Source organism: Streptomyces sp. NPDC041970, assembly GCF_055588985.1.
In genome coordinates, this window is the sequence record NZ_JBVJCD010000012.1 from 14203 (window position 1) to 69882 (window position 55680).

The 55680-nt window shown below is 74.1% G+C and carries 53 protein-coding genes and 2 pseudogenes (1 of these 55 only partly in view); 30 read left to right on the top strand and 25 right to left on the bottom strand.

All coding sequences use genetic code 11. From position 1 onward, the window contains the following. Positions 1-102: 102 nt before the first annotated feature. Complete coding sequence (locus tag ACZ6EJ_RS09260; RefSeq protein WP_469265668.1) at positions 103-414, bottom strand: hypothetical protein; 312 nt, start codon at positions 412-414, stop codon at positions 103-105. A gap of 107 nt (positions 415-521) precedes the next feature. On the opposite strand from ACZ6EJ_RS09260, the gene ACZ6EJ_RS09265 reads away from it, so the two are divergent. Further along, positions 522-974: a hypothetical protein gene (locus ACZ6EJ_RS09265; RefSeq protein WP_469265669.1), complete on the top strand. Its 453-nt coding sequence runs from the start codon at positions 522-524 to the stop codon at positions 972-974. A 236-nt stretch (positions 975-1210) separates the two neighbouring features. Then, on the top strand, positions 1211-2476 hold the full coding sequence (locus tag ACZ6EJ_RS09270; RefSeq protein WP_469265671.1) for a L,D-transpeptidase: 1266 nt from the start codon (positions 1211-1213) through the stop codon (positions 2474-2476). Between the two features lie 156 nt (positions 2477-2632). Here the strand turns inward: ACZ6EJ_RS09270 and ACZ6EJ_RS09275 are convergent, their stop codons facing one another. Further along, entirely contained in the window at positions 2633-3070 is a 438-nt protein-coding gene (locus ACZ6EJ_RS09275; protein ID WP_469265673.1) for an RDD family protein, read from the bottom strand. Between the two features lie 804 nt (positions 3071-3874). On the opposite strand from ACZ6EJ_RS09275, the gene gdhA reads away from it, so the two are divergent. Both gdhA and ACZ6EJ_RS09285 read left to right on the top strand, forming a co-directional pair. Continuing rightward, on the top strand, positions 3875-5254 hold the full coding sequence (gdhA, locus tag ACZ6EJ_RS09280) for an NADP-specific glutamate dehydrogenase (RefSeq protein ID WP_469265674.1): 1380 nt from the start codon (positions 3875-3877) through the stop codon (positions 5252-5254). A 363-nt stretch (positions 5255-5617) separates the two neighbouring features. Continuing rightward, positions 5618-6007: a helix-turn-helix domain-containing protein gene (locus tag ACZ6EJ_RS09285; RefSeq protein WP_469265675.1), complete on the top strand. Its 390-nt coding sequence runs from the start codon at positions 5618-5620 to the stop codon at positions 6005-6007. A gap of 203 nt (positions 6008-6210) precedes the next feature. On the opposite strand, the gene ACZ6EJ_RS09290 is transcribed toward ACZ6EJ_RS09285, so the two are convergent. Beyond that, complete coding sequence (locus ACZ6EJ_RS09290) at positions 6211-7146, bottom strand: alpha/beta fold hydrolase (protein WP_469265676.1); 936 nt, start codon at positions 7144-7146, stop codon at positions 6211-6213. A 94-nt stretch (positions 7147-7240) separates the two neighbouring features. Here ACZ6EJ_RS09290 and ACZ6EJ_RS09295 point away from each other — a divergent pair, with 94 nt between their 5' ends. Beyond that, positions 7241-7939, top strand: a complete 699-nt coding sequence (locus ACZ6EJ_RS09295) for a TetR/AcrR family transcriptional regulator (protein WP_469265678.1) — start codon at positions 7241-7243, stop codon at positions 7937-7939. Positions 7940-7990: 51 nt separating this feature from the next. Here ACZ6EJ_RS09295 and msrA read toward each other — a convergent pair whose 3' ends face one another. Beyond that, positions 7991-8656 (bottom strand): peptide-methionine (S)-S-oxide reductase MsrA, encoded by a 666-nt coding sequence (gene msrA / locus ACZ6EJ_RS09300; RefSeq protein ID WP_469265679.1) that lies wholly within the window; start codon positions 8654-8656, stop codon positions 7991-7993. A 98-nt stretch (positions 8657-8754) separates the two neighbouring features. Next, the gene (locus ACZ6EJ_RS09305) at positions 8755-9858 is read right to left on the bottom strand and encodes a hypothetical protein (protein WP_469265681.1); all 1104 of its coding nucleotides are present in this window, start codon (positions 9856-9858) and stop codon (positions 8755-8757) included. A 66-nt stretch (positions 9859-9924) separates the two neighbouring features. Here ACZ6EJ_RS09305 and ACZ6EJ_RS09310 point away from each other — a divergent pair, with 66 nt between their 5' ends. After that, entirely contained in the window at positions 9925-11070 is a 1146-nt protein-coding gene (locus ACZ6EJ_RS09310) for a cystathionine gamma-synthase (protein ID WP_469265683.1), read from the top strand. A gap of 54 nt (positions 11071-11124) precedes the next feature. Here ACZ6EJ_RS09310 and ACZ6EJ_RS09315 read toward each other — a convergent pair whose 3' ends face one another. The 3 genes from ACZ6EJ_RS09315 to ACZ6EJ_RS09325 form a co-directional block, all read right to left on the bottom strand. Beyond that, on the bottom strand, positions 11125-11379 hold the full coding sequence (locus ACZ6EJ_RS09315; RefSeq protein WP_469265684.1) for a hypothetical protein: 255 nt from the start codon (positions 11377-11379) through the stop codon (positions 11125-11127). Beyond that, on the bottom strand, positions 11376-11849 hold the full coding sequence (locus tag ACZ6EJ_RS09320; protein ID WP_469265686.1) for a sigma factor-like helix-turn-helix DNA-binding protein: 474 nt from the start codon (positions 11847-11849) through the stop codon (positions 11376-11378). Before ACZ6EJ_RS09320 ends, ACZ6EJ_RS09315 begins: the two co-directional genes overlap by 4 nt. A 65-nt stretch (positions 11850-11914) precedes the next feature. Next, positions 11915-12445 carry a MarR family winged helix-turn-helix transcriptional regulator gene (locus tag ACZ6EJ_RS09325; protein WP_469265687.1) on the bottom strand — a complete coding sequence of 177 codons (531 nt, stop codon included), beginning with the start codon at positions 12443-12445 and terminating at the stop codon, positions 11915-11917. 156 nt (positions 12446-12601) lie between these two features. Between ACZ6EJ_RS09325 and ilvA the strand changes: the two genes are divergently transcribed. The 3 genes from ilvA (at position 12602) to ACZ6EJ_RS09340 (ending at position 15848) form a co-directional block, all read left to right on the top strand. Then, positions 12602-13831: a threonine ammonia-lyase gene (ilvA, locus tag ACZ6EJ_RS09330; RefSeq protein ID WP_469265689.1), complete on the top strand. Its 1230-nt coding sequence runs from the start codon at positions 12602-12604 to the stop codon at positions 13829-13831. A 140-nt stretch (positions 13832-13971) separates the two neighbouring features. Beyond that, positions 13972-14994: an ATP-binding cassette domain-containing protein gene (locus tag ACZ6EJ_RS09335; protein ID WP_469265691.1), complete on the top strand. Its 1023-nt coding sequence runs from the start codon at positions 13972-13974 to the stop codon at positions 14992-14994. Beyond that, on the top strand, positions 14991-15848 hold the full coding sequence (locus ACZ6EJ_RS09340) for an ABC transporter permease (protein WP_469265693.1): 858 nt from the start codon (positions 14991-14993) through the stop codon (positions 15846-15848). The genes ACZ6EJ_RS09335 and ACZ6EJ_RS09340 overlap by 4 nt, the downstream gene beginning before the upstream one ends. Before the next feature lie 67 nt (positions 15849-15915). Here ACZ6EJ_RS09340 and ACZ6EJ_RS09345 read toward each other — a convergent pair whose 3' ends face one another. The 3 genes from ACZ6EJ_RS09345 to ACZ6EJ_RS09355 form a co-directional block, all read right to left on the bottom strand. Beyond that, positions 15916-16350 (bottom strand): VOC family protein, encoded by a 435-nt coding sequence (locus ACZ6EJ_RS09345; protein ID WP_469265695.1) that lies wholly within the window; start codon positions 16348-16350, stop codon positions 15916-15918. A 136-nt stretch (positions 16351-16486) separates the two neighbouring features. Next, positions 16487-16984, bottom strand: coding sequence for a transcription elongation factor GreA (gene greA / locus ACZ6EJ_RS09350; RefSeq protein ID WP_469265697.1), 498 nt, complete (start codon positions 16982-16984; stop codon positions 16487-16489). 183 nt (positions 16985-17167) lie between these two features. Then, entirely contained in the window at positions 17168-17584 is a 417-nt protein-coding gene (locus ACZ6EJ_RS09355) for a DUF4307 domain-containing protein (protein ID WP_469265699.1), read from the bottom strand. A 159-nt stretch (positions 17585-17743) separates the two neighbouring features. Between ACZ6EJ_RS09355 and mca the strand changes: the two genes are divergently transcribed. From mca to ACZ6EJ_RS09370, 3 genes are all read left to right on the top strand, one after another. Continuing rightward, complete coding sequence (gene mca, locus ACZ6EJ_RS09360) at positions 17744-18625, top strand: mycothiol conjugate amidase Mca (protein WP_469265701.1); 882 nt, start codon at positions 17744-17746, stop codon at positions 18623-18625. 1 nt (position 18626) lies between these two features. Beyond that, positions 18627-18863: a hypothetical protein gene (locus ACZ6EJ_RS09365; RefSeq protein WP_469265703.1), complete on the top strand. Its 237-nt coding sequence runs from the start codon at positions 18627-18629 to the stop codon at positions 18861-18863. A gap of 377 nt (positions 18864-19240) precedes the next feature. Then, complete coding sequence (locus tag ACZ6EJ_RS09370) at positions 19241-19984, top strand: DUF2071 domain-containing protein (RefSeq protein ID WP_469265704.1); 744 nt, start codon at positions 19241-19243, stop codon at positions 19982-19984. Between the two features lie 95 nt (positions 19985-20079). On the opposite strand, the gene ACZ6EJ_RS09375 is transcribed toward ACZ6EJ_RS09370, so the two are convergent. Beyond that, a complete protein-coding gene (locus tag ACZ6EJ_RS09375) occupies positions 20080-20994 on the bottom strand; it encodes a LysR family transcriptional regulator (RefSeq protein WP_469265706.1) in 915 nt (304 codons plus the stop codon). Positions 20995-21207: 213 nt separating this feature from the next. On the opposite strand from ACZ6EJ_RS09375, the gene ACZ6EJ_RS09380 reads away from it, so the two are divergent. The 3 genes and pseudogenes from ACZ6EJ_RS09380 to ACZ6EJ_RS09390 all read left to right on the top strand — a co-directional run. Continuing rightward, the gene (locus ACZ6EJ_RS09380) at positions 21208-22098 is read left to right on the top strand and encodes a 3-hydroxyacyl-CoA dehydrogenase NAD-binding domain-containing protein (protein ID WP_469265707.1); all 891 of its coding nucleotides are present in this window, start codon (positions 21208-21210) and stop codon (positions 22096-22098) included. Between the two features lie 62 nt (positions 22099-22160). Then, the gene (locus tag ACZ6EJ_RS09385; protein ID WP_469265709.1) at positions 22161-23072 is read left to right on the top strand and encodes an SMP-30/gluconolactonase/LRE family protein; all 912 of its coding nucleotides are present in this window, start codon (positions 22161-22163) and stop codon (positions 23070-23072) included. A 100-nt stretch (positions 23073-23172) separates the two neighbouring features. Continuing rightward, a pseudogene (locus ACZ6EJ_RS09390) lies at positions 23173-23275 on the top strand (DUF255 domain-containing protein); the annotation flags it as partial. Positions 23276-23314: 39 nt separating this feature from the next. Here the strand turns inward: ACZ6EJ_RS09390 and ACZ6EJ_RS09395 are convergent. Next, positions 23315-23428 (bottom strand): annotated as a pseudogene (locus tag ACZ6EJ_RS09395) (DNA-binding protein); the annotation flags it as partial. A gap of 135 nt (positions 23429-23563) precedes the next feature. Here ACZ6EJ_RS09395 and ACZ6EJ_RS09400 point away from each other — a divergent pair. Beyond that, on the top strand, positions 23564-25582 hold the full coding sequence (locus ACZ6EJ_RS09400; protein ID WP_469265711.1) for a thioredoxin domain-containing protein: 2019 nt from the start codon (positions 23564-23566) through the stop codon (positions 25580-25582). Between the two features lie 236 nt (positions 25583-25818). Here ACZ6EJ_RS09400 and trhA read toward each other — a convergent pair whose 3' ends face one another. Further along, on the bottom strand, positions 25819-26514 hold the full coding sequence (gene trhA / locus ACZ6EJ_RS09405) for a PAQR family membrane homeostasis protein TrhA (protein ID WP_469265713.1): 696 nt from the start codon (positions 26512-26514) through the stop codon (positions 25819-25821). A gap of 223 nt (positions 26515-26737) precedes the next feature. On the opposite strand from trhA, the gene ACZ6EJ_RS09410 reads away from it, so the two are divergent. Continuing rightward, positions 26738-28561, top strand: coding sequence for a phosphoenolpyruvate carboxykinase (GTP) (locus ACZ6EJ_RS09410; protein ID WP_469265714.1), 1824 nt, complete (start codon positions 26738-26740; stop codon positions 28559-28561). Positions 28562-28708: 147 nt separating this feature from the next. Here ACZ6EJ_RS09410 and ACZ6EJ_RS09415 read toward each other — a convergent pair whose 3' ends face one another. The 8 genes from ACZ6EJ_RS09415 to ACZ6EJ_RS09450 form a co-directional block, all read right to left on the bottom strand. Continuing rightward, positions 28709-29335 carry a hypothetical protein gene (locus tag ACZ6EJ_RS09415; RefSeq protein ID WP_469265716.1) on the bottom strand — a complete coding sequence of 209 codons (627 nt, stop codon included), beginning with the start codon at positions 29333-29335 and terminating at the stop codon, positions 28709-28711. Then, entirely contained in the window at positions 29322-30905 is a 1584-nt protein-coding gene (locus ACZ6EJ_RS09420) for a vWA domain-containing protein (RefSeq protein ID WP_469265844.1), read from the bottom strand. The genes ACZ6EJ_RS09415 and ACZ6EJ_RS09420 overlap by 14 nt, the downstream gene beginning before the upstream one ends. Before the next feature lie 71 nt (positions 30906-30976). After that, positions 30977-32182, bottom strand: a complete 1206-nt coding sequence (locus ACZ6EJ_RS09425) for a toxic anion resistance protein (RefSeq protein WP_469265718.1) — start codon at positions 32180-32182, stop codon at positions 30977-30979. Positions 32183-32244: 62 nt separating this feature from the next. Beyond that, complete coding sequence (locus ACZ6EJ_RS09430; RefSeq protein WP_469265720.1) at positions 32245-33369, bottom strand: hypothetical protein; 1125 nt, start codon at positions 33367-33369, stop codon at positions 32245-32247. A gap of 122 nt (positions 33370-33491) precedes the next feature. Next, a complete protein-coding gene (locus ACZ6EJ_RS09435) occupies positions 33492-33899 on the bottom strand; it encodes an SCO4983 family protein (protein ID WP_469265721.1) in 408 nt (135 codons plus the stop codon). 82 nt (positions 33900-33981) lie between these two features. After that, positions 33982-35193 (bottom strand): pyridoxal phosphate-dependent aminotransferase, encoded by a 1212-nt coding sequence (locus tag ACZ6EJ_RS09440; RefSeq protein WP_469265722.1) that lies wholly within the window; start codon positions 35191-35193, stop codon positions 33982-33984. Positions 35194-35968: 775 nt separating this feature from the next. Further along, on the bottom strand, positions 35969-36781 hold the full coding sequence (locus ACZ6EJ_RS09445) for an arylamine N-acetyltransferase family protein (RefSeq protein ID WP_469265723.1): 813 nt from the start codon (positions 36779-36781) through the stop codon (positions 35969-35971). Positions 36782-36979: 198 nt separating this feature from the next. Further along, the gene (locus ACZ6EJ_RS09450; RefSeq protein ID WP_469265725.1) at positions 36980-37816 is read right to left on the bottom strand and encodes a TetR/AcrR family transcriptional regulator; all 837 of its coding nucleotides are present in this window, start codon (positions 37814-37816) and stop codon (positions 36980-36982) included. Positions 37817-37916: 100 nt separating this feature from the next. Here ACZ6EJ_RS09450 and ACZ6EJ_RS09455 point away from each other — a divergent pair, with 100 nt between their 5' ends. Then, positions 37917-38762 carry a siderophore-interacting protein gene (locus ACZ6EJ_RS09455; protein ID WP_469265726.1) on the top strand — a complete coding sequence of 282 codons (846 nt, stop codon included), beginning with the start codon at positions 37917-37919 and terminating at the stop codon, positions 38760-38762. 12 nt (positions 38763-38774) lie between these two features. Here ACZ6EJ_RS09455 and ACZ6EJ_RS09460 read toward each other — a convergent pair whose 3' ends face one another. Next, entirely contained in the window at positions 38775-40400 is a 1626-nt protein-coding gene (locus ACZ6EJ_RS09460; RefSeq protein ID WP_469265727.1) for an N-acyl-D-amino-acid deacylase family protein, read from the bottom strand. Between the two features lie 45 nt (positions 40401-40445). After that, positions 40446-41771, bottom strand: a complete 1326-nt coding sequence (locus ACZ6EJ_RS09465; RefSeq protein ID WP_469265729.1) for an alanine racemase — start codon at positions 41769-41771, stop codon at positions 40446-40448. 132 nt (positions 41772-41903) lie between these two features. On the opposite strand from ACZ6EJ_RS09465, the gene ACZ6EJ_RS09470 reads away from it, so the two are divergent. From ACZ6EJ_RS09470 to ACZ6EJ_RS09490, 5 genes are all read left to right on the top strand, one after another. Next, positions 41904-43130 (top strand): sugar kinase, encoded by a 1227-nt coding sequence (locus tag ACZ6EJ_RS09470; RefSeq protein WP_469265730.1) that lies wholly within the window; start codon positions 41904-41906, stop codon positions 43128-43130. Then, entirely contained in the window at positions 43127-43885 is a 759-nt protein-coding gene (locus ACZ6EJ_RS09475) for an IclR family transcriptional regulator (RefSeq protein ID WP_469265732.1), read from the top strand. Before ACZ6EJ_RS09470 ends, ACZ6EJ_RS09475 begins: the two co-directional genes overlap by 4 nt. A gap of 6 nt (positions 43886-43891) precedes the next feature. Then, complete coding sequence (locus ACZ6EJ_RS09480; RefSeq protein WP_469265733.1) at positions 43892-44302, top strand: RidA family protein; 411 nt, start codon at positions 43892-43894, stop codon at positions 44300-44302. A gap of 317 nt (positions 44303-44619) precedes the next feature. Then, positions 44620-46095, top strand: coding sequence for a GntP family permease (locus tag ACZ6EJ_RS09485; RefSeq protein ID WP_469265734.1), 1476 nt, complete (start codon positions 44620-44622; stop codon positions 46093-46095). A 108-nt stretch (positions 46096-46203) separates the two neighbouring features. Continuing rightward, entirely contained in the window at positions 46204-47520 is a 1317-nt protein-coding gene (locus ACZ6EJ_RS09490; RefSeq protein WP_469265735.1) for an Nramp family divalent metal transporter, read from the top strand. Between the two features lie 157 nt (positions 47521-47677). Here ACZ6EJ_RS09490 and ACZ6EJ_RS09495 read toward each other — a convergent pair whose 3' ends face one another. After that, entirely contained in the window at positions 47678-49399 is a 1722-nt protein-coding gene (locus ACZ6EJ_RS09495) for a chitinase (protein WP_469265736.1), read from the bottom strand. Between the two features lie 667 nt (positions 49400-50066). Here ACZ6EJ_RS09495 and ACZ6EJ_RS09500 point away from each other — a divergent pair. The 7 genes from ACZ6EJ_RS09500 to ACZ6EJ_RS09530 form a co-directional block, all read left to right on the top strand. Next, positions 50067-50948, top strand: a complete 882-nt coding sequence (locus tag ACZ6EJ_RS09500) for a hypothetical protein (RefSeq protein ID WP_469265737.1) — start codon at positions 50067-50069, stop codon at positions 50946-50948. A 96-nt stretch (positions 50949-51044) separates the two neighbouring features. Further along, positions 51045-51752 carry a Flp pilus assembly protein CpaB gene (cpaB, locus tag ACZ6EJ_RS09505; protein WP_469265739.1) on the top strand — a complete coding sequence of 236 codons (708 nt, stop codon included), beginning with the start codon at positions 51045-51047 and terminating at the stop codon, positions 51750-51752. Positions 51753-51759: 7 nt separating this feature from the next. Next, positions 51760-53064: an AAA family ATPase gene (locus tag ACZ6EJ_RS09510; RefSeq protein ID WP_469265741.1), complete on the top strand. Its 1305-nt coding sequence runs from the start codon at positions 51760-51762 to the stop codon at positions 53062-53064. A gap of 3 nt (positions 53065-53067) precedes the next feature. Next, positions 53068-53478 (top strand): TadE family protein, encoded by a 411-nt coding sequence (locus ACZ6EJ_RS09515; RefSeq protein ID WP_469265742.1) that lies wholly within the window; start codon positions 53068-53070, stop codon positions 53476-53478. A 279-nt stretch (positions 53479-53757) separates the two neighbouring features. Then, the gene (locus tag ACZ6EJ_RS09520) at positions 53758-54096 is read left to right on the top strand and encodes a TadE/TadG family type IV pilus assembly protein (RefSeq protein WP_469265846.1); all 339 of its coding nucleotides are present in this window, start codon (positions 53758-53760) and stop codon (positions 54094-54096) included. A gap of 88 nt (positions 54097-54184) precedes the next feature. After that, positions 54185-55522, top strand: a complete 1338-nt coding sequence (locus tag ACZ6EJ_RS09525; RefSeq protein WP_469265743.1) for a CpaF family protein — start codon at positions 54185-54187, stop codon at positions 55520-55522. A gap of 10 nt (positions 55523-55532) precedes the next feature. Next, positions 55533-55680, top strand: partial view of a type II secretion system F family protein gene (locus ACZ6EJ_RS09530; RefSeq protein ID WP_469265745.1) — the 5' end (the start) only. 797 nt of this gene lie beyond the right edge of the window; only the first 148 of its 945 coding nucleotides appear in the window; it begins with the start codon at positions 55533-55535; its stop codon lies off the right edge, out of view.

Consider the following 55680-nt stretch of genomic DNA (forward strand, 5'->3'; position numbering starts at 1 on the left):
GTCCCCCTCCCCCCCCCCCCCCCCCTCCCCCCCCCCCCCCCCCCCCCCCCCCACCCCCCCCCCCCCCCCCCCCCCCCCCCCCCCCCCCCCGGGGAGCCGGTCCTAGAACGCCGGGCGCGTCCCGGAGCGGCGCACCGAGTAGGCGACGAAGCCGGCGCCGATGCCCAGCAGGCAGGTGCCGCCGATGAGGTACGGGGCGGCCTCCGGGCCGGGTCCGGTGTCGGCGAGCCGAGCGCCGTCAACGGGGGCCGGGCGCTCGTCGGACGCGTACCGCGCCACCGGGTCGGAGGCCGCGGCCGGCGCCTGCGGCGGGGGGCCGTCGCCGGTCGCGTTGGCCGACGGGACGAACCAGAACGCGGTCAGCAGGGTGCCTGCGGCGGTGGCGGTCAGGAGTGTGCGACGAGCGACGGACACGGATTGGATCCCCTTGCGACAACCATGAGTTAGCCCCGTGGGCCGATGCTAAGCAAAGCAGCGGGTCGGAGGAAAATCGCGGCCCCGACGCCCCTTACGCTCCCGTCATGAGCACAGAAGAGACATCCAGATTTGTTCGCCTTCGCGTGGAGATGGTGTTGGAGATCACCGACTCCGACGCCCTGACCGGCGCCGCCCTGGAGAGCGTCGCCGCCGAGTACGGAGAGCCCGTGGGCGAGGCGGCCGGGGGCGAGGGGGCCGAGGAGCGGATGCATGTCGAGGCCACCGTGCGGGCAGACGGAGCAGAGGCGCTCGCCTCCCTGGTCGACCCCTTCGACCTGGTGAGCGAGGTGCCGGGGGTCGAGCTGGCCCAGGCCTCCTGGAGCAGCGAGAGCATCGCGTACGACCCCGACGGAGAAGGCTGGGACGGTGTCGACGACGACGAGGAGGACGGCCTGTTCCTGCCGCTGGACGAGGGCGACGAGGAGGGGTACGGCGACACGGTCGCGCACAATGGGGGGAACGACGGCGAGGACGGTGACCCCGCGCGGCGGGGCTGACGTGTGAGAACACCGGCCCCGGCCCCGCTCAGCCGCGGACCGGGGCCGCGCTGTGCGGCGGCGGGCGGACGGTCCCGTGCGCGGGGAACCGCGGCCGCCGCCCCCGCGTCGGTGAGTGGTGTTCCCCACATCCTCCGGGGCTGGGGAACGGGAGCACTCGTTCCGGGTGTTACTGGAACATTGACGGGGAACAGCCGTTCGGCGCCCCGTCCGGGGTTTTTGGGGATTCGGCGACGATGGAGAAGCGTGTGATGACGGACAGCAAGCGGCGCAAGGGCCTCATGGCCGTGTCCGCACTGCTCGGTGGCGTACTGGTGCTCTCGGCCTGCGACGACGACGCGGGCGGTAAGGCGAACGCCGGAGGTTCGGAGTCCTCGCAGTCGCAGGAAGTGGACAAGGCCGCGGCCGAGGACGCGTCCGAGGCCCAGATAACGATCCAGCCGAAGAACGGCGCCACCAACGCCAGCATCAACAACGCGGCGCAGGTCTCCGTCACCAAGGGCAAGCTCACCGAGGTCATCATGACCACGGCGGACGGCGAGCCGGTCGAGGGCGCGCTGGCCGCCGACGGGTCCAGTTGGAAGCCCGCGGGCCAGCTCGAGCGGTCCACCACGTACAAGATCACCGCCACCGCGGCCGACGCGAAGGGCCGCGAGGCCCACGAGAACAGCTCCTTCACCACCGTCTCGCCCGACAACAGCTTCATCGGGAACTTCACCCCCGAGGACGGCTCCACGGTCGGCGTCGGGATGCCCGTCTCGATCAACTTCAACAAGCCGATCACGGACAAGAAGGCCGTCCAGAGCGGCATCACCGTGACCTCCAGCAGCGGCCAGGAGGTCGTCGGGCACTGGTTCAACTCCCAGCGCCTGGACCTGCGCCCGCAGGAGTACTGGAAGGGCGGCTCCACCGTCACGCTGAAGCTGGCGCTGGACGGCGTCGAGGGCGCGGACGGCGTCTTCGGCGTGCAGCAGAAGACCGTGACCTTCAAGGTCGGCCGCAACCAGGTCTCGACCGTCGACGTGAAGACCAAGACGATGACCGTCACCCGCGACGGCAGCACGGTCAAGACCATCCCGATCTCGGCGGGCTCGCCCGACAACCCCACGTACAACGGCGAGATGGTGATCTCCGAGAAGCACAAGGAGACCCGGATGAACGGCGCCACCGTCGGCTTCACCGACGACGACGGCAAGGGCGAGTACGACATCAAGGACGTGCCGCACGCGATGCGCCTCTCCACCTCCGGCACCTTCATCCACGGCAACTACTGGGGCAAGGGCATCTTCGGCAAGGTCAACACCAGCCACGGCTGCGTGGGCCTCGCCGACGCGAAGGGCGCCGACGACCCGAACCAGCCCGGTGCGTGGTTCTACGAGAACTCCCTGGTCGGCGACGTGGTCATCGTCAAGAACTCCCCGGACAAGACCATCACCCCGGACAACGGCCTCAACGGCTGGAACATGGACTGGTCGCGCTGGAAGGCCGGCTCCGCCGTCTGACCCCCGCCTCTCCACCCCCGTCCCCGCCCGAAGGCGGCGGCCCCCGAGCGCTCCGGGGCCGCCGCCTTCGGCGTGGGCGCGACCGGCCGCCGCCGTACGCGCCCCCGCACGCCGGTACGCCCGTACGCCCGCGGGGCGCGTACGGCGGCGAGCGTGTCAGTCCGTCCGGCCGGCCAGGGCGGCGCGGTAGCCGAGCAGGTCGCTGCGCCGGACCTGGCGGACCCCGGCCAGGTCCTCGTCCCGCTGGACGGGGCAGCCGGAGGGCGGCTCCGGCGCTCGCGCGCGGGCGGCCGCCGGGTGCCGGAGCGCGTACCAGGGCCGGAGCGGCAGCCACAGCAGCCCGTACAGCCAGCGCAGCACCAGCCGCCGGAAGCCCGGACGCCCCGCGTCGGGCAGCCGGATCACCCGGACCCCCATGATCAGCTTCCCGGCGCTCGCCCGGACGGCCATCGTCAGCAGCACCTGGTTGGCGAAGGACAGCGCGAGCGACTGGACGACCGGCAGCACGGTCCGCCACCCCGTCCCGGCGGTGTCCGGACCGAAGCGCACCAGCAGCCCCACGGACAGCAGGCACAGGTAGCAGTCGAGTCCCACGGCCAGACACCGCCGCGCGGCCCCCGTGCCCTTGGGGACGCGCGGCTGCCCCGGCGCGCCGGGCGCGGGGCGGGGCGCGGAGGGCGGACCGCCCCGCCGGACCGCACGCCCCGCGTGCGCGGGGTACGCGGCGGGCGACAGCGCGCGGGCGTACGGGGATGAGGGCGGCGGCGGGGGCGGGGCGTGCGGGCTGGGCCGCAGAACCCCGTTCTTCGCGCGTAGCGCCGCGTACGACGTCCGTGACTGATCAGGAGGCTGCCCGCTCCGACGCCCCCGCGGCTTCGACATGGGGAGCATCATGACCGAACGCCAGGTGGCGTGTCGTGGTTCCTGACGGGTAACTACGGCGCCCGCCCGGTGCCGCCCGGCCCGCGGCAGTGGTCGGCGCCGCTGTCCGGTGTGACCTCCGCCACGCGGCGGCCGGGGCGCGCGGGGCGGCCGCGGACGCGCGCGGACCCGGCCGAGCGGCCGGTCAGGGGCCCGTGCGCGCCCGCGTACGACGGTGATGGTCAAGCTCATTGCGGCGCAGGGCGACAGGGGCCCGCACGCGCCCGCGTACGCCCCCCCCGGCGGCCTCGCATCCGGCCGATCATGGTCAATATGTGGATGGTCCTCGAAGATCATCGGATCGCGCTGGACAATCGGTTCGTACGAAGGTCCTCCCCGTCGCTCCTCCGGGCGACGGCCGCGTCTCCCTCGCACGAGGGGGCCGCGGGCCCCCGGCGGGGGAGGCGGACCGATGGCGCCTCCCTCGGGACGACGGGGCGCCGACACGCACGAGCCGACCACGGAAGGTCTGATCAGATGCCGGTCATCCCCGACCCCGCACAGTCGAACGACGCCGCCCACCGGGTCATCGAACCGCTCTACGCCGAGATCCTGCGGCGCAACCAGGGTGAGCGGGAGTTCCACCAGGCGGTCCGCGAAGTGCTGGAGACGCTCGGGCCGGTGCTGACGCGGCGCCCCGAGTTCGTCGACGCCCGCATCATCGAGCGGATCTGCGAGCCCGAGCGCCAGTTGATCTTCCGGGTGCCGTGGTCGGACGACGCCGGCGACATCCACGTCAACCGCGGCTTCCGGGTGGAGTTCTCCAGCTCCCTCGGCCCCTACAAGGGCGGCCTGCGCTTCCATCCCTCGGTCAACCTCGGCATCGTGAAGTTCCTCGGCTTCGAGCAGATCTTCAAGAACGCCCTCACCGGTATGCCCATCGGCGGCGGCAAGGGCGGCGCGGACTTCGACCCCAAGGGCCGCTCCGACGCCGAGATCATGCGGTTCTGCCAGTCCTTCATGACCGAACTCCACCGCCACCTGGGGGAGTACACCGACGTCCCGGCCGGGGACATCGGCGTGGGCGGCCGGGAGATCGGCTACCTCTTCGGCCAGTACAAGCGGATCACCAACCGGTACGAGTCCGGCGTCCTCACCGGCAAGGGCCTCGGCTGGGGCGGCGCCCAGGCCCGCACGGAGGCCACCGGCTACGGCACGGTCATGTTCACCGCCGAGATGCTGCGCAGCCGGGGCGAGTCGCTGGAGGGCCAGACCGTCGCGGTCTCCGGCTCGGGCAACGTGGCCATCTACGCCGTCGAGAAGGCCCAGCAGCTCGGCGCGACCGTGGTGACCTGCTCGGACTCCGCCGGTTACGTCGTCGACGAGAAGGGCATCGACCTCGCGCTCCTCAAGGAGATCAAGGAGCGGGGGCGCGGCCGGGTCTCGGAGTACGCCGAACGCCGCGGCGCGCACGCCCGGTTCGTCCCCGGCACGGGCGTCTGGTCGGTCCCCGTGGACGTGGCCCTGCCCTGCGCGACGCAGAACGAACTCCTGGAGGGCGACGCGCTGACCCTCGTGCGCAACGGGGTCAAGGCGGTCGCGGAGGGCGCCAACATGCCCACCACCCCCGAGGCGGTCCGGGTCTTCCAGGAGGCGGGCGTCGCCTTCGCCCCCGGCAAGGCGGCCAACGCGGGCGGGGTGGCGACGAGCGCGCTGGAGATGCAGCAGAACGCCTCCCGCGACTCCTGGACCTTCGCCCACACCGAGGAGCGGCTGGCCGAGATCATGCGCCACATCCACGACTCCTGCTACACGACCGCCGAGCGCTACGGAAGCCCCGGCAACTACGTGGTGGGCGCGAACATCGCGGGCTTCGAACTGGTGGCGGACGCGATGCTGGCGCAGGGCCTGATCTGACGTCGCGTCGAGTCGCGCGGAGCGGGCGGGAGTTCGCGCACGGGGGCGGGGTGCGGGTCCGCGTGCGGGGGTGAGGCCGAGGTTCGCGTACGCGGGCGGGCGCGGCGGCCTGGTGTCTTGTCCGGGTTCGCGTACGGGGGTGGGCGCGGGCCGGTCTCGCGGCGGGGCGCGTACGGGGGTGCGGGGGGCCTCGTGCAGGGGCGTGGGGCCAGGGGTTGCGCGTACGCGTACGGGCTCCGCGTCCGAGTCCGCGTACGGAGCGCCCGGCCCGGTCCACGTCACGGAACTTCGCCGACAGCAGATCAGCCGGGAGCGCAACGCCCGACCCCCACGGGAGCGGGTCGGGCCTCCTAGGCTGGGGCGGTGAGCATCCGAGCGACGAACCAGGTCCATGTGATCCCGCTGCGCCCGCCGGCGCCGAGCCCGCCCCCGGAGCCGCTCTGGCGCGACCTCGTGGGGGAGGTGCTGCGCTGTGAACGCCGGGCGCAGGGGCGGACGTTGAAGGACGTGTCCGACGCGGCGCGGATATCCATGGCCTACCTCTCCGAGGTGGAGCGGGGCCGCAAGGAGGCCTCGTCGGAGGTCCTGGCGGCCGCCGCCCAGGCGCTCGGGCTGAGCCTCGCGGACGTGCTGGCCCTGGCCGGCGAGCGGCTGGTCCGCCTCGCCGGGGCGCGGTCCCGCCCGCTCACCGCCCCCGCCGCCCGGTCCGCAGGGTCGGCGCGCCCGATGGGCGGAGTCCTGCTGGCGGCCTGACCGCCTCGTGGCACGGGGTGGCGGCGGTCAGGCGGGGCGGGTCCGCCCACGCGGGGCGGCGCCCCCATGGGCCCCCATGGGCGGCGGCCACACGGGGCGGCACTCGCCGGCGCGCCGCCCACGTCGCCCATGTCGCGCCGCCCACCTCACGCCGCCCACCTCACGCCGCCCACGCCGCGCCGGTCAAAGGGCGGCCGCTCCGGTCAGGGGGCGGCCCGCTCCGCGTCCCCGTCGACGTCCACCGGCCGGGACCCGTCGGCGAGCGCCCGTACCTCGGCGGCCACCCCCGCGAACCGCTCGCGCGGGATGTCGTGGCCGACGCCCGGCTGGAGGACCAGGCGCGCGCCGCGGATCGCCTCGGCGGTGGCGCGGCCCGCTGAGGGCTTGAGCAGCGGGTCGTCGACGCCGTGCAGGACGAGGGTCGGGACGCGCAGCTCGGCCAGGGGCGGCCCGCTCCAGGCCGCGCCGATCTGGCGGGACTGGGCGTCCGGGTCCGCGATGCCGGTGTCCGCGTCGGCGGTGATCCGCTCCAGCGTCCCCGCCTCGTCGAACGGGTAGCCCGGCGACGCGCACAGCCGGGCCACCGCGAGCCCCGCCGCGATCCTCTCCTCCCGGTCCCGGCCGGGCTTGATCCGCGCGAACCTGGCGAGCGTGGACAGGCGCAGATGCCGGAACGCCCCCAGCCCGCCGACATCGCTCGGCAGCGCGGCCGACGAGGTCAGGGTGCGCACCCGGTCCGGGTGGCGCAGGGCGACGCGCTGGGCGACGACGCCCCCCATCGAGTGGCCGAAGAGGTGCGCGGACTCCCAGCCGAGCGCGTCCAGCACGGCCACGGCGTCGTCGGCCAGGTCCTCGGCGGTGTACGCCGGGCTGCGGCGGGCGGCCAGGGCGGTGAACGGGTTGCCCCGCGCGGCGCTCCTCGTCAGGCGGGTGGACTCGCCCGCGTCCCGCTGGTCGTAGCGGACGACGGCGAAACCGGCGTCGGCGAAGGCCGAGCAGAGCCCCTTCGGCCACCAGTGCCGGGAGACCGCGAGGCCCATCACCAGCAGGAGCGGTTCGCCCGCCGCACCTTCTTGGAGGCGGTCGTGGGCGAGCTCGACGGCGCCGTTGCGGGCGAAGCGGCGTGCGGTCCAGGTCATGGCGGGCCCTTCTCCAGAAAAACTGCGATCGGTGTTCGCAGTATTAGACTACCGGAGGACCCAGGACCACCCGAGACGACGAAGGCGACGGGCAGTGACCGAACGCGAGCCCCGGCCCACCGTCTGGTCGCGCCCCGAACGCGGCACCCGCGGCCCCGTCCCCGAACGCAGCCGCCCCCAGATCACCGCCGCCGCCGTCGCCCTCGCGGACGCGGAGGGGCTGGACGCCGTGTCGATGCGCGCGCTCGCGCAGCGGCTGGGGACCGGGCCCGCCTCGCTCTACCGCTACGTCGGGAGCCGCGACGACCTGCTGGACCTGATGGCGGACGCGGTCGCCGGGGAGATCGACCTCTCCGCCGGGCCCAGCGGCGACTGGGTCGCCGACCTGGTGGGCCTGGCCCGCCAGTCCAGGGCCGCGCACGTACGGCACCCCTGGCTCGCCGACCTGTTCGACCGGCGGGGCGAGGTGCTGGGCCCGCACGCGATCGCCTACCTCGACCACGCCCTCGCCCTGCTGGCCCCCGCGCCGGGCGACGGTCGGCAGAAGCTGGAGGCGATCGGGCTGCTCGGCGGCCTCGCCACCCTCTTCGCCCGCCGCGAGGCCGTCGCCACCGCGGACGGCGGCCCGCCCGCCCAGGCCGCCCACCTGGCGCGCGTCGCCGCCGAGGGCCGCCACCCGCACCTCGCGGCCGCCCTCGCGACGGCGGGCCCGCCCCCCTCGGCGGCCCCCGCCGAACGGGACGCCCTGTTCGAACGGCTCCTGCGCCGCCTGCTCCCGGCGATGCTCGGATAGCGCGCGCCCGCCGGACGCGGGCTGCGTACCGGCGGGCGCGGGCGGAAGCGGTCAGCCCTCGACGGGGGCCACGCCGATCGGGCACGAGACGCCCGTGCCGCCGATACCGCAGTAACCGCCCGGATTCTTGTCCAGGTACTGCTGGTGGTGCGCCTCCGCGGGCCAGAACGGGCGGCCCTCGGCGGGCAGGATCTCCGTCGTGATCGCGGAGTGGCCCGAGGCCGTCAGGACCTTCTGGTACGCCTCGCGGGAGGCGGCGGCCGCGGCGGCCTGCTCGGGGGTGTGGGGGTAGAGCGCGGAGCGGTACTGGGTGCCCACGTCGTTGCCCTGGCGGAAGCCCTGCGTGGGGTCGTGCGACTCCCAGAACAGCTTCAGCAGCTCCTCGTACGAGACGACCCGCGGGTCGAAGACGACGCGCACCGCCTCGGTGTGCCCGGTCAGGCCCGAACAGGCCTCCTCGTACGTGGGGTTCTCCGTGTAGCCGCCCTGGTAGCCCACCAGCGTCGTCCAGACGCCCTCGGTCTGCCAGAACTTCCGCTCCGCGCCCCAGAAGCACCCCAGCGCGAAGTCCGCCACCTCCAGGCCCTCGGGATACGGCCCCGCCAAGGGGTTGCCGAGGACCGTGTGGCGGTCGGGGACGGTGAACGTGGGGACGGGACGGCCGCGCAGGGCCTGCTCCGGGGTGGGGAGCTCGGGGGTGCGGCGGTTCAGGAACATGCGGGTGGCTCCTCCGGGGTCGGGTTCGCCCCGTACAACAAGGGACCGGCCGCCGGGATTCCGCCGGGCCCCGCCCCGGAGACCCGGCGCCCCCGCGCTCAGCGCGACAGCGTCGCCGGGCTGCCGCCGTTCGCCTCGTACCCCGCCACCGCCAGCGCCCGGTAGACCGTGTACTGCGCGGCCGGGTCCGGGCCCTGCGTCCACGGCAGCGCGCCCACGTGGCCGTCGACGAGGACGAGTTGGTGCACCGCCTCCGACCAGCGCTCCATGTGCACCAGGAACAGCACCAGCAGATGCCGGACGTGGGCGAGCATCGGGTCGTCCGGGCGGGCCGCGTGCACCGCGAACATCGCGCCCTCCACCGCCTTGGTCACCACCTGGCCGCGGTAGAAGCCCTGCACCAGGTTGACCTCCGGCAGGTGCTCGTACACCGCGAACAGCGGCAGCGCCGCCAGCAGCGAGCCGCGCGGGGCGCGGGCGGCGGCCGCCGTGGCGAAGCGCTCCGCCTCCGCGCGCGAGCCGTGCCACTTCTCGCAGTGGTAGCGCAGCGCCGCCAGGTGCGCGCCCAGGTGCGCCGGGGCCCGGTCGATGACCTTCGCCCACACCTGGTCGAACTGCTCCGGGGTGTAGCCCAGCCCGCGGGCGACCGCCAGCTCCACGATGTACGGCACCGGATCGCCGGGCGCCAGGAGCGCCGCCTCGCCGCAGACCGTACGGGCCTCCTCCAGGATGATCCGGAAGTCGTCGCTGCCCGCCGAGGACGACCGCCACGCCTGCTGCACCAGGAACTCCGCGTGCACCGCCGCGCCGCCCGCGTCCTTCGGGGCCTCCGCGCGCCAGGACCGCAGCCACGCCCCGCCCTCGCCCGGCCGCCGCGCCAGCTCCAGCGACGCGGCCCCCGCGAAGGCCTGGACCCGCTGCCAGCGGACCTCGCCCTCCTTCGGGGTGCCGGCCAGCAACTGGGCCGCCGCCCGCCAGTCCTGGGCGGCCTGCACGACCTCCAGCACGTCCAGGAGGTCCTGGTCGGGCCCCGGCATCCGCACGTCCAGCTCCTCCTGGCGCACGAAGCCGTACGCGTCCGGGTCGGCGGCGTCCGGCGAACCGGGGGCCACCTGGCGGACACCGCCCCGGCGGCGCATGACCCAGGGGCCGATCACCGCGGCGATCATGCACAGCGCGAACAGGAACCACAGAATCTCCATGGCTCCATTGTCACCGGTGCGGCGAGTGGCCGGTGCGGCTCCTCGGGACGAACTACGCTCGGCCCCATGAGCGACCAGCACAGCTTCGAGACACTGGCGATCCACGCGGGAAACACCGCCGATCCCCTCACCGGCGCGGTAGTCCCGCCCATCTACCAGGTGTCCACGTACAAGCAGGACGGCGTGGGCGGACTGCGCGGCGGCTACGAGTACAGCCGCAGCGGCAACCCGACCCGCACCGCCCTGGAGGAGAACCTGGCGGCCCTGGAAGGCGGCCGCCGCGGCCTCGCCTTCGCCTCCGGCCTCGCCGCGGAGGACTGCCTCCTGCGGACGCTGCTGACCCCCGGAGACCACGTGGTCATCCCGAACGACGCCTACGGCGGCACCTTCCGGCTGTTCGCGAAGGTCGCCTCGCGCTGGGGCGTGGAGTTCTCGGTCGCCGACACGTCGGACACGGCCGCGGTGCGGGCCGCGATCACCCCGCGCACCAAGGCGGTCTGGGTGGAGACCCCGTCCAACCCGCTGCTCGGCATCACCGACATCGCCGCCGTGGCGCAGGTGGCGCGGGAGGCCGGGGCGCGGCTGGTCGTCGACAACACCTTCGCCTCCTCCTACCTCCAGCAGCCCCTGGCCCTCGGCGCGGACGTCGTCGTGCACTCCACCACCAAGTACATGGGCGGCCACTCCGACGTCATCGGCGGCGCGCTGATCGTGGACGACCCGGAGCTGGGCGAGGAGCTGGCGTACCACCAGAACGCCATGGGCGCGGTCGCCGGCCCCTTCGACGCCTGGCTCGTGCTGCGCGGCGTCAAGACCCTGGCCGTCCGCATGGACCGGCACACCGAGAACGCCGCCAAGGTCGTCGACCTGCTCACCCGGCACCCCAAGGTCTCCCAGGTCCTCTATCCGGGCCTGCCCGACCACCCCGGCCACGAGGTCGCCGCCAAGCAGATGCGGGCGTTCGGCGGCATGGTGTCCTTCCGGGTCGCGGGCGGCGAGGAGGCGGCGGTCGCCGTCTGCGACCGGGCGCGGCTCTTCACGCTCGGGGAGTCCCTCGGCGGCGTCGAGTCGCTGCTGGAGCACCCCGGCCGGATGACGCACGCCTCCGCCGCCGGCTCCCCGCTGGAGGTCCCCGCCGACCTGGTCCGGCTCTCCGTCGGCATCGAGAACGGCGACGACCTCGTCGCCGACCTCACCCAGGCCCTCGGCTGACCCCGCGTACGCGCACCCGCCCCCGCCCCGCTCACCGCGCGGGCGGGGGCGGCCTCACCACTCCTCCAGCGGCGGGGTCACCTGCGCCGGCTCCGGGGCCCACGGCTGCTCGACCCCGGCCCAGACGAGGAACACGGCGAGCACCGCGCCCAGCAGCCACCCCGCCGTCCGGTTGACCGCCCGGCGCAGCCGCAGCCTCCGCGCCCCGCGCCGCACCGCCCGCTCCGCCAGGTCCGGCGGCAGGGCCGGGCGCGGGCCGTCCAGCATCCGGCGGAGCCGCTCCGCCCGCGGGTCGCGCCCGGCGCTCACGGCGTCGTCCGGGGGGCCGCCCCCGGACCGGGCGGGCGCAGGGCGGCCACCGAGCGGGCGCAGACCGCGCGGACCCGGTCCGCCGGCAGGCCGAGCAGCGCCGCCGTCTGCTCCTCGCCGACCTCCTCGTACACCCGCAGGACCACCACCAGCCGCTCCCACGGGGTGAGCCGCCCCAGGACGCCGCCGCGCGACCGCCGGTGGCTCCGGGCCCGGCGGGCGAAGCGCAGGGCCAGCTCCCGGCGGGCCAGGTCGTAGGGGTCGCCGCCGCGCAACCGGTCCCAGTCGGCGTACGTACGGGCCAGCGCCGCGCAGAGCAGCCGCTCGGCCCGCGCGTTGGCGCCGGGCGGGACGGGCGGTTCGGCGGTCAGCAGCGTCGCCGTGTGCAGCAGCCGGCCGCCCGCGCCCGCCACGAAGGCCTCGAACTCCTGGGCGCGGAGCCGGTCCCGGTGCGTCGCCCGCTCCTTCATGGACCACATCCGAGCCCCGGCGCACCGCCGGGGTCAAGAGGCCGGACGCGACCGGGCGCCGGGCGTCAGTCCGCCTGCGACGGCTGGTACGCCGCCTGGCGGGCGGCGAGCGAGGCGTTGAACCGGGTGAGCAGGGCGCAGAAGGTGTCCCGCTCCTCCCGCGTCCAGCCGTCGGTCACCTGTTCCATCAACGCGCGCCGCGAGGCGCGCACCTCCTCCAACCGGGCCTGGCCGCGGGGCGAGAGCTGGAGCACCACGGCCCGGCCGTCCTCGGGGTGGGAGGCCCGCTTGACCAGGCCGGTGTCGACGAGCGGCGCGACCTGCCGGGTCACCGTCGAGGAGTCGATGCCCATCCCGGCCGCCAGCGCCTTGACCCCCATCGGGCCCTCCCGGTCCAGCCGGTTCAGCAACAGGTACGCCGCCCGGTCCATCGAGTTGCGGACCTGGCCGACGCCCCCGAGGCGGGTCTGCTCGGCGCGGCGGGCGAACACGGCCACCTGGTGCTGGAGCGCGTCCAGCAGGCGTTCGGGGGCCGGGAGTTCGGGGATCGCGCCCCCGGAAGGAGACGCAGCAGTCGTCATGTCCTGTGGGGGCATGGCCGGGGGCTCTCTTCATGCGGTGTCGGATGGGTGGGGGACAGAGTACGCGGCTCGGGGGCAACGCGTACCAGTGCCGCACAAACCTGCGGACACCGCCCCGGACCGCCCGCAGACCCGTCCGCCGGGCGCCGCCGGAGCTGCAAGACTTGCGGCATGACCTTCCGCGCGACCCCATCCCGTCCGGCCCTGATCCTCGACGACGTCCGGGGCGCGCAGAAGATGCTGTCCGGGGTGGTGCGTACGACCGCCCTGGAGGGCAGCCGCCACCTCTCCGGGCTGGTCGGGTCCCCGGTGCACCTCAAGTGCGAGAACCTCCAGCGCACCGGCTCCTTCAAACTGCGCGGCGCGTACGTGCGGATCTCCGGACTCACCCCGGAGGAGCGGGCGGCCGGGGTGGTCGCCGCCAGCGCCGGGAACCACGCGCAGGGCGTCGCCCTCGCCTCCACCCTGCTCGGGGTGCGGTCCACCGTCTTCATGCCCCTGGGGGCGCCCCTGCCCAAGGTGGCCGCGACCCGCGAGTACGGGGCCGAGGTCCGCCTGCACGGCCAGGTCGTCGACGAGACGCTGGCCGCCGCCCAGCGGTACGCGGAGGAGACCGGCGCGGTCTTCATCCACCCCTTCGACCACCCCGACATCATCGCCGGGCAGGGCACGGTCGGCCTGGAGATCCTGGAGCAGTGCCCGGAGGTGCGCACCATCGTCGTCGGCATCGGCGGCGGCGGACTCGCCGCGGGCCTCGCCGTCGCGGTGAAGGCGCTCCGCCCCGACGTGCGCGTCGTCGGCGTACAGGCCGAGGGCGCGGCGTGCTACCCGCCGTCGCTCGCCGCCGGTCACCCGGTCTCCCTCGACGCCCAGGCCACGATGGCGGACGGCATCAAGGTGGGCCGCCCCGGCGACGTGCCGTTCCCCCTGATCGCGGAGCTGGTCGACGAGGTCCGCACCGTCACCGAGGACGAGCTGTCGAGCGCGCTGCTGCTCTGCCTGGAGCGGGCCAAGATGGTCGTCGAGCCGGCCGGGGCCAGCCCGGTGGCCGCGCTCCTCAGCGACCCGAAGGCGTTCCGGGGGCCGGTGGTGGCCGTGCTGTCGGGCGGCAACGTCGACCCGCTGCTGATGCAGCGCATCCTGCGGCACGGGATGTCCGCGGCGGGCCGCTACCTGAGCCTGCGGCTGCGGCTCACCGACCGTCCGGGAGCGCTCGCCGCGCTGCTGGCCGCGTTGAGCGCCGCCGACGCCAACGTCCTCGACATCGGCCATGTGCGCACCGACCCGCGCCTCGGGCTGACCGAGGCGGAGGTCGACCTGCACCTGGAGACCAAGGGCCCCGAGCACTGCGCGCAGGTCGAGGCGGCGCTGCGCGCGGCGGGGTACCGGGTGACGGGCTGACCTCCCCCGGCCGGGCGACCCTCTTCGCGCCGACTGGCCGGAATCCGCCGGTTCGTCGGGCGGCGCCGCCCCGTCGCTCCTAGGATCTGCTCAGGAAGCCGTCACCGGCGGCGCCGACCGCGAGCGACGGGGGAGCCCCCATGCCAGGTGCGATCCACGCCGAGGGCCTGGTGAAGACCTTCGGCGACGTACGAGCCCTGGACGGCGTCGACCTCGACGTGCCCGAGGGGTCCGTCCTCGGGCTGCTCGGCCCCAACGGCGCGGGCAAGACCACCGCCGTACGGGTGCTGACCACCCTGCTGCGCCCCGACAGCGGCCGGGCCGTGGTGGCCGGGATCGACGTGCTGAAGAAGCCCAACGACGTACGCCGGTCGATCGGGCTCTCCGGGCAGTTCGCCGCGGTCGACGAGTACCTGACCGGCCGGGAGAACCTCCGGATGGTCGGGCAGCTCTACCAGATGAGCGCACGGGACGCGAAGGCCCGCGCGGGCGTCCTGCTGGAACGGTTCCACCTCGCGGACGCCGCCGACCGCACGGCCAGGACGTACTCCGGCGGGATGCGCCGGCGCCTGGACCTCGCGGCCGCGCTCGTCGTCTCGCCGCCGGTCATGTTCATGGACGAGCCCACGACCGGCCTCGACCCGCGCAACCGGCAGCAGCTCTGGGACGTCATCGAGGAGCTGGTCGCCGGCGGTACGACGCTGCTGCTGACCACGCAGTATCTGGAGGAGGCCGACCGCCTCGCCCACGACATCTGCGTCATCGACCAGGGCAGGGTCATCGCCCGCGGCACCTCCGACCAGCTCAAGGCCCGCACAGGCGGCGAGCGCGTCGAGGTCGTCGTGCACCGCCCCGACGAGATCGGCCCCGCGCGGGAGGTGCTGGCCGCCCTCGGCCGGGGCGAGGTCGCCGTCGCCCGGCTCTCGCGCAAGCTGACCGTCCCGGTGAGCGGCGGGGCCAGACTGCTGGCCGAGGTCATCCGCGAGCTGGACGGCCGGGGCGTGGAGATCGACGACATCGCCCTGCGCCGCCCCACCCTGGACGACGTCTTCCTCTCCCTCACCGGCCACGCCGCCGAGAACCCCGAGGCGGAGGACGACGGGGGCGGCGGTGCGCGGCCGCCGCGCACCGGCGGCTCCCGGAACGAGGAGGAGGCCCCGTGAGCACGACCGCCGAGAACGCCCGGCCGCTGGCCCCCCGTCCGGCGGGGGGCGTCACGCAGTCCGTGAAGGACTCCCTCGTCGTCGCCCGGCGCAATCTGATCCGCATGACCCGGATCCCCGAAATGGTGATCTTCGGGCTGGTCCAGCCGATCATGTTCGTGGTGCTGTTCACCTACGTCTTCGGCGGCTCGATCAGGGTCGGCGGCTCCATCTCACCGCAGGACTACCGCGAGTTCCTGATGGCGGGCATCTTCGCCCAGACGGTCACCTTCGCCACCGCCGGCGCCGGGGCGGGCATCGCGGACGACATGCACAAGGGGCTCATCGACCGCTTCCGGTCCCTGCCGATGGCCCGCGGCGCCGTCCTCACCGGGCGCACGCTGGCCGACCTCGTGCAGACCACCCTCACCCTCGTCGTCCTGGCGGGCGTCGCCCTGATCGTCGGCTGGCGGACCCACGAGAACGTCGGCAAGGTGCTGCTCGGCTTCCTGCTGCTGCTCCTGCTCGGGTACGCGTTCTCGTGGATCGGCGCGCTGATCGGCCTCACGGTGCGCACCCCGGAGGCGGCCACCTCCGGCGGGCTGATCTGGCTGTTCCCGCTGACGTTCATCTCGAACGCCTTCGTGGACGCCAACCAGATGCCGGCCTTCCTGCGCCACATCGCGGAGTGGAACCCCTTCAGCGCGACCGTGCAGGCCTGCCGCGAACTGTTCGGCAACCTCCCGCCGGGCTTCGTGACCCCGGACGCCTGGCCGATGCGGCACCCGGTCCTCGCCTCGGTGCTGTGGTCCGTCGTCATCCTGGCGGTCTTCCGGACCCTCGCCGTCCGCAAGTACCGCTCGGCGGCCGTCTGACCGCGGGCACGCCCTGGTCTGCGGGCGGCCGCGTACCCGCGGCCGCCCGTACAGGCGCCGCGCCCGCTCAGTCGAGGCAGAACTCGTTGCCCTCGACGTCCTGCATCACGAGGCACGACTCGTTGACGCCGTCGGCGGGCAGGAGCCGTACGCGCACCGCGCCGAGCGGGACCAGCCGCGCGCACTCGGCCTCCAGCGCCGCCACACGCTCCTCGCCCACGAGCCCGGTGCCCGCCCGTACGTCGAGATGGACCCGGTTCTTGACGACCTTGCCCTCGGGGACGCGCTGGAAGTACAGGCGCGGGCCCACCCCCGCCGGGTCGGCGCACGACGCGGACGCCGGGACCCGCTGCTCGGAGGAGGACGCGCGATCGAATGCGTCCCACGTGGCGAACCCGTCCGGCGGCGGCGCGACGTATCCCAGCGCCTCGGACCAGAAACGGGCCACGCGCACCGGCTCCGCGCAGTCGAAGGTGATTTGGACCTGCTTGATCGATGGCATCGGCCCATCGTAGGGACGGGCTCCCGTCACCACCACGGCTTTTCCCGCCCTGAGCCGGGCGCGCCCCGCCCGGCTCAGCAGCGAGCCCCCCGACCGTCCTCGGCCGGGGGGCTCGCACGTCGTGCGGGGCGCGGGGTCAGCCGGTGTACGGCTTCGCCGCCAGGATCTTCACGGAGGCGGTCTTGCCGTTCGGCAGCTCGTACTCCGCCTCCTCGCCCGTCCGCTTGCCGTTCAGGCCGATGCCGAGCGGGGACTGCGGGGAGTACGTCTCGATGTCGCTGCTGGCGTACTCGCGGGAGGCGAGCAGGAAGGTCATCGTGTCGTTCTCGTCGCCGTCGAAGGCGATGGTGACGACCATGCCGGGCTCGACCACGCCGTCGTCGGCCGGCGCCTCGCCGACCTTCGCGTGCTCCAGGAGCTGGGTGAGCTGGCGCACCCGGAGCTCCATCTTGCCCTGCTCCTCCTTGGCCGCGTGGTACCCGCCGTTCTCCCGGAGGTCACCCTCCTCACGGGCCGCCGCGATCTTGACGGCGATCTCCGTGCGCGCGGGACCAGACAGGTACTCCAGCTCGGCCTTGAGCTGGTTGTACGCCTCCTGCGTGAGCCAGGTGACGTTCTCGCTGGTCTGGGTCACAGGTGCTCCTCGTCGGTGCTGGGAATACAAAGCAACGCCCTACCCAGAAGCATGTGCCTCCACGGGTGGGCGAAACCACGAGCCTAACAATTCCGCAGGAAAAGGGGGAGAAGGTAAACGACCACACGCTCGACCGCGCTGGCCCGGCCAACATCGCCGCAGGTCAGAGCAGGTATGGCCGGATCAGTTCGCCGGACCGTCGTCAGCCGTGCAGCCCATCGGCTCGATCGCGGTCGCGCGGGAGCGGGTCACCACGGCCACGATCTCGTCGATCCGCTCCTCGGGCCGGTCGAACCGGACCTCCTTGCGGCCCACCTCCGAGCCGTCCTCGCTGAGGGCCCGCACCACGCAGTAGCCGTGGCCGCCGCGGTCCTTGCGGACCTCCAGGTGCACCTCGGCCCGCGCGTCGGAGACGACCTTGAACTTGATCATCTCGGCGCTGATGCCCTGGCCGCCCACGTAGTCGTAGCCGATCCAGCCGACCATCCCGAGCAGCGCGACGCCCAGCACCGAGCCGACGATCTTCAGCCCGCGGTCCGTGCGCCGGTCCTCGGTGCGGCCGTACCGCCCCTCGGGCGTGGTCCCGCGAACCGCTGTCATGATCGTTCCCTCCGGGTCGGGCTCAAGGAATTTTCCGGCCCCCCGGTCAGTCACTATAGAAGTCACCCGCACGTCACCCGACCGCGCCCCGCACCGGCGTCGCGCGGGCCGGCACCTCTCCACCAGCGACCCGAGCGACCGATGACTGAGGATCGAGCTTTGACTGAGCAGCTACGACTGATGGCCGTTCACGCCCACCCCGACGACGAGTCGAGCAAGGGCGCGGCCACCATGGCCAAGTACGTGTCCGAGGGGGTGGACGTGCTGGTCGTGACCTGCACGGGAGGCGAGCGCGGCTCCATCCTCAACCCGAAGCTCCAGGGTGACGCGTACATCGAGAAGAACATCCACGAGGTCCGCAAGAAGGAGATGGACGAGGCCCGGGAGATCCTGGGCGTCCAGCAGGAGTGGCTGGGCTTCGTCGACTCCGGGCTGCCCGAGGGCGACCCCCTGCCGCCGCTGCCCGAGGGGTGCTTCGCCCTGGAGGACCCGGAGCTCGCGGCCGGGCGCCTGGTGGCGAAGATCCGCGCCTTCCGGCCGCAGGTCATCACCACGTACGACGAGAACGGGGGCTACCCGCACCCCGACCACATCATGACGCACACGATCTCGATGATCGCGTTCGACGGTGCGGCCGACGCGGAGAAGTTCCCCGAGGACGAGTTCGGCCCGGTCTGGCAGCCGCTGAAGCTCTACTACAACCAGGGCTTCAACCGGCCGCGCACCGTCGCGCTCCACGAGGCGCTGCTGGCGCGCGGGCTGGAGTCCCCGTACGGCGAGTGGCTGGAGCGCTGGAAGGAGTTCGAGCGGGTCGAGCGCACGCTGACCACGCACGTCCCCTGCGACGAGTTCTTCGAGATCCGCGACAAGGCGCTGATCGCGCACGCCACGCAGATCGACCCCGAGGGCGGCTGGTTCCGGGTCCCGATGGAGGTCCAGCGGGAGGTGTGGCCGACCGAGGAGTACGAGCTGGCGAAGTCCCTGGTCGATACCTCCCTCCCCGAGAGCGACCTCTTCGCGGGCATCCGCGACAATGCCTGATATGTACGCGACCCAGGCACTGACGCACCTCGTCCCGTTCGCCGCCGACGAGCTCGACAAGAACAAGGTGACCCCCGGCGTCCTCGGCTTCCTCGTCTTCGCCGCCCTCGCCGTCGGCGTGTGGCTGCTGATGAAGTCGATGAACCGCCACATGGGCAGGGTCGACTTCGAGGAGGCCCCCGACCCGGCCGCGGCGCCCGCCGGACCGGAGACCTCCCAGGCCCCCTCCCGCCCCTAGGGGCGTCCGGCGGATCAGAGCCGGGTCCGCGTCGCCTGGCACGGCGCCGCGCGGCGTTGCCGGAACGCCCGAAGCGCTCCGCGACGAGGGCATTCCGGCGCCGTGCGGTGCACCGCACCGGACACCGCTGCCTGTCCGGCCCTGATCCGCCGGCCCCCCTAGCGAGGACCGCGGCGCACGGGGCGCCCGCGCGACGCCCCGGCCGCCCGTGGCCCACGGCCGCGCCCCGGACGTCCGGTGCGCGGCCGTGGCCCGCACACCTACGGGGACGACCCCGCCCCGGCGCCGTGCTCCGTACGCGTACGGGGCGCCGCGCCCCGACGCCGGTGAACGCCGCCCCGCCGGGCGGCGCCGGGAGAGCAGAGGACGAGGACGCTGTGGAGCACCGACCGAGGGTCCGCTGGCACCATGCGGCGGCCGACCTCGCCGACTTCGCGATCGTGAGCTGGGCCGCCGACCCCGACCGGGTGGCGGCCGTGCTCCCGGACGGGTTCGAGCCCGACGTACGGGAGGGCGCCGCGCTGGTGTCGCTGGTGGCCTTCCGCGACCACCGGTTCCACTTCCGCTTCGCCCGGCCGATCTCCCTCACGGCGGGCCAGGTGAACTACCGCACCTACGTGCGGCGCGGCGGGCGCACCGGGGTCTGGTTCTTCGGGACCTCCCTGGGCAGCCGGCTCGTCCACCTGCCGGCCGCGGCCTGGAAGATGCCGTGGTACCACGAGGACGTCGACGTCCGGGCGACCTGGGAGGACGGGACGGCCCGCGCCTGGAGCCTGCGTACGCACGGCCGCTGGGGCGCGGCGGCGGTCGCGCTGCGCGGCACCGGCCGCCCCCTGACGCCACCGCCCGGCTTCCCCGACGCCGACGAGACGAGCCGGATACTGATCGACCCGGCCCTCGGCTGGTACGCCCGCCGCGACGGCACCGGCGTCGGACGCTACTCGGTCTGGCACGAGCCGCTGGCGCTGGAGGAGGCCGCGGTGGAGTCCGCGCACAGCCAGGTCTTCACCGACCTCGGACTCATCACCCCCGGCCAACCCCCGTGCCACGCGGGCCTGCAACGCCACACCGCGTTCGACATCCACACCCCGCCCCGCCGCGAGGCCCCGCGGGGGCGGTGACCCGCGCGTCCACCGGCGACCGGCCCCCTGCGCGCCGCCGCGGGGGGCTTCGCCGTGAGGGAGCGGCCTTCCCGCGCCGTCGGGCGGTCGCCGGGTCAGCGCTCCTGGAGCCGCGGGTCGCGGGCCACGGCGAGGAGGCGGGTCACCGCGGGGTCGGCGTCGGGGCGGTGGATGGCGTGCACGGCGGTGTCGAGATGCCCGGAGCGCCCGCGGAGCGGTACGAGGCGCACCCCGGCGAGGGCGAGGTGGCGCAGGCCCTCGGGGACGAGGCCGACGCAGAGACCCGCCTCGACGTAACTGAACAGCCCGCTGAGGTCGTCCGCAACGGCCACCCCGCGCGGGGTGAAACCGGCTTCGCGGCAGGCGACGTGCAGTTGCTCGGCCAGCGCCGGAAGCGCGGCCGGGTCGGGAAGGACGAAGGCGTCGTCCGCGAGCTGCGCGAGATCGATCCCGTCCGCCTCCGCCAGCCGGTGCCCTCCGGGCAGGGCGGCGGCGATCCGCTCGGTGGCGATGACGGTGCTGACGAGGTCGCCGCCGAGCCGGGCCGGGTCGCGGACGAAGCCGAGGTCCAGGGTCCCCGCGCGGACCTGCTCGACCACGCCGGCCGAGGAGTCGTGCTGGAGGTGGACGCTGAGTTCGGGCAGTTGCGCGGCCGCGGCCCGCAGCATGGCGGGGAGGTAGAGGTAGCTCAGCAGGCTCACGTATCCGACCCGTACCTCGCCCCGGAACCCGGCCGCCACGCGCCGGGCCCGTGCCACGGCCGCCGTCTGCAGGTCGAGCAGGCGCTGCGCGTCCGCGGCGAACGCCGCGCCGGCCGCGGTCGGCCGTACGCCCCCCGGACCCCGGTCGAGGAGGCGGGCCCCCACAGTGCGCTCCAGGCGCTGGATGGATTGGCTGAGCGGCGGTTGGCTCATGCCCAGCCGCTCGGCGGCCCGGCCGAAGTGCTTCTCCTGGACCACCACGAGGAACTGCTCCAGGAGTCGGCGGGACAGGTTGATATCACCAGGCATATCGATCACTAGGCAAACATATATTGGACAGACCTCTCCTGCCAGGTGTCCACTGGAAACCGGAACAGCCGGCCGGAGTGCGCGGCCCTGAGCGCCTCTCGTTCAGCCCCGCCCGATCACCGCCCTCCGCGATGCCGCCCCTTCTCCGGGAGGGGCCGATCGCCCGGCCGGCCCCGTGCTCGCTGTCCTCCCCCCTATTTCGAGGTGATCTCCATGGCGGTCGTGACGATCGTCGGCGCCGGTGTCATCGGTGTCTCCTGGGCCCGTCTGTTCGACAGGGCGGATTGGGAGGTACGCGTCTGCGACCCGCGGCCCGACCTGCGCGAACTGGTGGAGCGGGCGCTGCCCGGCAGGCCGGTGACCACGACCGCCGACCTGGCCGCCGCGGTGAGCGGAGCGGACTTCGTCCAGGAGGCCGGGCCGGAGCGGATCGAGGTCAAGGAGGAGATGTTCGCCGCACTGGCCGCGCACACGCGTGACGACGTGGTGCTGGCCTCCTCCTCCTCGTCGCTGCTCCCCTCGGCCATCGCCCGCGGCAACCCGGCGGCCGACCGCATCGTGGTCGGCCACCCGTTCAACCCGCCGGAGCTCATGCCGCTGGTGGAGGTGGTGCCCGGAGAGCGGACCAGCGAGCGGACCGTCGACCGCGCGGTCGAGGTCTACCGCGGTCTCGGCAAGCTGCCGATCCGGCTCAAGAAGGAGATCCCCGGCTTCGTCGGCAACCGCCTGCAGAAGGTCTTCAACGACCAGGCGGCCTACCTGGTGCAGCAGGGCGTGATCGACGTCCAGGGGCTCGACGACCTCGTCCGCGCCTCGCTCGGACTGCGCTGGGCCGTGACGGGCCCGTTCGAGAGCGGCTCCCTGGGCGGCGGCCCCGCCGGGATGCGCCACCTCGCCCAGCACGTCGGCTCGCAGATGACCTTCGAGACCGGAAGCGCGGACCCGGCCCGCATGGGCGACGTCCTCGACGCCGTCGAAGAGGCGTACGGCACCGGCGAAGCGGCCTACGAACGCCGGGCGGACCGACGCGACGCGCGCACCCGCTCCGTCCTCGAACCGCTGGGCTGGCGGGACCCCGCGCCGCGCGACGCCGACCAGGGGTGACCGCACCGATGCCCCTGCCGGGGCGAGGCCGGAACACCATCGACAGAACAAGGACGGTCACCATGCCGAAAGCACTGCTCGCACTCCAGATCGTGCCGGGGAAGGTGCTGCGGGTCAGCCTTCCGGACGGCGACGTGCACACCCTCCTGGAGGACGCCGGCCCCGCACCGGACGGCATAGTCGCGGACTCGACCGCCGTCTACTGGACCACCATGGGCGCTCCCGTGGCCCACCCCGGCATCCCCGGCGAGGCCGGCCAGGACTTCTCCCGCCCCAACGGCGGCGTCCACGCCATGAGTCCGGACGGCGGACGACCGCGCGACGTGGTCCCGCTCGGGGCGATGACGACCGGCAAGCAGCTCACCACCGACGGGGCCGGCACGCTGTACTGGGGCGACCGCGAGGGCCACCGGGTCAGCCGGGTCCGCGCCGACGGCAGCGGCCTGACCGACCTCGTGGTCAACCCCGCCGAGGAAGGCGTCATGGGCGAGTGCGTCGGCGTGGCGGTGGACCCCGCACGCGGCCACCTGTACTGGACGCAGAAGGGGCCGGCCAAGGGCGGCAGGGGCCGCATCCTCCGCGCCGGCCTGAACATCCCCGCCGGGCAGACCGCCGCGAACCGGACGGACGTCGAAGTGCTGTGGAGCGACCTGCCCGAGCCGATCGACCTCCACCTGGAGGGCGACCGCCTCTACTGGACCGACCGCGGGGCCCCGCCCGCCGGCAACACCCTCAACCGCGCCCCCCTTCCCCCGGTCGGAGCCGCGGGGAAGCCCCCCGAGATCCTCGCGGACGGTTTCGAGGAGGCGATCGGCCTCGCCGTCGACGCCGAGGCGGGCATCGCCTACGTCTCCGACCTCCACGGCCACATCCGCAGCGTCCCCCTGCCGGACGGCCCCGCGGCCGACCAGAAGCCGCGCGACCTCGTGCACCTCGCGGAGCCGCTGACGGGGCTGTGCCTGGTGGAGCGCTAGGCGACCGGGCCCGCCGACGCCGGGGGCCCGCACACACCGGGCCCGCCCCGCACCGGCGTTCGGCCCCCCCCGGAGGCGGAGACCGCGCGGCGGACGCCCGGCGGACGACGCCGTCGACTGGTGGCCCTGGTCGCCCGAGGCGTTCACGGAGGTGCGACGTGCCCGTGCTGCTCGGCGTCGGCCACTCCGCGTGCCACGGGTGCCAGTGAACTCGCGAACCCAGCAGTCGGCGGCGCTTGCCCGTCCCTGATGATCACGCGCTTCCCGCAGAGCTTCGACCAGTCGTCACGGTCGGAGGTCAGAACGATCGCGGGTGCCGGAACACGGAGCGCGAGCGCGGCGACGAGGGCGTCGATCGGGAGGGGGCGACGCCGACCCCGAGGGGGAGGAGCTGCCCGTCGCTTGATGGCTCGCACGGGCAGTTCAACCGGGCGGGGCGGGCTCGTGAGGGTTCCGCCGGCCGCGCCAGGCCCTGTGAGAGGCTGGATCGTATGAACCGGCTGGCTGGTGTGACCTCGCCCTATCTGCTGCAGCACGCGGACAATCCGGTCGACTGGTGGCCGTGGTCGCCGGAGGCTTTCGAGGAAGCGCGACGGCGTGATGTGCCCGTGCTGCTCAGCGTCGGGTACAGCGCCTGCCACTGGTGCCACGTCATGGCCCACGAGTCGTTCGAGGACGACGAGACCGCCGCGTACATGAACGAGCACTTCGTGTCCGTCAAGGTGGACCGCGAGGAGCGGCCCGATGTGGACGCCGTGTACATGGAGGCCGTGCAGGCCGCCACCGGGCACGGGGGGTGGCCGATGACCGTGTTCCTCACGCCGGACGCCGAGCCGTTCTACTTCGGGACCTACTTCCCGCCCGAGCCCCGGCACGGGTCGCCCTCCTTCCGGCAGGTCCTCGAAGGGGTGCGGGCCGCGTGGGCGGATCGGCGGGGGGAGGTGGCGGAGGTGGCCGGGCGCATCGTCGCCGATCTCGCCGGCCGGTCGTTGGCGCACGGCGGGGACGGGGCGCCCGGTGAGCGGGAGACCGCTCAGGCGCTGCTCGGGCTGACGCGGGAGTACGACGAGCAGTACGGCGGTTTCGGCGGGGCGCCCAAGTTCCCGCCGTCCATGGCCATCGAGTTCCTGCTGCGCCACCACGCCCGCACCGGGGCCGAGGGCGCGCTCCAGATGGCCGTCGACACCTGTGCGGCGATGGCGCGGGGCGGGATCTACGACCAGCTCGGCGGCGGGTTCGCCCGCTACTCCGTGGACCGGGAGTGGATCGTCCCCCACTTCGAGAAGATGCTCTACGACAACGCCCTGCTCTGCCGCGTGTACGCCCACCTCTGGCGCGCCACCGGGTCGGGCGAGGCCCGGCGCATCGCCCTGGAGACCGCCGACTTCATGGTGCGGGAGCTGCGCACCGCCGAGGGCGGTTTCGCCTCGGCGCTGGACGCGGACAGCGAGGACGCCCGCGGCGAGCACGTCGAGGGGGCCTTCTACGTGTGGACGCCCGCGGAGCTGCGCGAGGTGCTCGGGGAGGCGGACGGCGACTTCGCCGCCGCGTACTTCGGCGTCACCGAGGAGGGCACCTTCGAGGAGGGCGCGTCCGTGCTGCGGCTGCCGGGGGACGCGGGGCCGGTGGACGCCGCGCGGGTCGCGGACGTACGGGCCCGGCTGCTGGCGGCGCGTGAGCAGCGGCCGCGGCCGGGGCGGGACGACAAGGTGGTGGCCGCCTGGAACGGGCTCGCCGTCGCCGCGCTCGCCGAGACCGGCGCGTACTTCGACCGGCCCGACCTGGTCGAGCGGGCCACCGAGGCCGCCGACCTGCTGGTGCGGGTGCACCTGGGCGAGGTGGCCCGGCTGGCGCGGACCTCCAGGGACGGGCGCGCGGGCGACAACGCCGGGGTGCTGGAGGACTACGGCGATGTGGCCGAGGGCTTCCTCGCGCTGGCGGCGGTGACCGGCGAGGGCGTGTGGCTGGAGTTCGCCGGGTTCCTGCTCGACATCGTGCTGGAGCAGTTCACCGGGGAGGGCGGCCAGCTCTACGACACCGCGCACGACGCCGAGCGGTTGATCCGCCGCCCCCAGGACCCCACGGACAGCGCCACCCCGGCCGGGTGGACGGCGGCGGCGGGCGCGCTGCTCACCTACGCGGCGTACACCGGCTCGTCGGCGCATCGCGCGGCCGCCGAGGGCGCGCTGGGCGTGGTCAAGGCGTTGGGGCCGCGCGCCCCCCGGTTCATCGGCTGGGGGCTCGCGGTGGCCGAGGCGCTGCTGGACGGCCCCCGCGAGGTGGCCGTGGCCGGTCCGGTCGGCGGCGAGCTGCACCGTACGGCGCTGCTGGGCCGGGCTCCGGGGGCGGTGGTCGCGGCGGGCGAGGGGCCGCAGGCGGGGGAGGAGTTCCCGCTGTTGGCGGACCGGCCGCTGGTGGCGGGGGAGCCGACGGCGTACGTGTGCCGCCACTTCGTGTGCGACGCGCCGACCACCGACGCCGGGGAGCTGGCGGCGCGGCTGGGCGGCTGAGGCCGGAGCCGCCGGGGCGCGGAGGCGGGCCGGCCGGCCACTGGGGCGCCCCGCCCCGCCCGCGAGCGGGCGCTGGACGCGCGGTCGGGTTCGGCCCCCGGTCGTACGGTGGCCGGGCCGGCCGGCCCCCCTCGCGTGGCCGGTCGGCCCGGTCCTCCTCCCCGTACGCCGTCCTCCTGCGCGCCCCCGCGCGCGCCCACCAGCACGGGTAGGCGACGCGCGCGCCCGCCCGGCGGCTACCCGTGTTGGTGGGCGACGATCGAGATGCCCACGTAATGGGCGACGAACGCCGCCAGGGTCAGCGAGTGGAAGACCTCGTGGAAGCCGAACCAGCGCGGCGAGGGGTTGGGCCGCTTGATGCCGTAGATCACGCCGCCCGCGCTGTAGAGCAGCCCGCCGACGACGACCAGGACGAGCACGGCGATCCCGCCGGTGCGCAGGAAGTCCGGCAGGAAGAAGACCGCCGCCCAGCCCATCGCTATGTAGCACGGGGTGTAGAGCCAGCGCGGCGCGCCGACCCAGAAGACCCGGAAGGCGATGCCCGCCGCCGCGGCCGCCCAGATCCCCCACAGCAGGGGGCGTGCGGTGGACTCGGGGAGCAGGAGCAGGGTGAGCGGGGTGTAGGTGCCCGCGATGATCAGGAAGATGTTGGCGTGGTCCAGGCGGCGGAGCACCGCCTCGCCGCGCGGCCCCCAGGTGCCGCGGTGGTAGACGGCGCTGACGCCGAACAGCAGGCACGCGGAGAGCCCGTACACCGCGCAGGCGATCCGGCCCTTCGTGCTGTCGGTCAGGGCGACCAGGGCGACCCCGGCGATCAGCGCCGCCGGGAACATCCCGGCGTGCAGCCAGCCGCGCATCCGCGGCTTGACGGGGACGGGGTCGTCGAGTTCGACGGGGCCCGTGGTCGTGGCGGCGGGGACGGAGTCAGTCATATCGGCATGTTACCTACGGCACCGTAGGTAGCGGATACGGAATGCGAACGAGTGGCGATGCTCACGTGTGAGGCCCCCTGGACATATGGGCGCGAGGGTCGGATGATCAAATGAGTGCGGTCGACACCGGATGAGCGCCAGGGGATTCCGCAGGGTACGAAGCATCCGGGTCGCAGCCCCCACGGGGCCTCCAGACAACTGACACCCTCATCTAGGAGCGAACGTGGCGCGCGACATCGCGGCTCCCCCCACTGCCCCCACCCACCACCAGGAGCTGGTCTCCTGGGTCGACGAGATCGCGGCCATCACCGAACCGGACCGGGTGGTGTGGTGCGACGGCTCCGAGGCCGAGTACGAGCGCCTGTGCGGGGAGCTCGTCGCCAAGGGCACGTTCACCAAGCTCGACGAGGTCAAGCGGCCGAACTCCTACTACGCCGCCTCCGACCCCACCGACGTCGCCCGCGTCGAGGACCGCACGTTCATCTGCTCCAAGGAGGAGAAGGACGCCGGCCCCACCAACCACTGGAAGGACCCCGCCGAGATGCGGGAGATCTTCACCGGTGGGAACGGCGTCTTCCGCGGTTCCATGCGCGGCCGCACCATGTACGTCGTGCCCTTCTGCATGGGCCCCGTCGGCTCGCCGCTCTCCGCGATCGGCGTCGAGATCACCGACTCCGCGTACGTCGCCGTCTCCATGCGCACCATGACCCGCATGGGACAGGCCGTCCTGGACGAGCTGGGCGACGACGGCTTCTTCGTCAAGGCCGTCCACACGCTCGGCGCCCCCCTGGCCGAGGGCGAGGAGGACGTCCCCTGGCCGTGCAACTCCACCAAGTACATCTCGCACTTCCCCGAGGACCGCGAGATCTGGTCGTACGGATCCGGCTACGGCGGCAACGCCCTGCTCGGCAAGAAGTGCTACGCGCTGCGCATCGCCTCCGTCATGGCCCGCGACGAGGGCTGGCTGGCCGAGCACATGCTGATCCTCAAGCTCACCCCGCCGCGCGGTGAGTCCAGGTACGTCGCCGCCGCGTTCCCGAGCGCCTGCGGCAAGACCAACCTCGCCATGCTGGAGCCCACGATCCCCGGCTGGACCGTGGAGACCATCGGCGACGACATCGCCTGGATGCGGTTCGGCGAGGACGGGCGGCTCTACGCGATCAACCCCGAGGCCGGCTTCTTCGGCGTCGCGCCCGGCACCGGCGAGCACACCAACGCCAACGCCATGAAGACCATGTGGGGCAACTCCGTCTTCACCAACGTCGCGCTCACCGACGACGGCGACGTCTGGTGGGAGGGCATGACCGAGGAGGCCCCGGCCCACCTCACGGACTGGAAGGGCAACGACTGGACCCCCGAGTCCGGCACGCCCGCCGCCCACCCCAACGCCCGCTTCACCGTCCCGGCCGGGCAGTGCCCGACCATCGCGCCGGAGTGGGAGGACCCCCGGGGCGTGCCGATCTCCGCGATCCTCTTCGGCGGGCGCCGCGCCTCCGCCGTCCCGCTGGTCACCGAGTCCTTCGACTGGCAGCACGGCGTCTTCCTCGGGGCCAACGTCGCCTCCGAGAAGACCGCCGCCGCCGAGGGCAAGGTCGGCGAGCTGCGCCGCGACCCGTTCGCCATGCTGCCGTTCTGCGGCTACAACATGGGCGACTACATGAACCACTGGATCAAGGTCGGCGCCGACAAGGACCGGAGCAAGCTGCCGAAGATCTACTACGTCAACTGGTTCCGCAAGAACGAGGCCGGCTCGTTCGTCTGGCCCGGCTTCGGTGAGAACAGCCGCGTGCTGAAGTGGATCGTGGAGCGCCTGGAGGGCCGGGGCGAGGGCGTCGAGACCCCGATCGGCATCCTGCCGGCCGAGGGCGCGCTCGACACCGAGGGCCTGGACCTCTCCGCGTCCGACCTGGACTTCCTGCTCACGGTCGACAAGGAGGTCTGGCGCGAGGAGGCCGCCCTGATCCCCGAGCACCTCGACACCTTCGGGGACCACACGCCCAAGGAGCTGTGGGACGAGTACCGCGCCCTCGTCGAGCGCCTGGGCTGACCCGTCCGGGGCGGCGCACCGCCCCGCACCGAGCCCCGTGGCCGGGTCCATCGGACATCCGCCCTGACCTGTGGGGCCGACGACCCGCCACGGCCCGGCCCCCGGAACCCCCTCACGGTTCCGGGGGCCGCCCCGCGTCCGCGTACGTCACAGCCCGCCCCCGCTCCTGTCCTCCAGGTACTTCGTGTGGGAGCGCTGGCGCAGCTCCTCCGCCTCGCGCAACCCGTCCACCAGCCCCCGCACCTCGCCGTGGAGCAGCGCCAACTGCCGGTCCAACTCCTCCTCGGGGCCGTGCGCGCCCGGCGTCAGCCGCGTCCACCACCGGGTCCGTACGAACGCGTCGACGGACTCCGGGACGTCCCGCCGCACCGCCCGCACCAGGACGTGCACGCCCTCCGGGTCGTCCGCCAGCGCCTCGGAGACCCAGCCGGGGGCCAGCAGCCCGTCCAGCAGCCCGGTCAGCGAGGCCAGCCGTTCCCGCGCGGCGGGCGGCAGGTACACCTGCTCCAGGTAGTCCCGCAGCGTCACCAGGTCCGCGCGCACCTCGTCCAGGCGCGTGGACGGCTCCTCGAACGCCGGGGCGGCCGGCCGGGGCGGCGGGGCGAGCAGCGCGCCCGCCCCGTACAGCCCGCCGACCACGGCCGGCCAGTACGGGCCCGCCACCCCGGTGAACGTCAGGGCCAGGCCCACCAGGCCGAAGGCGCTGCCGGTGAGGTTGCGGGCCGACTCCGCGTAGGCGAGGACCCGGTCGGCCGGCGTTCTACTGGTAGCCACGGATCTCCTCGAACGCCCCGTCCAGCGAGCCGGGACCGTGCTCCTTCGTCCCGTCGAAGAGGCGGCCGCCGGTGAGCGCGGCGATCCCCTCCAGCTCCGAGCGGTCGGAGTCGCCGAACACGATCGGGAAGACCGGGGTGGCCTGCCGGGAGGCGGGCAGCGCCCGGTAGAAGGCGTCGAAGTCCTTCGCCGACCGGCCCGCCGTGTTCTCGCCGTCCGTCATCAGCACCACGGAGGTGAACACGGACTCGGTGTCCGGGCCGAGGTGGTCGTAGGCCGCGGCGAGCGAGGAGTAGATCGCCGTGTCCCCGCTGGCCGTCAGGGCGGCGGTGTCCGCCCGGATCGCCGCCGGCCCGGCCTTCGGGTCCGCCGGGTCGACGGTGTGGGTGCGGACCCGCTTGACCGCGGAGCCGAACGGCATCAGCGTGACCTGCTCGCGTTGGCGGAAGTCCCCGGTCAGCCCGGCCAGCGCGGACTTCAGCCGGGCCAGCCGCCGGCCGGCCATCGACCCGGAGGTGTCCAGGACGTACACGGTCCGCGAAGGGCGCCGCAGCCGGTGCTCGTAGGCGTCGAGCAAGCCGTCCGCGACCGACCGCGAACCGGGGAAGGGCAGTTCGCGGCGCTGCTCCGGGGAGAGCGGGTCGGCGGGCCGGGCGGCGGCGACGACCGGGCGGCGCAGCGTCCGCCGGGTGATCTCCCGCTGCGCCGCCGGGGTCCGGAAGTGCTCGGCCAGGGCGGTGACGGAGTCGCGCGCGGCGGGCGCGGCCGCGGTGAGCGCGCTGAGCGGGTAGTCGGCGGTCACCACCCCGTCGCGGGGCCGGACCACCGTCAGGCCGGCGCCGCTGTCGCGGTTCAGCGAGAGCAGCACCGACTCGTAGTTGATCAGCGCGTCGACGGAGGAGCGCCGGGCGTACGCGGCGGCCAGCCACCCGGAGGAGCCCGAGGTGAGGCGCTGCCCCGCGAAGAACTCCTTCAGCTTCGGGCCCGCCCCGCGGACGTCGGCGTCGGTGAGGGCCGCCTGCGCCCCCGAGAGCCCGGACGCCACCGAGATCAGCGCGGCGAAACCGGAGTGGGAGCGCTTCGGGTCGGTCATCCCGTACGTCAGGTCCCCGTCCGCCACCGCCCGGTGGACCTGGGCCCAACTGACCCGCTCGGGGTCCCAGCCCAGCCGCCGCACCGTCGCGGGCCGTACGCCGAGGGCGACCGGCGAGGCCATCAGGGGGGTCTCGGAGGCGATCCGGCGGGCGGCCTCCGGGCGCAGCCGCAGGTAGTCGTTGGACGAGAGCCACACCGCGTCGAACGCCCCGTCCGCCTCCCCGGACTCCAGCCGCTCGACGGCCTCCAGGGTGCCCGTCCAGGTGGGCCGGACGGTGATCCCGGTCGCCTCGCGGGCCGCCTCCAGCAGCGGTTCCATGTCGCTGAGCTCGCTGGAGGCCAGCACCCGCAGCGTTCCCGGCCGAGGCCGCCCGTCGTCCTCGCCGTCCGGGCGGCCGCCCGCCCCCTCGTCGGTGCAGGCGGCGAGCGGGAGGAGCAGGGCGGCGGCCAGCAGGGGGGCGAGGGCGCGCGTCAGCCGGCGGCGGGCGGCGGGGCGCGCGGTGGCGCGGTCGCGCCGGGCGCGCAGCCCGGCCCGTATGCGGCGGTTCACGCCCGCCCCCCGTCCAGGGGAGCGTCCAGCGACCGGCTGCGCTCCAACCGGTCGCCCGCTTCCTGGAGTTCGGCCGTCAGCGCCTCGACGGTGGCGGCCATCGTCTCGGTGGCCCGCGCCTTGTACGTGTCGATGGCGTCCAGGGTGGCGTAGATCTGCCCGAACGCGGTGCGCAGGGTCTCGACGCCGACCGCCGGTTCGGCCGCGAGGCGCTGGATCTCCCCGCTCTGGGCGCCGAGCATCCGCGCGTTGCCCTGGATCAACTCCTCCGTGGTGGCGCGCAACGCCCCCACCTGCTCGGTCACCCGGCGCTGGTTCTCCAGGGCCGAGGCGAGCGTCACGGCGATGCGCAGGGCGGAGACCGTGGTGGAGGCCGCCCGGTCGACGCCCTTGATCAGCTCCTCGTTGTTGCGCCGCACGACGTCCATCGCGAGGTAGCCCTGCGCGCAGACCGCGATCTGGGTCAGCAGGTCCTGGTGCTTCTGCCGCACGGGGAAGAGGACGTCGGCCCGGAGCGCCTCGGCCCGTGCCGTGTCGCCCGCCGCCTCGGCCTCGGCGACGCGCTGGGTTACGACGCCGTCCAGGGACTCGGTGAGGACGGCGTACTCCTGGAGCTTGCCCATGGACTCCCAGAGCCGGGTGCGCTCGGTGTGCAGCGCGGCGTTGTCGCGGCGCAGTTCGTCCTGGCCGCCGCGGAGGGAGCCGACGATCCGGTCGAGGGTGGCGCGGGCGGACGCGTACTTCGCGACGTGGTCGCGCAGCCGGTTTCCGCCGGGCAGCCGGGACAGCAGCCGGCGGGCCCCGCGCGCCGGGGCGTCGCGCGGGTCGAGGTCCTCCACCGTGCGGCGCAGCTCGGTGAGCGAGGTCGCGACGCGCGCCGGGGCGTCGCCCTCGCCGGAGGCCAGCGAGCGGACGGTGCGGTCCAGCATCCGGTTGGACTGCTGGGCGGCCCGGTGGATGTCGCGCTGCCCGAGGCCGGCGATCTCGCCGATGCGGGCGGTGAACTCCGGTGAGCGGGGGTCGAGTCCGGCGAGGGAGGCCACGTACTCCTCGGCGCGGCGGGCCATCTCGGCGCGCACGGACTCCTCGACCGGCACCATCCCGGCGGCCTGTTCGGCGCGGACGGGTGCGACGGGGCCGGGCGGGGTGAGCACCAGCGGGGTGGTCGGCGGATCGGACGGCGGCGGTGCGTGCTGGGACATGGCGGAGTCCTCCTGGGGCGGAAGCGGAAGGGGGAGGGCCCGGCACGGACCCGGCGGCGCCGTCAGCCGCGGGCCCGTGCGGCCATCGAGCGCAGCACCTTCGCGGTGGGCACGGGCGCCTGGCGTACGCCGGTGAGCCGCTGGTCGATGTAGTCGGTGTGCTCGTCGGTGGCCGTGGCGAACTCGGCGGCCGCGCCCTGGGGGCGGAAGCCGTGCCGGACCGCCAGCTCCCGCAGTACGGGGTCGGTGGAGAGCAGTTCGCCCAACTCCCGCCCGTGGGCGGTCAGCGGGACCAGGGTGTGGTCGCTGGAGACCGTGGTGTCCGGGTACAGGACGACGAGGTCGCCGATCTCCTGGGGCTCGCTGCGCGTCAGGAGGGAGGCCACCTGGGACTCGTAGACCAGGACGAGGGGGTTGCCGACCCCGCTGACGAAGTCCCGGAACGGCGCGTCGGTGCTGGTCTGCTGGGCGCCCTGGACCTGGACGAGCTTGCGCATCAGGGGGGCCGTGCGCTCGACGGCCGCGGCGTCCGCGGCGACCCGGCCGCCGTCGGCGACGTACGAGGCGGCGGCGAGGTAGAGCGCGCCGGAGTTGGAGGCGACGGGGTCGGTGGTCGTGATGAACACCGTCCCGCGCAGCTCGGGCCGGCCGGCGGTCTCCTTGAGCTGCTGCCAGGTCCGGTCGTCCGCGGCCGCCTTGAGGTAGGGGTCCATCAGCAGCGTCCCCTGGGTGGTGAACTTCGAGCCGGTGTCCTTCAGTCGGGCCAGCCCGTTGGCCGCGAGGACCTCGGCCGCGCCGCGGTGGGCGACGACGACGAGGGGGGAGTAGAAGGGCCGCAGCGGTCCGCCGTGGGCCTCGGCCCCGCTGCGCAGCTCGTCGGCCGGGGCCTTCGAGCTGGGGAACGCGAAGTCGTGGCCCTTCAGGGGCAGTCGGTCCATCGCCCAGGAGCCGGACGTCTCGGTCCGTACGGTGAACCCCTTGGACGCGAGGGCCTTCACGGTGTCGGGATCGGCGAAGAACTCGGCCTTCTCCGACCCGATGACCCCCCGTACGGTCCTGGTCCCCGTGCCGCTGCCCGCGCTGTCGCGGCCTGCCGCGACGACCGCTGCCACGCCGCCGATCAACAGGACGGCCAGGACGATTCCCACGATGCGTCTCACGGGTGCAGCGTGCTCCCGGAAACCCACATTCCGGGCCGAGTCAGGTGGACGGGAGATGACGGGGGCATCCCAGTACGCCACGGTCGGCCGCGGGGGCGGGGTGGGTGGCGCCCGGTCCGCGGGCCTGTGCGGCGCGCGGACCGGGGCCGTCAGCGGGCGCCGACCAGCTCCCCGGCGGGGGCGGGTCCGGCGGGGGCGGCGAGGGCCGCGGCGTGCGCGTCCATCCGCTCGGCGGAGAGGATGGCGGCGGTGGTGTCGGCGCGTGAGGCGGCCACCACCAGCGAGCGGCCCGCCAGGGCGTGGGCGCGGCGGTGGAGGGCGGCCGGGGCGGCGTCGGACCGGCCCGCGTGCCGGGCGGGCGGGGCTCCGCGCAACCGGGCGACCTGCTCGGCGATGCGGTCGCCCGCCGCGTCGAGGCCCAGTTCGTCGGTGACCGCGAGGAGGGCGGCCAGGTGTCCGGCGAGCTGGATGTCCAGCTCCTCCTCGCGGCTGCGGTGCGGAAAGTCCGCGTCGTCGGCCGTCGAGTGGACCGAGGCGCTGCGGATCGGCTCGTACATGGATGGCCTCCCGGTGGTGCGTGGGAACCATCCTACATTGGAATCAGTCTAAAGTTGTCTGCGGTCCGGAACTGTGGTCGCGCTACGGCTGTCCGTAACCGTCCAGGAAGCCGCCGATCCGGGTCACGGCGTCGGCCAGGTCCTCGACCGCGGGCAGCGTGACGATCCGGAAGTGGTCGGGCTCGGGCCAGTTGAACCCGGTGCCCTGGACCACCATGATCCGCTCGGCCCGCAGCAGGTCCAGGACCATCTGCCGGTCGTCCTTGATCGGATAGACCTTGGGGTCGAGTCGGGGGAAGAGGTACAGCGCCCCCTTCGGCTTCACGCAGCTCACGCCGGGGATCGAGGTGAGCAGGTCGTACGCGGTGTCCCGCTGTTCCAGGATGCGCCCGCCCGGCAGCACCAGGTCGTCGATCGACTGCCGCCCGCCGAGCGCGGTGGCCACGGCGTGCTGCGCGGGCATGTTCGCGCACAGCCGCATGTTGGCCAGGACCGTCAGCCCCTCGATGTACGAGGAGGCGTGCGCCTTGGGGCCGCAGACGGCCATCCACCCGGCGCGGTAGCCGGCCACCCGGTAGTTCTTCGACAGGCCGTTGAAGGTCAGCACCATCAGGTCGGGGGCGAGCGCGGCCGTGGGGGTGTGGGTCGCGCCGTCGTACAGGATGCGGTCGTAGATCTCGTCCGAGCACACGACGAGGTTGTGCCGCCGGGCGATCTCGGTGAGGCCGCGCAGCATCGCCTCGTCGTAGACCGCCCCGGTGGGGTTGTTCGGGTTGATGATCACCAGGGCCTTGGTCCGGTCGGTGATCTTCCGCTCGACGTCGGCCAGGTCCGGCATCCAGTCGGCCTGCTCGTCGCACCGGTAGTGCACGGCCGTCCCGCCGGCCAGCGAGACCGAGGCGGTCCACAGCGGATAGTCCGGGGCCGGTACGAGCACCTCGTCGCCGTCGTCCAGCAGCGCCTGCATCGACATCTGGATCAACTCGGAGACGCCGTTGCCCAGGTAGACGTCCTCGACGTCGAGGTCGATGCCCTTGGTCTCGTAGTGCTGCACCACCGCGCGGCGCGCGGACAGCAGGCCCTTCGCGTCGCCGTAGCCGTGCGCGCCCGCGAGGTTGCGCAGGATGTCCTCCAGGATCTCCGGAGGGCACTCGAACCCGAACGCGGCGGGGTTGCCCGTGTTCAGCTTGAGGATGCGCTGACCGGCCGCTTCCAGCCGCATCGCCTCCTCCAGCACGGGACCACGGATCTCGTAACAGACATTGGCGAGCTTCGTCGACTGGTTGACCTGCATGTCCGCGAGCTTACGGCCGGGTTTCGCGCGGTGCGCGGGGATTGCCCCGCGCGCGCCCCCCGCGCGCCGGCGACCCGCCCCGCTCCGTCTTCCATCGCCATGCCGGCCGCCGCCCCCGGCCGTGGGATGGCCCGGTCCGGGCGGCGTCACGGCTTGGAATGGTGCGTCGGCGGGCGGGACGGGTGAGATGCGCCACGCGGGGGGCGGAGCCGGGCGCGCGGGCGGGCCCCGTTCGGGGCGCCGCGCCCCGGCGCGCACGCGGGGGGTCGTGGGTGGGCGGGGGCGCTTGTCGCCGAGCTGGCGCGCTCCGGCGCGCGTGCGCGTGCGCGTGGGCGGGCCGGGCGCGGGCGGGCGGCACCTGTGACTCGGCCGGTGCGCTCCGGCGTGCGCGTGGGCCGCTTGCCGCGCCGCGCTCCGGCGTGCGTCGCGGCCGCCCCGCACGGCGTACGCGGACGCGCCCGCGCGGGACTCCGCGCCCCTGCGACGCCTCCGCCCCGCACGGCGTACGCAACCCGCCCGCGTGTGCGGGGCGGGGTGCGGGGCGCGGGGCGCGCCCGTGCGGCGCAACCCGCCCGCGTGACGCCTCCGCTTCGCCCGCGCTGCACGCAACCCGCCTTCGTGCGCAACCGCCCGCGCGACGCCTCCACCTCGCCCGTGCGGCCCGCCGCACGGCCCACTGCACCCCCGCGCGGACCGCCGCGCGGACCGCCGCGCGGACCGCCGCGCGGCCCGCCGCACGGCCCCCGCGCGGCGGCCCATCGCACCCCCCGCGCGCTCACTCGGGCAGGCGTACGCCCTGCGGGAGCCGGAGTCCGAAGTCGTCGGCCAGGACGCGCAGTGCCTCGGCCCCGTCCTTCAGCCGGCGCTCGCTGATCGTCCCGTCGTCGGCGGTCTCCACCAGGTCGAGCCCCGAGAGCGCCAGGTGCGAGCCGGCGCGGGTGCGCTGCGCGTACACCGCCTGGTGGAACGGCGAGCGCGGGTTCGTCGCGGTGTGCCAGTTGATCACCTCGTAGTCCGGCGCCTCGTACGGGTCCAGGGTGAAGACGTACTGCGGCTCCCACGCGCCGCCCCGCTCGGCCTGCATCTCCCACAGCGGCAGCGGCCCGTCGTGCGGGGCGTGGACGAGGCGGTGGTGGCGCGGCGCGTCGAACAGCTCGGCGCCCTCGACCAGCTCGATCGGCTCCAGCAGCGACCCGATCGCCCCGAAGCCGACGTCCGCCAGATAGGCGTGCGGCCGGTCGGGCACGCCCACCCGCATCAGCATGTGCGTGCGGGGCCGGACCTCGCCGGGCGCCGCGCCCAGCACCACCCGGCCGGTCAGCGGGGTCACGGAGAAGCCGACGCGCTTGAGCACGGCGGAGAAGAGGGTGTTGTGCTCGTAGCAGTACCCGCCGCGCCCGCCGCGGACGAGCTTGGCCTCCAGGTCGGCCGGCGCCAGGGACGGCGCGGAGCCGAGCACCGGCTCCAGGTTCTCGAACGGGATGCCGATCAGGTGGGCGCGGTGCAGGGAGCGCAGCACCTCCACCGTGGGGCGCGGCTCCCCGGTCCAGCCGATGCGGGCGAGGTAGGCGTCGAGATCGAGTGTCATGGGTCGACCGTACGCAGCCGGGCCGCCGCCGCGCCTCCGATCACGGGACGAGCGCCCCGGACGAAGCGGCCCTCCACCGGAGCGCGAACCGCGGGGCGGCCCTCCACCGCACCCGGCCGACCGCACGGCGGCCGAGCGCACCCGGCCGACCGCACGCGGCCGACCGCACGCGGCCGAGCGCGCGGCGGTCGCCCCCGGTCACCCGGCTGTGTGCCCCGCCCCGCCGTCCGCCCGCGCCGCCACCGCCGCGCCGATCCCGTCCAGCAGCAGGCCGAGCCCCACCCGGAACGCCTCGCGGGCCTCCCGCTCCGGATACGGCACGGCGTCCGCGTCCTCGCCGGGGCCCGGATACGGCTCCACCGGCCCCTCGGCCTCCAGTCGGCCCACCGCGGGGAAGCGCTCCGCGAAGTCGGGCACCAGCTCCGTCAGCGCCGCCGAGCGGGCCGCCCACCACTGCTCGTCCGAGCTGCCCGTCGCCCTCGCCGCCAGGCGGGCGTCGGCCACCGTGGACGCCGAGCCCCGTACGTACGCGACGAGGGTCCCCGCCAGCCGTCGCAGCGTCCCGGCCTCCAGCCCGGTCCTCCGCAGCAGGGCGACGAGCGTGTCCAGGCCCGCGTACTCGTGCGGCCCCAGCACCGGCCGCGCCTGGGAGATCTGGAGCACCCAGGGGTGGCGCACGGCGAACTCCAGGACCTCCCGCGCCCACGCGGTGAGCGCCGCCCGCCAGTCGTCCGACTCCGGGTAGGCGGAGGGGAGTTCGGCGTGGACGGAGTCGTACATCAGATCCAGCAGCTCGCTCTTGCCGGGGATGTGGGTGTACAGGGCCATCGCCGTGCGCCCGAGCCGGTCTCCGACCGCGCGCATCGAGAGGGCGTCCAGGCCCTCCTCGTCCGCGAGCGCCACGGCGGCGGCCACGATCGCGTCCACGCTCAGCCGCGGCTTGGGCCCCGGACCGCCGCGCGGCGGCGGGGCGTCCGCGCGCCAGAGCAGGGCGAGGGAACGGCGGGGGTCGCCCTGGCCGGCGAAGACCACCACACGCAACTCCTTACGGTGTAAAGTAATGCCGCGTCGGGTAATTCCTTACACCGTAAGCCATCTGCGCCGTAAGTCGTCGGCGCGAGAGAGGTCGGACGCGATGGGCCAGGCACTGCCGGTCACCCTGCTGGAAGTCACGGACGTGCAGCGGGTCACCCCCCGCACGGCCCGGATCGGCTTCACCGCCGAGGAACTGCCGGAGCTGCTGGAGGACCGCCCCGACCAGCAGATGCGGCTGTGCCTGCCGCGCGCCGGGCAGAGCGTGCCCCGACTGCCCGAGCAGCGGGCCGACGACGCCGACGGGATGCGGTGGTACGAGGCCTACCTCGCGATCCCCGAGGCGGAGCGCCCCTGGATGCGCGGTTTCACCGTCCGCTCCTACGACCGCGGGCGCAACGTGATGGCCGTCGACTTCGTGCTGCACGGCGACGACGGCCCCGCGGCCCGCTGGGGAGCGGCCGCCCGCCCCGGCGACGTCCTCGCCATGGTCGGGCCCTCCTCCCGCTACGCCCGCCCGCTGCCGGCCGCCCGCCGGATGCTCCTCGCGGGCGACGAGACCGCGCTCCCGGCGATCGCCACCCTGCTCGCGGCGCTGCCCGAGGAGACGGAGGCCGTGGTGTACGCCGAGGTCGCGGGCGCCGAGGAGGAGGCGCCGCTGCCGTCCGCCGCCGGCGGGAGCGCGGTGCACTGGGTGCACCGCGACCGGGGCGGCTCGCTGGTGGAGGCGGTGCGCTGTGCCGGGGCGGACCTGGACGGGGTGGACGCGGCCTGGGCGGCGGGCGAGGCGTCCGCCGTCCGGGCGCTCCGCCGCCACCTCGTCGAGGACCGCCGAGTGCCGAAGGCGGCCGTCGAGTTCAGCGGCTACTGGCGGCGCGCCCTCACCCAGGACGACGCCCCGACCGAGGAGGACCTGGCGTGGGCGGCGGAGCGGGCGCGGCAGGGCTGAGCCGCCCGCGGGTCAGGCGGTCCGGGTCCCCGCGCCCCGGACCGCCCGGCCCGCCAGCACGGAGGTGCGCCTGCCGTCCTCGATGACGAACCGGCCGTCGATCAGCACGTGCGGGATCCCCACCGGCAGGGCGCGCGGCACCGCGAACGTGGAGCCCGCCGCCACCGTCTCCGGGTCGAACAGCACCAGGTCCGCGCGGTACCCCTCGCGGACCAGCCCCCGGTCGGCGAGCCGCAGCCGGGCGGCCGGGCGGGAGGTCAGGTGGGCGACGCACTCCTCCAACGAGAGGATGCCCAACTCCCGCACGTACCGCCCGAGGTACTGGGGGAACGTGCCGTACGCCCGCGGGTGCGGCTTCTCGCCCTGGAGGATGCCGTCGCTGCCCCCGGTGTGCACCGGGTGGCGCATGATCTGCCGGACGTTCTCCTCGTGGCCCACGTGCTGGAGGATCGTCGTGCCGAGCCGGTCCTCGGTCAGCAGCCGCCGCGCGGTCGTCCAGGGCTCCTCGCCCCGCAGCTCGGCCGACCGGGCCACCGTGCGGCCCACGTACTCGGCCAGGTGCGGCGCGTTGACGCCGGAGATCTCGATCGTGTCCCACTCGATCGGCACCCCGTGGCAGCCGTCCGAGCCCAGCACCTCCAGGTGGTGGCGGATCCGCCCGGCGCTCTCCTCGTCCGCGAGCCGGGCCAGCACCGACTCCGGTCCGCCCTCGCCCGACCAGCTCGGCAGCATGGCGACGAGCGTCGTGCAGCCGGGGGTGTACGGGTAGGTGTCGAGCGAGATGTCGGCCCCGGCGGCGAGCGCCGCGTCCAGGAGGGCCAGCAGGTCCGGGGCCCTGCCCTTGTTCACCCCGAAGTTCATGGTGGCGTGGGCGAGGTGGAGGGCGCAGCCCGCGGTCCGGGTGAGCTGGACCATCTCCTCGTACGCCTCCAGGGCGCCGGCCCCGTAACTGCGGTGGTGCGGGCAGTAGTAGCCGCCGTGCGCGGCCACCACCCGGCACAGCTCGGTGAGTTCGGCGTCGTCCGCGTACATGCCGGGGGTGTAGGTGAGCCCGGAGGACATGCCGACCGCGCCCTCGCGCATCCCCTGGTCCACCAGCTCCTTCATCCGGGCCAGGTCGGCGTCGGAGGCGGGGCGGTCCTCCCAGCCCATCGCGTACATCCGGACCGTGCCCTGCGGGATCAGGTAGGCGGCGTTGACCGCGATGCCCTGGCCGCCGAAGTTGCGGTCCAGCCGGTCCAGGTAGCCGCCCACCGTGCGCCAGTCGAAGGTGATGTCGCCGCCGTCGCCGTTCCAGCCGGTGATGGCGCGCCGGACGGCCGCGAGCGTGCCGTCGTCGACCGGGGCGTACGACAGGCCGTCCTGGCCCAGCACCTCCAGGGTGACGCCCTGCGCCGCCTTCGCGCTGTGGTCCGGGTCGCGCAGCAGCGCCAGGTCGCTGTGGGCGTGCATGTCGATGAAGCCGGGGGCGAGCGCCAGCCCCTCGGCGTCCAGGACGCGGACGGCGGTGGGCCGGGGGCCGGGGGAGCCCTCGGGGTGGATCTCGGCTATGCGCCCGCCGGCCACGGCCACGTCGGCGCGGTAGGAGGGTTCGCCGGTGCCGTCGACGACGCGTGCGTCACGCAGGACCAGGTCCATGGGTCACCTTTCGGGGGGCGTGGTCGGTCGGAGGGGGCGTACGGGCTAGAAGAACGTGCGGACGTAGTCGCCGACCGTGCCGTCCGCCTCGACCAGCGGGATGAGCTGCCACTTGTCGAAGCTGGTGCACGGGTGCGAGAGGCCGAGGCCGACCCAGTCGCCCACCTCCAGCTCGACCCCCGGCTCCGTGCGCACCCAGGTGTGCTGGTCGGAGAGGCCGGTGACGGCGACCCCGGCGGCGGGCCGCACCGAGCCGTCCCGCCCGGAGCGGACGACCTGGGCCTCGGGCAGGTCCAGGTCGTACGCCGCGTCCCGCTTGCCCGCGTTCAGGAACGCCTGCTCGCCGCTGGGCCGGGAGACGACCTGCGCCCAGAGGCGGAAGGCGGGCTCCAGCGCGCCCTCGCCGGGGACGCGGTTGAACGGGGTGAGGTGCTTGTAATGGCCGTCGTCGTGCGAGACGTACGCCCCCGAGCGCAGCAGCTTGAGGACCGGCAGGCTCATCCCGGGGATCTCGGCGAAGACGTCCGCGACCGCGTCGAACCAGGCGCTGCCGCCCGCGCTGACCACGATCTCCCCGCTCCCGTCGAACCTCCCCGCGGCGTCGAAGGAGGCCGCCAGCGCGACGAGCCGACGCAGCCACTCCCGCACCCGCTCCGGCGAGGCGTCCGGCACCTCGCCCTCGTAGCCCGCGACGCCCACCAGGCGCAGCGCCGGGGCCGCCGCCACCGCGTCCGCCACGCGCGCGCACGCCGCCTCGCCACGGGCCCCGGTGCGCGCGCCCTCGCCTGCTCCCAGCTCCACGACCACGTCGACCGGGCGGGTGGCTCCCGCGGCGCGCAGGGCCCGCTCCATCAGCTCGACGCCGCGCACCGAGTCGACGTAGCAGACGAAGCGGAACTCCGGGTCGGCCGTCATCTCGGCGGCCACCCAGCGCAGCGCCGCCGCGTCGACCAGCTCGTTGGCGAGGAAGATCCGCCCGACCCCGTACGCCCGGCAGACCCGCGCCTGGTGCGGCACGGCCACCGTGATGCCCCACGCGCCGCGCGCCAGTTGGTCGGCGAACAGGCGCGGGGACATGGACGTCTTGCCGTGCGGGGCGAAGGCGAGGCCGTGGCGCTCGGTGTAGGCCTGGAGGAGGGCGAGGTTGTGCTCGACCGACTCGGCGGACAGGGCGAGGACGGGGGTGGTGAACCCGCCGGTGAACAGATTCCGGCGCTCGGCGGCCAGGGCCCCGACCGTCAGGCCCTCGGCGTCCGGCGGCAGCGCCTTGAAGCGGTGGTCGACGCGTTCACCGGCGAGGTCGGCCACCGGCGAGGCGGGGGGCACGTGCGGGGCGGACGGCGCGGGGGCGGCGGGGCGTTCGGCAGCCAAGGCAAACTCCTCGAAGTCGTTGCAACATATGCAACATCCATTGCGTATATCGCTTAACGCTGTCTAACATCCGAGCCGACGCCAGGTCAATGGTGACCACCGGCCCGCACGCCTAACAGCGAGGAGCCCCCAGTGCCCGGACCCGCAGCAGGGACGGCCCGTGCCGCCGCGACCACCGACGTCGTCTGCCTCGGCGAGTCCATGGTGGCGTTCCTGCCCTCGCAGCCAGGCCGCCTCGCCGACGTGCCCTCCTTCGGGCGGGGGATCGGCGGCGCCGAGTCCAACGTCGCCTGCGCGCTCGCCGCCGCCGGGCACCGCACCGCCTGGGTCGGCCGGGTCGGCGCGGACGGCTTCGGGGACCACCTCGTCGAGACGATCGCGGGCTACGGGGTCGACACCTCGGCCGTCCGCCGCGACCCGGCCCGCCCCACCGGCGTCTACTTCCGCACGGCCGCCGACCGGGGGGCGGGCGCGCACGAGGTCGCCTACTACCGGGCGGGGTCCGCCGCCTCCGCGATGTCCCCCGGCAACGCCCCGTACGAGGACCTCTTCGCGGGCCGCGTCCTGCACCTCTCCGGGATCACCGCCGCGCTCTCCGCCGACTGCCTGGCCCTGCTCCGCGAGCTGACCGCGCCCCGGCCGGACCGGCCCCTGGTCTCCTTCGACGTCAACCACCGGCCGCACCTGTGGCGCGACGGACCGGCGGACGCCTCGGTCCTGCTGGAGCTGGCCCGCCGCTCGGACCTGGTCTTCGTCGGCGAGGACGAGGCGGAGGAGGCGTGGGGCATCGTCGGCGCGGAGGCGATCCGGGACGCGCTCCCGGAGCCCGCCGCGCTGGTGGTGAAGCGGGGGAGCGCGGGCGCGACGGTGTTCACCGCGGAGCGGGGCGCCGGCGGGGGAGAAGCGGGCGCGCGCGAGGCCGGCGTCCGGGAAGCCGGTCCACAGGAGGCCGGCGCGCGGGAAGCCGACGCGGGGGCAGCGGGCGTCCGGGAAGCCGGTGCACAGGAAGCCGGCGCGTCGGAGGCCGGTGCACAGGAGGCCGGCGTGCGCGGGTCCGACACCGTCACCGCCGTCCCCGCCCTGAGCGTCGAGGTGGTCGCCGCCGTCGGGGCCGGGGACGCGTTCGCCGCCGGGTACCTCTCCGCCACCCTGCGCGGACTGCCCGTGCGCGACCGGGTCCGGCACGGGCACCTGATGGCCGCCGCCGTGCTCACCGTCCCCGGCGACCTCACCGACCCGCCCGCCCGCGCCCACGCCGACCGCCTGGTGGCACTCGACGACGCGGCCTGGGGGAGACTGCGTCTCGGCCCCGGCTGGACCGCAGCCGACAGGGCGCCCGAGGAGGTACGCACGCCATGAGTCAGACCGTCGACCGGGCACTGAGCATCCTGCCGCTGCTCGCCCAGGGACCCGCCGACCTCGGCCAGGTCGCCGAGCGGCTCGGCGTCCACAAGTCCACGGCGCTGCGCCTGCTGCGCACGCTCCACGAACACGGCCTCGTCTACCGCCAGCAGGACCACCACTACCGGCTCGGCGCCCGCCTCTTCGCCCTCGCGCAGGAGGCCGTCGAGAACCTCGACGTACGCGAGATCGCCCACGCCCACCTGGTCGCCCTCAACGACCGGTGCGGGCACACCGTGCACCTCGCCGTCTACGAGGAGCAGGAGGTCCTCTACATCGACAAGGTCGAGAGCCGCTACCCCGTCCGGATGTACTCCCGGATCGGCAAGCCCGTCGCGATCACCGTCGCGGCCGTGGCCAAGCTCCTGCTGGCCGACCTCGCCGAGCCCGAGCGGCGCGCCATCGCCGAGAAGCTCGACTACCCCCTGTACACGCCCCGTTCGACGCCGAACGCCGCCGCCTTCCTCAAGGAGCTGGCCGTCGTCCGCGAACAGGGCTGGGCCACCGACTTCGGCGGCCACGAGGAGTCCATCAACTGCGTCGGCGCCCCCATCCGCGGTGCGGACGGGCGGGTCGTCGCGGCCATGTCGGTCTCCGCGCCCAACGTGGTCGTCACGGCCGAGGAACTCCTCACCCTGCTCCCGCTGGTCCGGCGCACCGCCGAGACCATCAGCCGGGAGTACTCCGGCACCACCCAACCCAAGAAAGCCTGATCAGCCATGACCGAGAAGACCGCCCTCACCCCTTCCACCCACACCGCCCCGCCCGCCCGGTTCTCGCACGGCGTGAAGAAGGGCAACATCCTCCAGGTCGCCGGCCAGGTCGGCTTCCTGCCGGCCGTGGAGGGCCAGGCCCCGACGCCCGCGGGCCCCACACTGCGCGAGCAGACCCTCCAGACCTTCGCCAACGTCAAGGCGATCCTGGAGGAGGGCGGCGCGAGCTGGGACGACGTCATGATGATGCGCGTCTACCTCACCGACGTGGACCACTTCGCGGAGATGAACGAGATCTACAACGCGTACTTCGCCGAGCAGGACCTCCAGGCGCCGCCCTCCGCCCGCACCACGGTCTACGTCGGCCTGCCCAAGGGCCTGCTCATCGAGATCGACGCCCTCGCGGTGCTCGGCTGACCGGCCCCGCCCGCAGGACCCCGCACCACCCCGCCGTACGGCGGCGCGCCCGGCCCCCCGCCCGGCGCGCCGCCCCCCGCGCCGCCGGCGCACCGCCCGCAGGGCCGTCACCGCCTCGCAGCAGGCCGTCACCGCCCCGTAGGGCCACCACCGCACCGCCCCACCCGTCGCCCGGCGCGGCGCCCCGACCCACGGGGACGCCGTGCCGCGCTCCCCCCTGCCCACGGCAGGGGCCCGGACCGCTCCGAGACCTCAGCTCCCAGGTCGTCCGGACACGCCGGTATCCCTCAACTCCCCTTGCCGCACCGGAGTCCCACATGTTCCTCGCCGCCACCCCGCCGCCGGCGGAGGCGCCACCGCGCACCGGTGGACTGCTCCTCCTGATCGACGGCACCGCGGGTCTGCTGACCGTCGCCGCCCTGGGCATCGCCCTGCTCCTCTTCCTGATCATCAAGGTCAGGCTCCAGCCGTTCGTCGCCCTGCTCGCGGTCTCCATAGCCGTCGGCCTCGGCGCGGGGCTCTCGGTCACCGAACTCTTCGGCACCGTGCAGAAGTCCGCCGCCGTCTCGGTGATCGAGTCCGGCATGGGCGGCATCCTCGGCCATGTCGCGATCATCATCGGGCTGGGCACCATGCTCGGCGCGATCCTGGAGGTGTCCGGCGGGGCCGAGGTGCTGAGCGCCCGGCTGCTGAACCTCTTCGGGGAGAAGCGCGCCCCGCTCGCGATGGGCCTGACCGGCCTGATCTTCGGCGTCCCGGTCTTCTTCGACGTCGGCATCTTCGTCCTCGCGCCGATCGTCTACGCCGCCGCCAAGCGCTCCGGCAAATCGATCCTGCTGTACGCGATGCCGCTGCTGGCGGGCCTGTCCATGACCCACGCGTTCCTGCCGCCGCACCCCGGCCCGGTGGCCGCCGCCGGACTCTTCAACGTGTCGCTCGGCTGGGTCATCCTGATGGGCGTCGTCGTCGGCATCCCGTCCGTCCTCGCCGCCTGGGCGTACGCCGCCTGGATCGGCAAGCGGATCTTCGTCGAGGTCCCGCAGGACATGGTGGAGGCCGCCGCCGAGGCGAAGGCCGCCGTCGCCGCCGAGCAGCGGGCCGCGGGCGTCGCCCCGCCCGAGAAGCCGGTCCCGCTCGCCACCGTCCTCGCGATCATCGGCACCCCGCTGATCCTGATCCTCGCCGCCACGTTCTCCTCGATCGCGCTGGACCCCTCCACGCTCCGCTCGGTCGTCGAGTTCTTCGGCAACCCGTTCGTCGCCCTGACGATCGCGCTGTTCCTCGCGTACTACCTGCTGGGCATCCGCCGCGGCTGGTCCCGCACCTCCCTGGAGAAGGTCTCCACCTCCTCGCTCAAGCCGGTCGGGAACATCCTGCTGGTGGTCGGCGCGGGCGGCGTCTTCGGCGCGGTGCTCAAGGGCAGCGGCATCGCCAACGCGCTGGCCGACACCTTCAACGACGTCGGGCTCCCGGTCATCCTGCTGGCCTGGCTGATCTCGGTCGTGCTGCGCGTGGCCCAGGGCTCGGCCACCGTCGCGATCGTCACGACCGCGGGGATCGTGGTGCCGCTGGTCGAGGGCCAGGACCTCTCCCAGGCCCATCTCGCCCTGATCATCATGGCGATCTCCGCCGGGTCGATCTTCGCCTCGCACGTGAACGACGGCGGCTTCTGGATGGTGTCGAAGTACTTCGGCATCTCCGAGCGCGACACCCTGAAGTCCTGGACCGTCCTGGAGACCGTGCTGTCGGTGGCGGGCTTCGTGGTCGCCGCGCTGCTCAGCCTGGTGATCTAGGGCGCCGCGCCGAGATCGGGCCGGGCCCGCGGGATCCGGCCCGATCCGTCCCCGCCCGTCGCGTCCGCCCTCTTGCGCCGCACCGCCGATTGCGCTTCCTTATGCCGCATGGCGCAGACGAGCACGAACCCAGGGACAGGGGAGCCGTCCTCCCACCCCCGCAAGCCCCGTTGGCGGTACGTCGGCCCCGGAATCGTCGTCGCGGCGACCGGGGTCGGCGCCGGCGACCTGGTGGCGACGCTGATCGCGGGCAGCAGGTTCGGGTACACCCTGATGTGGGCGGCGGTGATCGGCTGCGTCGTCAAGATCTCCCTCGCCGAGGCGGCCGGCCGCTGGCACCTGGCGACCGGCCGCACCCTCTTCGACGGCTGGCGCACCCTCGGCCCCTGGACCACGGTGTACTTCGCGGTCTACGTCGTCGTCTGGGGGTTCCTCTACGGGGCGACGGCCATGTCCTCCAGCGCCCTGCCCATCGTGGCGCTCTTCCCCGGCGGGCCGGGGCTGAAGTTCTGGGCGATCACCACCGGCCTGATCGGGCTGGTCTTCGTCTGGTTCAACCGGTACGCCGTCTTCGAGAAGGTCATGACGGTCCTGATCGGCATCATGTTCGTGGTGGTCGTCTACGTGGCCGCCCGTGTCACGCCGGACGTCGGGGCCTCATTCGCCGGGCTCGTGCCCACCCTGCCGGACGGCTCCCTGCTCTACACCCTCGGGCTGGTCGGCGGCGTCGGCGGCACGATCACCATGGCCGCGTACGGGTACTGGGTCAACGCCAAGGGATGGACCGACGCGTCCTGGATGAGGGTGATGCGGCTCGACAACCGGGTCGCCTACATCACCACCGGCATCTTCGTCGTGGCGATGCTCATCGTGGGCGCCGAACTGCTGCACGCCTCGCAGGTGGCCCTCTCCACGGGCGACCGGGGCCTGCTGGACCTGAGCGCGGTGCTGGAGGAGCGGTTCGGCGGGAGCACCGCCAAACTGTTCCTGGTGGGCTTCTTCGCCACGTCGTTCTCGTCGCTGATCGGCGTCTGGCACGGGGTGAGCCTGATGTTCGCCGACTTCGTCGAGCGCTTCCGCACCCCGCCCGCCGGGGCCGGTGCGGAGGGGGCCGAGGCGCCCGCCGGTGCGGCCGCCGTCGGGAGCCGGGAGCGGTCGCTGCCGTTCCGCGCGTACCTCCTGTGGCTGACCTTCCCGCCGATGACCCTGCTCTGGCTGGACGAGCCCTTCGGCCTGGTCATCGCGTACGGGGTGCTCGGCGCGTTCTTCATGCCCTTCCTCGCCCTGACCCTGCTCTGGCTGCTCAACTCCTCCCGCACGCCGAAGCAGTGGCGCAACGGACCGCTCAGCAACGGGATGCTGGCCCTGGCGGGCCTGCTCTTCGTCGTGCTCTGCGTCCAGCAGGTGCGCGAGCTGCCGTGGTGACGGCCGCGACCGCGCCGAACTGAGCGATGCCGCCCCCCGGAAGCCGGGCGGGCCGCCCCCGGAGTCCCGGCGGGCGGCCCGTGCCGGAACGACGGCAGCGCCGCCGGGGGAGCGGCGGCGCTGCGGATCAGTGGTGCCGGACGGTGGGGGCGAGGGGTTACGGCAGGCTGCGGACGTGCGGGCCGACCGCCTTCGACCAGGCGAACCCGGCCGTGGCGTCCCAGTTCGTGGACCAGGTCATCGCGCCGCGCAGCGACGGGTAGGTCTTGGAGGGCTTGAAGGAACCGCAGTTGACGGCCTTGGTCAGGCAGTCCAGGGCCGCGTTGACGACCGACGGGGAGACGTAGCCGCTGCCCGCGCCGCGGGTGGAGGCCGGGACGCCGATGCCGACCTGGGACGGGTCGAGGCCGCCCTCCAACTGGATGCAGGCGAGCGCGGTGAGGAAGTCCACCGAGCCCTGCGAGTACACCTTGCCGTCGCAGCCCAGCATCGAACCGCTGTTGTAGTACTGCATATTGACGACGGTCAGGATGTCCTTGACGTTCAGCGCCGTCTTGAAGTACTCACCCGACGTCGACTGCATGTCGATCGTCTGCGGGGCCATCGTGAGGACGAACCCGCTGCCGGCCTTCGCCGAGAGCTGGCGCAGGGCCTTCGTCATGTAGGTGGAGTTGAGGCCGTTCTCCAGGTCGATGTCGACGCCGTTGAAGCCGTAGTCCTGCATCAGCGTGTACACCGAGTTGGCGAAGGCGGTGGCGGAGGCGTCGCTGTTGACCGCGACCGTGCCCTTCTCGCCGCCGACCGAGATGATCACGTTCTTGCCGGCCGCCTGCTTGGCCTTGATGTCGGCCCGGAACTGCGCGTCGGTGTAGCCGTTCAGCCCGGCGGTGTCCAGGTTGAAGGTGACCGCGCCCGGCGTGGAGGTGGCGTCCGCGAAGGAGACCGCGATGATGTCGTAGTCGGCGGGGACGTCGCTGAGCTTCTGGACGGCCGCGCCGTTGTTGAAGTTCTGCCAGTAGCCGGTCACCGCGTGCTTGGGCACCGTGGTCCCCGGTCCGGTGCCCGGCTTGGCCGTACGGGCGGTGATCGCCGCCGACTTGACGGACTCGCCGGCCGTGTTGGTGGCGCTCACGGAGAACTGGTACGCGGTGTCCGCCGACAGGCCCGTCACGGTCGCCGAGGTCCCGGTGGCGGTGGTCGCCTTCACACCGTCCCGGTAGACGGTGTAGCCGGTGGCGTTGGAGACCGCGTTCCAGGACAGGGTGACGGAGGTCGCCGTCGCCGCGCCCGCGGCGAGGCCGGCGGGGGGCGCCGGGACGACCGGGCCGGGCTGCTCGCTGCCGCCGCCGTCCGGGCCCGTCACCTCGAAGTCGTCGACGAGGTAGGCGGCCTGCCCGTACCAGCCGTGGGTGTAGACGGTCACCGAGGTGGTGTTCGCGCCCGTCTTGAAGCTGGTGGCCAGCTTGGTCCAGGCGGTGGAGCCGGGCGACCAGGTGGAGACGTCGGTCGTGCCGGTGCCGGTCACGCCGAGGTAGGCGTAACCGCCCTGCACCCAGGAGCTGAGCGCGTACGTGGAGTTGGGCTTCACGGCGACGGTCTGCGAGCACCGGGCGTTGTCCTGGCCGGCCGGGGTCGCCTTCAGCGCGCCGACGCCGGTGCGCACGGGGGAGGAGACGGCCGCGCCGCTGCCCCCGGAACACGTCCAGTTGGCGAGCCCGGACTCGAAGCCCGCGTTCTTGGCGTTGTTGACGTCGGCGGCCTGGGCGGTGCCGGCCAGTCCGGTGACGGACAGGGCGCCGGCCGCGAGGACGGCGACGGCGCCGCCGAGCACGTGGCGGGAGCGGCGGCTTCTGCGCCTGCTGCCTGCGGAGTGTTCCACTGGTGCCTCCGGGGGGAGTCGGGTGGTGCGTGGCGGGGGGCCGTGCAGACGCCGGGCGGACGACGGGCGTGGGGCTGCACGGTGGTGCTGGGTGGTGCGGCGTCGGGCGTCGGGGTGTCGCGCCGAGGGCGGTGGTCGTCGCTTGGCGGATAAACTGGTCCAGACCAATCAAGTTGTCAAGACCTCTGGCAGGGATTGGGCGTCGGCGCGGAGCCGGGCGCACGTGCCGTACGGGCTCCGCGCCGCCCCCCTTCGGCCGCCCGTGCGCCGGCGCACGGCCCGCCGGGCCGCGCCCCCCGCCGACGGCCCCTCGCCGCCCCTCGCACGGGTGATCCCGCCGTGCGTCTCCGGACGGTGACAGGGCCGGGGCGGCCGTGGCGGACCCCCGGCCACCGGACCCCGGTTGACCTGCGCGGCCGCCCGCGCGGGGACCCGTCCGTGGCGCGCCCGCGGTCACCCAGCGCAGCGCCCGCCGGGCCGGCCGTAATCGATTCATCCCGTTTGGCGCACGGCCTCGGGTCGAACACGGTCCGCGCGGCGGCGCACTGGTCTCCGATAACTGTTCTCTGCCTGGTGAGACGTGGCTAAAGTGCTGGAACAGGAGCACGGAGCAGAGCGATTGCGGACGACGTCCCGACGTCGACCGGAGCCGGAACGGGGAAAGAGCGTGCCGACCGCAATAGCAGTGACCAGTGCCGACCTGGTGCTGCCGCCCACCGACCAGCAGACGCCGACCGCGGCCCTGCTGCAAGCCCCCGACGCCCAGTCCCTGGAGCTGGCCATCGGCGACATGCACCTCCTGCTCGAACAGCACGGGTACGTGATCGCCGTCTACCCCTCCGGCATCCGCCCCGAGCACGAACGCCGCCTCCACTCCATCCGCTCGGTCCTGGAGAGCGACCGGATCGCCCTGGTCAAGGCCGACCTGCCGCCCCTGGGCGTCGCCGTCCTCGTACGCCAGTTACGGCAGTTGACCCTCTGCGACTTCAGCCCCGGCGTGATCGCCTCCGCCGCCCGGCTGCTCACCCACTACATCCACGCGGGCGCCCTGCTCAACTCGGTCGCCCGACTCGACCACGTCCCGGTGAGCCTCCGGAGCCACGCCACGTCCTGGGTCCCCGGCTCCCAGTTCGCCGTCCTCGCCGGACCGAAGCCGCAGTTGCTGAAGATCGGCCCGGCCGTCGCACCCCCGCCCGGACCGGAGTTCGCCACGCATCTTCTGGTGGCCAGAGGGCACCTTCAGTCCGACTGGGTACGGGAGGCCCTGGCGCCCGCCTGGAGGGTCCAGGCCGTCCTCGACACCGCGCTCCCGGCCGACTCGCCGCGCTGGTGGGGCACGGGCAGGCTGGTGGAGTTCGCCGCCCACCTGCCGGACCTCTCCGTGGTCTACCAGTTGGTCTCCTCCGTACGCCGGGAGAAGTGCCACTGGTGCGCCATGGAACTCATCGGCGACCGCTGCGCCTTCTGCTCCGCGCCGCTCGCGGCCCCGGAGCACCGGACGCCCGCCCGCGCCCTCCACCGGGGGGCCGCCGCGCCGCCCGGCCCCTGACCCCGACCGCCCGCCCCGTACCGCCGCGCCACCCCCGACCGCCCCCCTGCCCGCCCGCCGCCCCACGCATCCGAATCGAACGAGGTTGTCCGGACCATGAACTCCCGCCAGCGCCGCGGCGTGATACTCCTGCTCCTGTCGGTCCTGTGCGCCCTCGCGGCCTTCGCCGGCGTGCTCTCGGTGATCGGCGACGTCAACTCGAAGGTCGGGCCCGAGGTCACGGCGTACCGGCTGAAGACCAACGTGGCCCCGTACACCGCGCTCAACCGCGGCCAGTTCGAGAAGATCGCGATGCCCCGGCGCTGGCTCTCCAAGAACGCCGTGACCGACCTGCGGGAGGTCGAGTCGAAGATCGCCGTGACCCAGCTCCGCGAAGGCTCCCTGCTCCAGTCGGACATGATGGTGCGCAAACCCGAACTGCGCCCCGGCGAGCAGGAGATCGCGATCATGATCGACGCCTCCACGGGCGTCGCGGGCAAGATCACCCCCGGCGCCACGGTCAACGTCTACGCCACCTTCCCCGGCGAACAGCAGGGCCCCCCGCCCCAGTCGAAGGTCATCGTCTCCAACGCCAAGGTGCTGGAGGTCGGCAGGCTCACCGCCCTCGACCCGGACGCGGACGAGCGGCGCAGCCAGGTCACCGAGGCCGTGCCGATCACCTTCGCGCTGAACACGCTGGACACCCAGCGCATCGCCTACGCCGAGTCGTTCGCGGAGCACGTGCGCCTCGCGCTCGTCGCCCCCGGCGGCGACGGCACCATCCGTCCGGGAGACCGCACCTACACGCTCGACAAGGACAAGTGAGGATGGGATGACCACCAGAATCCTCCCCGCCGTCGGCGATCCCGACGCGGCCCGGTCCCTCACCACCCTGCTCAGCCAGCTCCCCGACGCCGAACCGGCCAACCCCGTCGGCGACTCCACCCAGCTCATCGACACCCTGGCCCGCCTCGCGGGCGAGGCCCTCGACGAGCTGCCCGACGTGGTGCTGGTCCACGAGCGGATCGGCCCGGTGCCCGCCCTGGAGCTGGTACGGGAGGTCTCCCTGCGGTTCCCCTCCGTCGGCGTCGTCCTGATCACCGCCGACGCCGGCCCGAGCCTGTTCGCCGCCGCGATGGACTCCGGGGTGCGCGGCCTGGTCACCCTGCCGCTCGGCTACGAGGAGCTGGCCAACCGGGTCCAGGCGGCCGCCCAGTGGTCCTCCGGGGTGCGGCGCCACCTCCTCTCCGGCAGCGACGTCCTCGCCGGACCCGGCGGCACGGTGGTCACGGTCTCCGGGGCCAAGGGCGGCGTCGGCGCGACCGTCACCGCCATCCACCTGGCCCTCGCATCCCAGGCGTCCGGCCACACCGTCGCCCTGGTCGACATGGACCTCCAGACCGGCGACATCGCCTCCTTCCTCGACGTGCAGTTCCGGCGCTCCCTCGTCGACCTCGCCGTGATCGCCGACATCTCGCCGCGCGTGCTGGCCGACGCGGTCTACTCCCACTCCACCGGCCTCGCCCTGCTCCTCGCCCCCGGCGAGGGCGAACGGGGCGAGGAGGTCAGCGACCGCTCGGCCCGCCAGATCGTCAGCGCCCTGCGCTCCCGCTACGAGGTCGTCGTCATCGACTGCGGCGGCCAGATGAACGGCGCCAACGCGGCGGCCGTCGAGATGGCCGACGTGGCCCTGCTGGTCACCACCCCCGACGTCGTCGCGGTGCGCGGCGCGAAACGCGTCGTACGGATGTGGGAACGGCTCCAGATCCGCAAGGCGGAGGAGACGGTCACCGTCGTCAACCGCTTCACCCGCAACACCGAGATCCAGCCGCCCCTGGTCCAGAAGATCACCGGCACACGGGTCGCCTCGGTGGCGGTCCCCGCCAACTTCAAGGAGCTCCAGGCGTCCATCGACTCCGGACGCCTGCACGAACTGGACGCCAAGAGCACCGTCAAGCAGGCGCTCTGGGGACTGGCCGGGGAGCTGGGCATCGTCAAGGAGGGCACGCCGGCGAAGCGGACCGGCGGCGTCCTGGCCAAGAGGAGCGCCGCCCCGAAGAACGACCGCGGCTCGATCGGACGCCGGCGGCGCGGCGGGGTCGGCCGCGGCCCCGGCGCACCCGAGGGGACACGGTGAGCGATGACCACCACCCGAGTGGCACGTCCCGGCCTGTGGAGGCTGATCGCCGCCCGCCATGACCGCGGGCAGACCGCGATCGAGTTCCTGGGCATGACGCCCTTCATCATCCTGATCATGCTCGTGCTCTGGGAGTGCGCCCTGATCGGCTACACCTTCAGCCTCGCCGGCAACGCGGCGGACGTGGGCGCGCGCAAGGGGAGCGGTGCGGAGTACGGGGCGGACGCCGCCTGCCGGGCGGGGGCCCTGGAGGACCTTCCGCAGGCGTGGCTGAGCGGGGCGCGGGTCGCGTGCGGCCCCGGCGGCGGCCTGTACGAGGCGAAGGTGTCGCTCACGGTCCCGGTGCTGGTGCCGGGCCTGTTCGACCTCGACGTGGGCGTCGACGGCGAAGCCGGATCGGCGCTGGAGGACTGAGTGATGACGCCGACCGCGCACGCCGCGCCGACCGCGCACGCCGCGCCGACCGCGCACGCCGCGCCGACCGCGCACGCCGCGCCGACCGCGCACGCCGCGCCGACCGCCCGGCCCCCAGGCCCCCGCCCGTACGCGCACCGGACCGGGAGCCGGGGCCGCGGCCCGCACCCGACCGGGAGCGGCGACCCGTACGCGTACGCGCACCGGGCGAGGGGCCGCGACCGGAACCCGTGCCCGCTCGCGCACCCGGCGAGGGGCCGCGACCGGGGCCAGGTCGCGCTGGAGTACCTGGGCTTCCTCCCGCTGCTGCTGCTCGTCGCCCTGCTGGCCATCCAGCTCGGCCTGGCCGCGTACGCCGCCGCCCAGGCGGGCACCGCGTCCCGCGCCGGGGCCCGCGCGGCGGCCAGCGCCGACCACCACGGCGACCCGAGCGCCACGGCCCGCGGCGCGGTGAGCGGTTGGCTGGTGGACGGCGGGGGGGACTTCCGGTACGAGCAGAGCGGCGGCGGCGACGTGACGGCCACCGTGAGCATCCGGGTGCCCTCGATCGTCCCCGGCCTGGACGGCTGGTGGGCGAAGCGGAGCACGACCATGGCCGACGAGAACGCCCTGCCCTGACCCGAGGACCCGCACCCACCGGCCACCGGCGCGCCCCCGACGTGCCGGGCGCGCCGAGGAGGCCCCGCACGAGCGAGGAGTTACGCAGATGAGCCTGCGGGCACGCATGACCACCCCGGACGAGCAGAGCGGGGCGCGGGAGGACGGCCACCTGGTGGCCGCCTACCGGGCCAAACTGCTGGAGGAGATCGACCTCGCGGAGATGTCCTCGCTGGCCGCCGCCGACCGGCGGGCCCGCCTGGAACGCGTCCTCGGCCACATCATCAGTCGCGAGGGCCCGGTCCTCTCCACCGCCGAACGCTCCCAACTCATCCGTCGCGTCGTCGACGAGGCGCTCGGCCTCGGCATCCTGGAACCGCTCCTGGAGGACGCCTCCATCACCGAGATCATGGTCAACGGGCCCGACCACATCTACGTGGAGCGCAACGGCCGGGTCGAACAGCTCCCGATGCGCTTCGGCTCCCACGAGCAGTTGATGCAGACCATCGAGCGGATCGTGTCCACGGTCAACCGCCGCGTCGACGAGTCCAACCCCATGGTGGACGCGCGCCTGCCCAGCGGGGAACGCGTCAACGTGATCATCCCGCCGCTGTCGCTGACCGGCGCCACGCTCACCATCCGGCGCTTCCCGCGCTCCTTCACCCTCCAGGAGATGATCGGCTTCGGCTCGCTGGACGAGCAGATGCTGGTGCTGCTCGCCGGACTCGTACGGGCCCGGCTGAACATCATCGTCTCGGGGGCCACCGGCACCGGCAAGACGACCCTCCTCAACGCGCTCTCCGGGCTGATCCCGGACGCCGAGCGCATCGTCACCATCGAGGACTCCGCCGAGCTCCAGCTCCAGCAGAGCCATGTGATCCGGCTGGAGTCCCGCCCGGCCAACGTGGAGGGCAAGGGCCGGATCACCATCCGCGACCTGGTCCGCAACTCCCTGCGTATGCGGCCCGACCGCATCGTGGTCGGCGAGGTCCGCGGCGGCGAGTCCCTCGACATGCTCCAGGCGATGTCCACCGGCCACGACGGCTCCCTCGCCACCGTCCACGCCAACAGCGCCGAGGACGCGCTGATGCGCCTCCAGACCCTCGCCTCGATGTCGGAGGTCGAGATCCCCTTCGAGGCGCTGCACGACCAGATCAACAGCGCCGTCGACGTCATCGTCCAGCTCACCCGGCACGCCGACGGGGCCAGGAAGGTCACCGAGATCGCCGTCCTGGACTCGCACGGGCGGGACCCCTACCGCATCGTCACCGTCGCGCGGTTCGACGCCCGGCCGATGGGCCCGGACGGCCGCGTCCACGGGGAGTTCCGGTACCTGCCGCTGCCCCGGAAGATCGCCGACCGCCTCTACCTGGCCGGCCAGCCCGTCCCGCAGGCGTTCGGGGTCGCCCGATCCGCCGAACAGCTCGCCACCCGAGAGGCCAACTAGGTAACCGAGCATGGACAACGTCAACCTCCCCCTGATCACCGTCGGCGTCACGCTGCTGGCCTGCGTGCTGGGCGTGGCCGGACTGCACGCCTACGCCGGCGGCAAGGCCGACCGCGACGCCCTCGTCGAACGGCTCTCCCACGTCGGGCAGATCCCCG

Excerpts from the sequence above, each read along its gene's own strand:
- ACZ6EJ_RS09265 (WP_469265669.1), top strand. The coding sequence starts at position 522 with ATGAGCACAGAAGAGACATCCAGATTTGTTCGCCTTCGCGTGGAGATG.
- ACZ6EJ_RS09270 (WP_469265671.1), top strand. The coding sequence starts at position 1,211 with ATGGAGAAGCGTGTGATGACGGACAGCAAGCGGCGCAAGGGCCTCATG.
- gdhA (WP_469265674.1), top strand. The coding sequence starts at position 3,875 with ATGCCGGTCATCCCCGACCCCGCACAGTCGAACGACGCCGCCCACCGG.
- ACZ6EJ_RS09290 (WP_469265676.1), bottom strand. The coding sequence starts at position 7,146 with ATGACCTGGACCGCACGCCGCTTCGCCCGCAACGGCGCCGTCGAGCTC.
- msrA (WP_469265679.1), bottom strand. The coding sequence starts at position 8,656 with ATGTTCCTGAACCGCCGCACCCCCGAGCTCCCCACCCCGGAGCAGGCC.
- ACZ6EJ_RS09305 (WP_469265681.1), bottom strand. The coding sequence starts at position 9,858 with ATGGAGATTCTGTGGTTCCTGTTCGCGCTGTGCATGATCGCCGCGGTG.
- ACZ6EJ_RS09310 (WP_469265683.1), top strand. The coding sequence starts at position 9,925 with ATGAGCGACCAGCACAGCTTCGAGACACTGGCGATCCACGCGGGAAAC.
- ACZ6EJ_RS09320 (WP_469265686.1), bottom strand. The coding sequence starts at position 11,849 with ATGAAGGAGCGGGCGACGCACCGGGACCGGCTCCGCGCCCAGGAGTTC.
- ACZ6EJ_RS09325 (WP_469265687.1), bottom strand. The coding sequence starts at position 12,445 with ATGCCCCCACAGGACATGACGACTGCTGCGTCTCCTTCCGGGGGCGCG.
- ilvA (WP_469265689.1), top strand. The coding sequence starts at position 12,602 with ATGACCTTCCGCGCGACCCCATCCCGTCCGGCCCTGATCCTCGACGAC.
- ACZ6EJ_RS09335 (WP_469265691.1), top strand. The coding sequence starts at position 13,972 with ATGCCAGGTGCGATCCACGCCGAGGGCCTGGTGAAGACCTTCGGCGAC.
- ACZ6EJ_RS09345 (WP_469265695.1), bottom strand. The coding sequence starts at position 16,350 with ATGCCATCGATCAAGCAGGTCCAAATCACCTTCGACTGCGCGGAGCCG.
- ACZ6EJ_RS09355 (WP_469265699.1), bottom strand. The coding sequence starts at position 17,584 with ATGACAGCGGTTCGCGGGACCACGCCCGAGGGGCGGTACGGCCGCACC.
- ACZ6EJ_RS09365 (WP_469265703.1), top strand. The coding sequence starts at position 18,627 with ATGTACGCGACCCAGGCACTGACGCACCTCGTCCCGTTCGCCGCCGAC.
- ACZ6EJ_RS09375 (WP_469265706.1), bottom strand. The coding sequence starts at position 20,994 with ATGCCTGGTGATATCAACCTGTCCCGCCGACTCCTGGAGCAGTTCCTC.
- ACZ6EJ_RS09380 (WP_469265707.1), top strand. The coding sequence starts at position 21,208 with ATGGCGGTCGTGACGATCGTCGGCGCCGGTGTCATCGGTGTCTCCTGG.
- ACZ6EJ_RS09385 (WP_469265709.1), top strand. The coding sequence starts at position 22,161 with ATGCCGAAAGCACTGCTCGCACTCCAGATCGTGCCGGGGAAGGTGCTG.
- ACZ6EJ_RS09400 (WP_469265711.1), top strand. The coding sequence starts at position 23,564 with ATGAACCGGCTGGCTGGTGTGACCTCGCCCTATCTGCTGCAGCACGCG.
- trhA (WP_469265713.1), bottom strand. The coding sequence starts at position 26,514 with ATGACTGACTCCGTCCCCGCCGCCACGACCACGGGCCCCGTCGAACTC.
- ACZ6EJ_RS09425 (WP_469265718.1), bottom strand. The coding sequence starts at position 32,182 with ATGTCCCAGCACGCACCGCCGCCGTCCGATCCGCCGACCACCCCGCTG.
- ACZ6EJ_RS09435 (WP_469265721.1), bottom strand. The coding sequence starts at position 33,899 with ATGTACGAGCCGATCCGCAGCGCCTCGGTCCACTCGACGGCCGACGAC.
- ACZ6EJ_RS09440 (WP_469265722.1), bottom strand. The coding sequence starts at position 35,193 with ATGCAGGTCAACCAGTCGACGAAGCTCGCCAATGTCTGTTACGAGATC.
- ACZ6EJ_RS09445 (WP_469265723.1), bottom strand. The coding sequence starts at position 36,781 with ATGACACTCGATCTCGACGCCTACCTCGCCCGCATCGGCTGGACCGGG.
- ACZ6EJ_RS09455 (WP_469265726.1), top strand. The coding sequence starts at position 37,917 with ATGGGCCAGGCACTGCCGGTCACCCTGCTGGAAGTCACGGACGTGCAG.
- ACZ6EJ_RS09460 (WP_469265727.1), bottom strand. The coding sequence starts at position 40,400 with ATGGACCTGGTCCTGCGTGACGCACGCGTCGTCGACGGCACCGGCGAA.
- ACZ6EJ_RS09475 (WP_469265732.1), top strand. The coding sequence starts at position 43,127 with ATGAGTCAGACCGTCGACCGGGCACTGAGCATCCTGCCGCTGCTCGCC.
- ACZ6EJ_RS09480 (WP_469265733.1), top strand. The coding sequence starts at position 43,892 with ATGACCGAGAAGACCGCCCTCACCCCTTCCACCCACACCGCCCCGCCC.
- ACZ6EJ_RS09485 (WP_469265734.1), top strand. The coding sequence starts at position 44,620 with ATGTTCCTCGCCGCCACCCCGCCGCCGGCGGAGGCGCCACCGCGCACC.
- ACZ6EJ_RS09490 (WP_469265735.1), top strand. The coding sequence starts at position 46,204 with ATGGCGCAGACGAGCACGAACCCAGGGACAGGGGAGCCGTCCTCCCAC.
- cpaB (WP_469265739.1), top strand. The coding sequence starts at position 51,045 with ATGAACTCCCGCCAGCGCCGCGGCGTGATACTCCTGCTCCTGTCGGTC.
- ACZ6EJ_RS09510 (WP_469265741.1), top strand. The coding sequence starts at position 51,760 with ATGACCACCAGAATCCTCCCCGCCGTCGGCGATCCCGACGCGGCCCGG.
- ACZ6EJ_RS09515 (WP_469265742.1), top strand. The coding sequence starts at position 53,068 with ATGACCACCACCCGAGTGGCACGTCCCGGCCTGTGGAGGCTGATCGCC.
- ACZ6EJ_RS09525 (WP_469265743.1), top strand. The coding sequence starts at position 54,185 with ATGAGCCTGCGGGCACGCATGACCACCCCGGACGAGCAGAGCGGGGCG.